This is a genomic window from Mesorhizobium sp. M8A.F.Ca.ET.161.01.1.1 (assembly GCF_004792105.1).
GTDB lineage: Bacteria > Pseudomonadota > Alphaproteobacteria > Rhizobiales > Rhizobiaceae > Mesorhizobium.
In genome coordinates, this window is sequence record NZ_SRTD01000015.1 from 1 (window position 1) to 54294 (window position 54294).

At 64.7% G+C, this 54294-nt stretch carries 60 protein-coding genes and 2 pseudogenes (2 of these 62 cut by a window edge); 29 read left to right on the top strand and 33 right to left on the bottom strand.

The features are described 5' to 3' along the window. The first annotated feature begins 327 nt into the window (after nt 1–327). The 3 genes from EN804_RS27220 (at nt 328) to msrA (ending at nt 2422) form a co-directional block, all read left to right on the top strand. On the top strand, nt 328–1032 hold the full coding sequence (locus EN804_RS27220) for a DUF1223 domain-containing protein (RefSeq protein WP_127276452.1): 705 nt from the start codon (nt 328–330) through the stop codon (nt 1030–1032). A 113-nt stretch (nt 1033–1145) separates the two neighbouring features. Beyond that, complete coding sequence (locus EN804_RS27225) at nt 1146–1463, top strand: hypothetical protein (RefSeq protein WP_135918013.1); 318 nt, start codon at nt 1146–1148, stop codon at nt 1461–1463. Between the two features lie 233 nt (nt 1464–1696). Beyond that, entirely contained in the window at nt 1697–2422 is a 726-nt protein-coding gene (gene msrA, locus EN804_RS27230) for a peptide-methionine (S)-S-oxide reductase MsrA (RefSeq protein ID WP_135918012.1), read from the top strand. A 166-nt stretch (nt 2423–2588) separates the two neighbouring features. Here the strand turns inward: msrA and EN804_RS27235 are convergent, their stop codons facing one another. The 3 genes from EN804_RS27235 to EN804_RS27245 all read right to left on the bottom strand — a co-directional run bounded on the left by EN804_RS27235 (nt 2589) and on the right by EN804_RS27245 (nt 3682). Further along, on the bottom strand, nt 2589–3089 hold the full coding sequence (locus EN804_RS27235; protein ID WP_127871052.1) for a hypothetical protein: 501 nt from the start codon (nt 3087–3089) through the stop codon (nt 2589–2591). Between the two features lie 76 nt (nt 3090–3165). After that, entirely contained in the window at nt 3166–3432 is a 267-nt protein-coding gene (locus tag EN804_RS27240; RefSeq protein WP_135918010.1) for a hypothetical protein, read from the bottom strand. Further along, on the bottom strand, nt 3407–3682 hold the full coding sequence (locus EN804_RS27245; RefSeq protein WP_135918009.1) for a DUF4242 domain-containing protein: 276 nt from the start codon (nt 3680–3682) through the stop codon (nt 3407–3409). Before EN804_RS27245 ends, EN804_RS27240 begins: the two co-directional genes overlap by 26 nt. Before the next feature lie 223 nt (nt 3683–3905). Between EN804_RS27245 and EN804_RS27250 the strand changes: the two genes are divergently transcribed. Further along, nucleotides 3906–6494: an AAA family ATPase gene (locus EN804_RS27250; RefSeq protein ID WP_135921809.1), complete on the top strand. Its 2589-nt coding sequence runs from the start codon at nt 3906–3908 to the stop codon at nt 6492–6494. 45 nt (nt 6495–6539) lie between these two features. On the opposite strand, the gene EN804_RS27255 is transcribed toward EN804_RS27250, so the two are convergent. Continuing rightward, nucleotides 6540–7544, bottom strand: coding sequence for a cytochrome d ubiquinol oxidase subunit II (locus tag EN804_RS27255; protein ID WP_135921764.1), 1005 nt, complete (start codon nt 7542–7544; stop codon nt 6540–6542). Nucleotides 7545–7827: 283 nt separating this feature from the next. Next, a complete protein-coding gene (locus EN804_RS27265) occupies nt 7828–9189 on the bottom strand; it encodes a cytochrome ubiquinol oxidase subunit I (RefSeq protein WP_135921765.1) in 1362 nt (453 codons plus the stop codon). A gap of 295 nt (nt 9190–9484) precedes the next feature. On the opposite strand from EN804_RS27265, the gene EN804_RS27270 reads away from it, so the two are divergent. Beyond that, nucleotides 9485–10411, top strand: coding sequence for an ABC transporter ATP-binding protein (locus tag EN804_RS27270; RefSeq protein WP_135883984.1), 927 nt, complete (start codon nt 9485–9487; stop codon nt 10409–10411). Beyond that, on the top strand, nt 10408–11187 hold the full coding sequence (locus EN804_RS27275) for an ABC transporter permease (protein WP_127276440.1): 780 nt from the start codon (nt 10408–10410) through the stop codon (nt 11185–11187). Before EN804_RS27270 ends, EN804_RS27275 begins: the two co-directional genes overlap by 4 nt. Nucleotides 11188–11267: 80 nt before the next feature. On the opposite strand, the gene EN804_RS27280 is transcribed toward EN804_RS27275, so the two are convergent. Continuing rightward, nucleotides 11268–12305 (bottom strand): phosphatidylglycerol lysyltransferase domain-containing protein, encoded by a 1038-nt coding sequence (locus tag EN804_RS27280; protein WP_127276438.1) that lies wholly within the window; start codon nt 12303–12305, stop codon nt 11268–11270. A 444-nt stretch (nt 12306–12749) separates the two neighbouring features. On the opposite strand from EN804_RS27280, the gene EN804_RS27285 reads away from it, so the two are divergent. Continuing rightward, nucleotides 12750–13934: an NAD(P)/FAD-dependent oxidoreductase gene (locus EN804_RS27285; protein ID WP_135921766.1), complete on the top strand. Its 1185-nt coding sequence runs from the start codon at nt 12750–12752 to the stop codon at nt 13932–13934. Here the strand turns inward: EN804_RS27285 and EN804_RS27290 are convergent. Beyond that, nucleotides 13926–14150 (bottom strand): hypothetical protein, encoded by a 225-nt coding sequence (locus tag EN804_RS27290; RefSeq protein ID WP_127871061.1) that lies wholly within the window; start codon nt 14148–14150, stop codon nt 13926–13928. The two genes, EN804_RS27285 and EN804_RS27290, sit on opposite strands and share 9 nt — an antisense overlap. A gap of 134 nt (nt 14151–14284) precedes the next feature. Further along, nucleotides 14285–16288 (bottom strand): PhoX family phosphatase, encoded by a 2004-nt coding sequence (locus tag EN804_RS27295; protein ID WP_135921767.1) that lies wholly within the window; start codon nt 16286–16288, stop codon nt 14285–14287. A gap of 276 nt (nt 16289–16564) precedes the next feature. Here EN804_RS27295 and EN804_RS37365 point away from each other — a divergent pair, with 276 nt between their 5' ends. After that, nucleotides 16565–17029: a hypothetical protein gene (locus EN804_RS37365; protein ID WP_189524582.1), complete on the top strand. Its 465-nt coding sequence runs from the start codon at nt 16565–16567 to the stop codon at nt 17027–17029. Between the two features lie 227 nt (nt 17030–17256). Here EN804_RS37365 and EN804_RS27305 read toward each other — a convergent pair whose 3' ends face one another. Both EN804_RS27305 and EN804_RS27310 read right to left on the bottom strand, forming a co-directional pair. Then, entirely contained in the window at nt 17257–17919 is a 663-nt protein-coding gene (locus tag EN804_RS27305) for a response regulator transcription factor (RefSeq protein WP_127871064.1), read from the bottom strand. Continuing rightward, entirely contained in the window at nt 17916–19307 is a 1392-nt protein-coding gene (locus EN804_RS27310) for a sensor histidine kinase (protein ID WP_127278299.1), read from the bottom strand. Before EN804_RS27310 ends, EN804_RS27305 begins: the two co-directional genes overlap by 4 nt. Before the next feature lie 167 nt (nt 19308–19474). On the opposite strand from EN804_RS27310, the gene EN804_RS27315 reads away from it, so the two are divergent. Both EN804_RS27315 and EN804_RS27320 read left to right on the top strand, forming a co-directional pair. Beyond that, nucleotides 19475–19816, top strand: coding sequence for a hypothetical protein (locus tag EN804_RS27315; protein WP_056585458.1), 342 nt, complete (start codon nt 19475–19477; stop codon nt 19814–19816). 8 nt (nt 19817–19824) lie between these two features. Continuing rightward, entirely contained in the window at nt 19825–20526 is a 702-nt protein-coding gene (locus EN804_RS27320; RefSeq protein ID WP_127278298.1) for a phosphatase PAP2 family protein, read from the top strand. 296 nt (nt 20527–20822) lie between these two features. Here the strand turns inward: EN804_RS27320 and EN804_RS27325 are convergent, their stop codons facing one another. The 3 genes and pseudogenes from EN804_RS27325 to EN804_RS38145 all read right to left on the bottom strand — a co-directional run. Beyond that, nucleotides 20823–21449, bottom strand: coding sequence for a DNA-3-methyladenine glycosylase (locus EN804_RS27325; RefSeq protein WP_127278297.1), 627 nt, complete (start codon nt 21447–21449; stop codon nt 20823–20825). Further along, nucleotides 21428–21808 (bottom strand): nuclear transport factor 2 family protein, encoded by a 381-nt coding sequence (locus tag EN804_RS27330; protein WP_127278296.1) that lies wholly within the window; start codon nt 21806–21808, stop codon nt 21428–21430. The genes EN804_RS27325 and EN804_RS27330 overlap by 22 nt, the downstream gene beginning before the upstream one ends. A 135-nt stretch (nt 21809–21943) precedes the next feature. Next, a pseudogene (locus EN804_RS38145) lies at nt 21944–22333 on the bottom strand (LysR substrate-binding domain-containing protein); the annotation flags it as partial. Here EN804_RS38145 and EN804_RS38150 point away from each other — a divergent pair. After that, nucleotides 22331–22657, top strand: a pseudogene (locus tag EN804_RS38150) (zinc-binding dehydrogenase); the annotation flags it as partial. The pseudogenes EN804_RS38145 and EN804_RS38150 sit on opposite strands and share 3 nt — an antisense overlap. A 33-nt stretch (nt 22658–22690) precedes the next feature. Here the strand turns inward: EN804_RS38150 and EN804_RS27345 are convergent. Then, complete coding sequence (locus EN804_RS27345) at nt 22691–23551, bottom strand: ATP/GTP-binding protein (protein ID WP_135862927.1); 861 nt, start codon at nt 23549–23551, stop codon at nt 22691–22693. A gap of 113 nt (nt 23552–23664) precedes the next feature. Between EN804_RS27345 and EN804_RS27350 the strand changes: the two genes are divergently transcribed. Together EN804_RS27350 and EN804_RS27355 are read left to right on the top strand one after the other, a co-directional pair. Continuing rightward, the gene (locus EN804_RS27350) at nt 23665–24465 is read left to right on the top strand and encodes a helix-turn-helix transcriptional regulator (protein ID WP_135862925.1); all 801 of its coding nucleotides are present in this window, start codon (nt 23665–23667) and stop codon (nt 24463–24465) included. 110 nt (nt 24466–24575) lie between these two features. Then, nucleotides 24576–25952: an adenylate/guanylate cyclase domain-containing protein gene (locus EN804_RS27355; RefSeq protein WP_127871069.1), complete on the top strand. Its 1377-nt coding sequence runs from the start codon at nt 24576–24578 to the stop codon at nt 25950–25952. Between the two features lie 83 nt (nt 25953–26035). Here the strand turns inward: EN804_RS27355 and EN804_RS27360 are convergent, their stop codons facing one another. The 3 genes from EN804_RS27360 to EN804_RS27370 are packed head-to-tail and all read right to left on the bottom strand — an operon-like array spanning nt 26036 to nt 28334. Further along, on the bottom strand, nt 26036–26863 hold the full coding sequence (locus tag EN804_RS27360; protein WP_135862922.1) for a lipo-like protein: 828 nt from the start codon (nt 26861–26863) through the stop codon (nt 26036–26038). 56 nt (nt 26864–26919) lie between these two features. Continuing rightward, nucleotides 26920–27864, bottom strand: a complete 945-nt coding sequence (locus EN804_RS27365; protein WP_135921768.1) for a CHAD domain-containing protein — start codon at nt 27862–27864, stop codon at nt 26920–26922. Continuing rightward, complete coding sequence (locus tag EN804_RS27370; protein ID WP_127871072.1) at nt 27861–28334, bottom strand: CYTH domain-containing protein; 474 nt, start codon at nt 28332–28334, stop codon at nt 27861–27863. Before EN804_RS27370 ends, EN804_RS27365 begins: the two co-directional genes overlap by 4 nt. 91 nt (nt 28335–28425) lie before the next feature. On the opposite strand from EN804_RS27370, the gene EN804_RS27375 reads away from it, so the two are divergent. From EN804_RS27375 to EN804_RS27390, 4 genes are read left to right on the top strand one after another with little or no spacing between them, the layout of a single operon-like run. Then, on the top strand, nt 28426–29103 hold the full coding sequence (locus EN804_RS27375) for a CerR family C-terminal domain-containing protein (RefSeq protein ID WP_127871073.1): 678 nt from the start codon (nt 28426–28428) through the stop codon (nt 29101–29103). 19 nt (nt 29104–29122) lie between these two features. Beyond that, nucleotides 29123–30076 (top strand): HlyD family efflux transporter periplasmic adaptor subunit, encoded by a 954-nt coding sequence (locus EN804_RS27380; RefSeq protein ID WP_135921769.1) that lies wholly within the window; start codon nt 29123–29125, stop codon nt 30074–30076. Continuing rightward, nucleotides 30073–30993 (top strand): ABC transporter ATP-binding protein, encoded by a 921-nt coding sequence (locus EN804_RS27385; RefSeq protein WP_135921770.1) that lies wholly within the window; start codon nt 30073–30075, stop codon nt 30991–30993. Before EN804_RS27380 ends, EN804_RS27385 begins: the two co-directional genes overlap by 4 nt. Before the next feature lie 8 nt (nt 30994–31001). Then, a complete protein-coding gene (locus EN804_RS27390) occupies nt 31002–32138 on the top strand; it encodes an ABC transporter permease (RefSeq protein ID WP_127871290.1) in 1137 nt (378 codons plus the stop codon). Between the two features lie 30 nt (nt 32139–32168). Here the strand turns inward: EN804_RS27390 and EN804_RS27395 are convergent, their stop codons facing one another. Further along, nucleotides 32169–33146: a threonine/serine dehydratase gene (locus tag EN804_RS27395; protein WP_135921771.1), complete on the bottom strand. Its 978-nt coding sequence runs from the start codon at nt 33144–33146 to the stop codon at nt 32169–32171. A gap of 347 nt (nt 33147–33493) precedes the next feature. After that, nucleotides 33494–33817: a hypothetical protein gene (locus tag EN804_RS27400; protein ID WP_127280438.1), complete on the bottom strand. Its 324-nt coding sequence runs from the start codon at nt 33815–33817 to the stop codon at nt 33494–33496. 174 nt (nt 33818–33991) lie between these two features. Here EN804_RS27400 and mbfA point away from each other — a divergent pair, with 174 nt between their 5' ends. Beyond that, nucleotides 33992–34975 carry an iron exporter MbfA gene (gene mbfA / locus EN804_RS27405; protein ID WP_135921772.1) on the top strand — a complete coding sequence of 328 codons (984 nt, stop codon included), beginning with the start codon at nt 33992–33994 and terminating at the stop codon, nt 34973–34975. 168 nt (nt 34976–35143) lie between these two features. Here mbfA and EN804_RS27410 read toward each other — a convergent pair whose 3' ends face one another. Both EN804_RS27410 and EN804_RS27415 read right to left on the bottom strand, forming a co-directional pair. Beyond that, complete coding sequence (locus tag EN804_RS27410) at nt 35144–35488, bottom strand: antibiotic biosynthesis monooxygenase (RefSeq protein WP_127871078.1); 345 nt, start codon at nt 35486–35488, stop codon at nt 35144–35146. Next, complete coding sequence (locus tag EN804_RS27415; RefSeq protein ID WP_127279421.1) at nt 35485–35817, bottom strand: NIPSNAP family protein; 333 nt, start codon at nt 35815–35817, stop codon at nt 35485–35487. The genes EN804_RS27410 and EN804_RS27415 overlap by 4 nt, the downstream gene beginning before the upstream one ends. Nucleotides 35818–35978: 161 nt before the next feature. Here EN804_RS27415 and EN804_RS27420 point away from each other — a divergent pair, with 161 nt between their 5' ends. Then, nucleotides 35979–36653: a winged helix-turn-helix domain-containing protein gene (locus tag EN804_RS27420; RefSeq protein ID WP_127279422.1), complete on the top strand. Its 675-nt coding sequence runs from the start codon at nt 35979–35981 to the stop codon at nt 36651–36653. Nucleotides 36654–36844: 191 nt separating this feature from the next. On the opposite strand, the gene ligD is transcribed toward EN804_RS27420, so the two are convergent. From ligD to EN804_RS27445, 4 genes are all read right to left on the bottom strand, one after another. Next, nucleotides 36845–39370: a DNA ligase D gene (gene ligD, locus EN804_RS27430; protein ID WP_135921773.1), complete on the bottom strand. Its 2526-nt coding sequence runs from the start codon at nt 39368–39370 to the stop codon at nt 36845–36847. 9 nt (nt 39371–39379) lie between these two features. Beyond that, complete coding sequence (locus EN804_RS27435) at nt 39380–40252, bottom strand: Ku protein (protein ID WP_135862900.1); 873 nt, start codon at nt 40250–40252, stop codon at nt 39380–39382. Nucleotides 40253–40361: 109 nt separating this feature from the next. Then, nucleotides 40362–40868 carry a ferritin-like domain-containing protein gene (locus tag EN804_RS27440; RefSeq protein WP_135862898.1) on the bottom strand — a complete coding sequence of 169 codons (507 nt, stop codon included), beginning with the start codon at nt 40866–40868 and terminating at the stop codon, nt 40362–40364. Nucleotides 40869–40872: 4 nt separating this feature from the next. Then, complete coding sequence (locus EN804_RS27445; RefSeq protein ID WP_135862896.1) at nt 40873–41112, bottom strand: hypothetical protein; 240 nt, start codon at nt 41110–41112, stop codon at nt 40873–40875. A 151-nt stretch (nt 41113–41263) separates the two neighbouring features. On the opposite strand from EN804_RS27445, the gene EN804_RS27450 reads away from it, so the two are divergent. From EN804_RS27450 to EN804_RS27460, 3 genes are all read left to right on the top strand, one after another. Next, nucleotides 41264–41404 (top strand): hypothetical protein, encoded by a 141-nt coding sequence (locus EN804_RS27450; protein WP_013892047.1) that lies wholly within the window; start codon nt 41264–41266, stop codon nt 41402–41404. A gap of 500 nt (nt 41405–41904) precedes the next feature. Beyond that, complete coding sequence (locus EN804_RS27455) at nt 41905–42273, top strand: YciI family protein (RefSeq protein WP_127279426.1); 369 nt, start codon at nt 41905–41907, stop codon at nt 42271–42273. Nucleotides 42274–42280: 7 nt separating this feature from the next. Continuing rightward, a complete protein-coding gene (locus EN804_RS27460; RefSeq protein WP_135863011.1) occupies nt 42281–43525 on the top strand; it encodes an RNA polymerase sigma factor in 1245 nt (414 codons plus the stop codon). Between the two features lie 31 nt (nt 43526–43556). On the opposite strand, the gene EN804_RS27465 is transcribed toward EN804_RS27460, so the two are convergent. The 6 genes from EN804_RS27465 to hrcA all read right to left on the bottom strand — a co-directional run bounded on the left by EN804_RS27465 (nt 43557) and on the right by hrcA (nt 49117). Further along, a complete protein-coding gene (locus EN804_RS27465) occupies nt 43557–44183 on the bottom strand; it encodes a glutathione S-transferase family protein (protein ID WP_135862894.1) in 627 nt (208 codons plus the stop codon). A 289-nt stretch (nt 44184–44472) separates the two neighbouring features. Beyond that, nucleotides 44473–45453 carry a cysteine synthase A gene (gene cysK, locus EN804_RS27470; protein WP_127871084.1) on the bottom strand — a complete coding sequence of 327 codons (981 nt, stop codon included), beginning with the start codon at nt 45451–45453 and terminating at the stop codon, nt 44473–44475. Between the two features lie 176 nt (nt 45454–45629). Further along, nucleotides 45630–46247, bottom strand: coding sequence for a LysE family translocator (locus tag EN804_RS27475; protein WP_127277915.1), 618 nt, complete (start codon nt 46245–46247; stop codon nt 45630–45632). Nucleotides 46248–46362: 115 nt separating this feature from the next. Next, nucleotides 46363–47712 carry a sorbosone dehydrogenase family protein gene (locus EN804_RS27480; RefSeq protein ID WP_135862892.1) on the bottom strand — a complete coding sequence of 450 codons (1350 nt, stop codon included), beginning with the start codon at nt 47710–47712 and terminating at the stop codon, nt 46363–46365. A gap of 86 nt (nt 47713–47798) precedes the next feature. Continuing rightward, on the bottom strand, nt 47799–47996 hold the full coding sequence (locus tag EN804_RS27485; protein WP_127277913.1) for a hypothetical protein: 198 nt from the start codon (nt 47994–47996) through the stop codon (nt 47799–47801). A gap of 38 nt (nt 47997–48034) precedes the next feature. Next, on the bottom strand, nt 48035–49117 hold the full coding sequence (gene hrcA, locus EN804_RS27490; protein WP_127277912.1) for a heat-inducible transcriptional repressor HrcA: 1083 nt from the start codon (nt 49115–49117) through the stop codon (nt 48035–48037). Between the two features lie 173 nt (nt 49118–49290). Between hrcA and rph the strand changes: the two genes are divergently transcribed. The 5 genes from rph to EN804_RS27520 all read left to right on the top strand — a co-directional run bounded on the left by rph (nt 49291) and on the right by EN804_RS27520 (nt 52751). Further along, the gene (gene rph, locus EN804_RS27495; protein ID WP_127277911.1) at nt 49291–50007 is read left to right on the top strand and encodes a ribonuclease PH; all 717 of its coding nucleotides are present in this window, start codon (nt 49291–49293) and stop codon (nt 50005–50007) included. Between the two features lie 183 nt (nt 50008–50190). Next, the gene (locus EN804_RS27505) at nt 50191–50601 is read left to right on the top strand and encodes a VOC family protein (RefSeq protein WP_135921774.1); all 411 of its coding nucleotides are present in this window, start codon (nt 50191–50193) and stop codon (nt 50599–50601) included. Beyond that, nucleotides 50601–51248 carry an RdgB/HAM1 family non-canonical purine NTP pyrophosphatase gene (gene rdgB / locus EN804_RS27510; RefSeq protein WP_135921775.1) on the top strand — a complete coding sequence of 216 codons (648 nt, stop codon included), beginning with the start codon at nt 50601–50603 and terminating at the stop codon, nt 51246–51248. Before EN804_RS27505 ends, rdgB begins: the two co-directional genes overlap by 1 nt. Further along, entirely contained in the window at nt 51245–52423 is a 1179-nt protein-coding gene (gene hemW / locus EN804_RS27515) for a radical SAM family heme chaperone HemW (protein WP_135921776.1), read from the top strand. The genes rdgB and hemW overlap by 4 nt, the downstream gene beginning before the upstream one ends. A 4-nt stretch (nt 52424–52427) precedes the next feature. After that, on the top strand, nt 52428–52751 hold the full coding sequence (locus tag EN804_RS27520) for a low molecular weight protein tyrosine phosphatase family protein (RefSeq protein ID WP_135921777.1): 324 nt from the start codon (nt 52428–52430) through the stop codon (nt 52749–52751). 55 nt (nt 52752–52806) lie between these two features. Here EN804_RS27520 and EN804_RS27525 read toward each other — a convergent pair whose 3' ends face one another. Both EN804_RS27525 and EN804_RS27530 read right to left on the bottom strand, forming a co-directional pair. Continuing rightward, nucleotides 52807–52995: a hypothetical protein gene (locus tag EN804_RS27525; RefSeq protein WP_127871090.1), complete on the bottom strand. Its 189-nt coding sequence runs from the start codon at nt 52993–52995 to the stop codon at nt 52807–52809. Between the two features lie 7 nt (nt 52996–53002). Further along, nucleotides 53003–53188: a hypothetical protein gene (locus EN804_RS27530; protein ID WP_127871091.1), complete on the bottom strand. Its 186-nt coding sequence runs from the start codon at nt 53186–53188 to the stop codon at nt 53003–53005. Nucleotides 53189–53396: 208 nt separating this feature from the next. On the opposite strand from EN804_RS27530, the gene rsmI reads away from it, so the two are divergent. Continuing rightward, nucleotides 53397–54294 carry the 5' portion of a 16S rRNA (cytidine(1402)-2'-O)-methyltransferase gene (rsmI, locus tag EN804_RS27535; protein ID WP_127277904.1) on the top strand. 5 nt of this gene lie beyond the right edge of the window, so only the first 898 of its 903 coding nucleotides appear in the window; the start codon lies at nt 53397–53399; its stop codon lies beyond the right edge, outside the window. Further along, nucleotides 54292–54294, top strand: partial view of a YraN family protein gene (locus EN804_RS27540; RefSeq protein WP_015314716.1) — the beginning only. Its footprint extends 375 nt past the window's final position; the window shows 3 of its 378 coding nt (coding positions 1–3); the start codon lies at nt 54292–54294; its stop codon lies beyond the right edge, outside the window. Before rsmI ends, EN804_RS27540 begins: the two co-directional genes overlap by 8 nt.

Consider the following 54294-nt stretch of genomic DNA (forward strand, 5'->3'; position numbering starts at 1 on the left):
CCAGCTCATCCACGGTTTAAGCCACCTGAGGGGTGACGGGCTCTCGACCGCCGCCACGGATCAGGCAAGCACCTGGTCCGTGGCACCTCAACAATGCACGATTCCAAACACACAAGGGGTGTTCCAGCTTGGCAAGGACAGCACCTCGTGGCGCACCCCTCAACCGTCTCGGCGCTGCGCGCCGATCCACCTTCTCCCACAAGGGGAGAAGGAAGAGGCGCCGGCGCTCTTCAATCACAAACCGGTGAGCGTTGTAACGAAGCGGCAAGTGGCGGCGAAGTGGGGATATGACGGGCGCATCGTGGCGCCCTCCCAGGGAGCAAGCCGATGTCGCCAGTCATCTCAAGCAGGGTCCTCGCACTGTCCGGCCTCGCCGCTCTGGCGCTCGCCGCCTCGCTTGGCGCGGCGGCAGCCCAGCCGCTCAGCGTGGTCGAACTGTTCACCAGCCAGGGCTGCTCGTCCTGTCCGCCGGCCAATGCCAACCTCATCAAGGTCAAGGACCGGCCCGGCGTGCTCGCGCTGTCGTTCAACGTCACCTATTGGGACTATCTCGGCTGGAAGGACACGTTCGGCAAGCAGGAATTCACCCAGCGCCAGGTTTCCTACGAGCCGCCGCTCGGCCATGACGGGCCGTTCACGCCGCAAGTAGTGGTCAACGGCCATGCCGACGTCGTCGGCGCCGCACCCGGTGAGATCGAACATCTGATCACTGCCACGGCCAAGACCGGCGGTCCGTCGCTTTCGCTCGACGGCGGCAAGGTCGCGATCGGCGCCGGCGCGGCACCGGGCGGCAAGGCCGATGTCTGGCTGGTGCGCTACACCAAGGGTGTCGTCGAGGTGCCGGTGGCGCGCGGCGAAAACACCGGCCGCACCTTGCCGCACGCCAATGTCGTGCACGCGCTGACAAAACTCGGCAGCTGGAGCGGCGAGGCCAAGACGCTCGATCTGCCGGCAGCCTCGGGCGGCCTCAGCACCGCCGTGCTGGTGCAGTCGCCCGGCGGCGGGCCGATCCTGGCCGCCGCCGCCAACTAGATCGCGTTCGAGCAGAGATTTGCCGAGCACAGATTTGCGCCACCGCATGGGCGGCGGCGCAAGACCCCGGCCGTCCAAAAGGGCGTGCCACCAACCCCACAAGGAAACCGATCATGACCAATTTCTCCCGCCTGACGCTGCCGGCGCTCGCGCTCGCTCTGTGCTCGACCGCGCTGTTTGCCGGCGGCATCGCGCGCGCCGATGATGCCACCAATGCGATGAAACCCGCCGCCAACGCCATGAAGCCGGCCGCGGACGCCATGAAGCCGGCAACCGATGCGATGAAGCCGGCCGACCCGATGGCCACCAACTCCATGAAGCCCGCCGCCGATGCCATGAAGCCCGCCGCGGACGCGATGAAGCCCGCCGCGGACGCGATGAAACCGGCGACCGATGCCATGAAGCCGGCAACGGATGCCACCGCCAATTGAGCTTGGCGCGTGGCTGTCCCCGGCGGGCTCCCTGTCCAGCCGGGGACAGTCGCTGGAACAATCCCGGCAAAGGCTTGAAGCGGTTTTGCGTCGGGGACTACGTCAAGGCGAAAGTCCCGGCGCACGCGAATGTGAGGCGCCGCCGCAACTCGCGCATCGCGCCACCGTAGCTGATCCAATAGACTGATCCCCCAAATTACTGATCAACGGGGGAAGCCATGAGGAGTGCAACCATGACCAACACCAACAACCGTTCGGCCGGTCTTGTCCGGGGCGCGCTCGCCGCACTCGCCCTTGCCGTCGCGGGCGCCGCCTTCTGGCTGACGCCGGCCATCTCCGCCGAGGACGCGGTGAAAATCCCGCCGCCGGCAATCGACGAAAAGGCGGCCCCCGGCAGCGAAAAGGCAATCTTCGCCGGTGGCTGCTTCTGGGGCGTGCAGGGCGTGTTCCAGCACGTCAAGGGCGTCAGCAAGGCGGTTTCCGGCTATACTGGCGGCGCCAAGGACGACGCCGTCTACGAGACGGTCGGCACCGGCCGCACCGGCCATGCCGAATCCGTCGAGATCACCTATGATCCCTCCGTCGTCACCTACGGCCAGCTGCTGCAGGTCTATTTCTCGGTAGCCCACAACCCGACCCAGCTCAACTACCAGGGACCGGACTCCGGCACCCAGTACCGCTCGACGATCTTCGCCGAGAATGACGCGCAGAAGAAGATCGCGCAGAGCTACATCGTCCAGCTCGACAAGGCCAAGGTGTTTTCCGAGCCTATCGTCACCACGCTGGAAACCGGCAAGACCTTCTACCCGGCCGAAAACTACCACCAGGACTTCCTGACACTGAACCCGACCTACCCCTACATCGTCTACAACGACCTGCCCAAGGTGGCGAATTTGAAGACGCTGTTCCCGGCGCTCTACAGCGAAAAGCCGGTGCTGGTGCTGTCGGCGAGCAACTGAGTGCCTAATCTCCCCCCTTGAGGGGGAGATGGCCGCGAAGCGGCCAGAGGGGGTCGGTCCGACCGGGCTCGACCTGTTGCGACAGAAGAAGGCTAGCGCCTTACGTCCGGCGACCCCCTCTGTCACCTACGGCGACATCTCCCCCTCGAGGGGGGAGATTTTGTGCCTACATGGCCTTCATCGCATCGCACGACACATCGGGGTTCATGTCGGCAAAGGTCCCGGTCGGGTTCTTCTTCCACGCCCAGACATGCAGTTCGTAGAAAGCCCCGAGGCCGTAGCGGTTGGGTGCGCTGTTGAAGTTGAACAGCTGCCCTCCGAGCGATGCCGGACCTTTCGAGGTGATGTATTCGACGGCAACAAGCCTGAGCTTGCCGTCGGACATCGGCTCGTACATCACCGCCTCCGGCTTGGCGACATCGATCGCGTCGTCCTTCAGATAGGCGGCATTGACGTAGTGGATGCCCATCGCGCCGCCGCTGATGCCGCTGGCGCATGCGATCGGCGCGTAGCCTTCGGCGGTCGCCATCGCCACATTCTCGAAGCGGCTATTGGCCGCCCGCACCTTCTCGTCCAGCGCGCCGGTTTCATGGGCATTCGCCGCCGTGGCCGCGATCGACAGGATCGACAGGTTGATGAGATGTCTGGTCCACAGATGGATGTTCATTTTCTCTCCTCGTTGTTGATGCGCGCGGGAGCACCCGCTCCTCGCGGCGAAGCGGTATGGCCGGGCGTATCGGTGGCTATAACCGGGTGAAGTCCCAGTAGTGGGGCAGCTCTTCGCGCTCCGGCAGGCCGATGTCGCGCCTCAGATAGTCGCCTTCCGGTGGCCGGCGCCTGCCCGGCAAGTGCGCGGAAAGCGCCGACACGATCCGCCGCAGGCGGCGGGGCACGCCCCACGCCCGGCGATCATCTCCCAGGGCAGGCATCGCGTCGTTGGCCGGCATGTCGGGCATGCCGCCATTGCGCTGGGCGGCCGGACCTTCATGGGCGATAAAAGTAAGGGTCAAGAACCCGCACCTCCGTGATCTTGTCGACGGGCAGGGAGTTCTTCTGGGCGGTGCTGCGGATCGCCTCCGGCGAAGGCGCGTCATAGATGCAGAAACTCTGCTTCTTGTCGGGCGACACAAAGGACTGCACCCAGGTGACGCCCTTCTCGGCGTTGCGCATGATCACTCCGGCCAGTGCATCGGCGCCGGCATCGTTCATCGGCACGCTGAGGCCGGCAGGAAATGTACGTTCAACCACATAGCGGGGCATATCGAGGTTCCCTTTTCCATTGGACACGCTCGAATTGAGCGCGGCTGGACATGATCACGCCTGTCAACGGCGCGCATCGGAACCTTTCCCTATGTTTGGCGGGACGATTCCCCATGTTAACGGCGTTTAGTCCAGGAGCCACACAGCAGATACCGAGCCCGGATACCCTGGCGGTCGAGTTGGGGCGCGGCGGCCGCAACCAGGATCACGTGAGCCGATGACCATGCTTCTGGAACGGCAGACACAGCTGGCGCAATTGGACGGCTTGCTGGCACAGGCCGGCCGCGGCCGCGGTCACGTGGCGGCGTTGTCGGGCGAAGCGGGCGCCGGCAAGTCGGCGCTTGTCGAGGCCTTCATCGGCGAAGCCGGTGCGCGGGCCCGCATCTTGCGCAGCGCCTGCGAAGACCTGTCGATTCCCGATCCGCTCGGGCCGCTCTACGACCTTGCGCGAGAGGCGCAATGGGCAATGCCGCAAGCCGTCGACGCGCGGCGGGGAGAGCGGCTGCCGCTGTTTTCCGACGCGCTGGACGTCTTCGACGCGACAGCGGGCGCGACCATTCTGGTGATCGAGGATTTGCACTGGGCCGATGACGCGACGCTCGACTTCGTCCGCTTTCTCGGCCGCCGCATCGCCAACACCCACATCCTGCTGCTTTTGACGGCGCGCACGGACCGCAGCGAGGGCCAGATGCGCGTGCGCCGCGCGCTGGGCGAAATCCCGGCCGCAAGCGTCGCACGCATCGACGTGCCGCTTTTGAGCGAGGCGGCGGTGCTGTCGCTCGCCGGCGCCGCCGGCCGTGACGGCGATGCCATCTACCGGGCGACCGCCGGCAACGCCTTTTTCGTCACCGAACTGTTGAGCTGCGAATGCGAAACGGCATTGCCGGCCAGCGTGCGCGACGCGGTGCTGGCGCGCGCCGAACGTCTGTCGGCCGGTGCCCGCTCGATGCTCGACGCCGTCTCGGTATTTCCCAGGCGCGCCGACGCCTGGGCGCTGGCGGGCCTGTGCGGCGTGGCCAGTGCCGGCCAGCTCGCGGAATGCGTCTCCAACGGTTTGCTGGACGATCTGGGCGACGCCTATGCGTTTCGCCACGAGATCGCCCGCCACGCCATCGAGACGATGCTGACGACCAGCCACCGACGGGCGTTCAACCAGCGCGCGCTGTCGGCGCTGCTCGAAAGGGGCGACGTCGCCACCGCGCGGCTGGTCCATCACGCGGTGGAGGCGCACAATCTGGAGACGGTGCGCGAACTGGCGCCGGTCGCGGCGCGCGAGGCCTCCCGCGTTGGCGCCCATCGCGACGCCACCGGCTATTATGAGGTCGCCTTGCGCCAGGCCGACACTTTGCCCGCGCAAGAGCGCGCCGGGCTTTACGAGCAATATGCCTTCGAGTGCCATTTGATCGCGCGCATCGACGACGCCATCGAGGCGCAGGAGAAGGCGCGCGCATTGCAGCAGGCGCTCGGCAACGGTCTGAAAGAAGGCGACAGCCTCAGATGGCTGTCCCGCTTCGCCTATCTCCTGGGCGACCGGCAGGCCGCCGACCGGTTCGGCGCCCAGGCGGTCGCGTTGCTGGAGAGCGTTGGGCCAAGTGCCGAGCTTGCCATGGCCTATTCGAACCTTTCGCAGCTGGCGATGCTGGCCGAGAGACTGCACGAAGCGTTGTCGCTGGGCTCCAGGGCGATGGAGCTCGCCGAACGGTTGAACCGGCCGGATGTCGTCTGCCACGCCCTCAACAATGTCGGCGCCGCCGAGCAGTGGCTGGATCTGGCCAGCAGCCGGCGGCATCTTGCCCGCAGCCTCGAAATCGCGCTGCAGAAGAATTTTCAGGAGCACGCGGCACGCGCCTTCACCAACTGCGCTTGTGGCGGCATGAACCAGCTCGACTATCGCGAGGCCCAATCCTTCCTCGATCGCGGCATCGATTACTGCGTCGAGAACGATCTGGCGACATGGCGCGACTATATGCACGGCGTGCGCGCGCAATTGCGGCTGCGTCAGGGATGCTGGGATGAGGCGGCTTCCGAGGCGCTGGATGTGATTGGCAACGATCAGGCCACGGCCCTGGTGCGCTATCCCGCTTTGGTGGCGCTGGCGAAACTGCGCCTTCGGCGCGGCGACCCATCGGCCGAGCCGCTTTTGGCGGAGATGAAGCGGTTCCTGGAAAAGGGCATCGAGCTGCAGCGGCTGCTGCCCTACGCGGCGGTGGTTGCCGAACAGGCCTGGCTCGGGCAGGCGGACAAGCACGAGGCGCTGCGGCTCATCGGGCTTGCCGAAGGCCTGTCACCGACGCGGGCCGTCTTTGCCGAACTGGCCGTCTGGCGGCGAATGCTGGTACCGGATGTCGATCCCGGAGACACGGCCGGCATGGCCTTGCCCTACAGGATGCTGCTCACCGGGGACTGGCGTGGCGCGGCTGCCGCCTGGGCCGAGCTCGACACGCCTTACGAACGCGCATTGGCGCTTGCCCAGGGCGACGAAGCCGCACAGCGGGTGGCGCTGGAGATATTCGAGGGGCTCGGCGCCCGGCCGGTCGCCCAGCACGTGCGCGACATCATGCGCCGAAGCGGCGTCATTCACATCGCCCGTGGCCCGCGCCGCGCCACGCGCGCCAACCGCGCCGGCCTGACCGAGCGCCAGATGGAAGTGCTGCAGCTGATCGAGCGCGGCTTGTCCAACAAGCGCATCGCCGAGCATCTCGCCATTTCGCCCAAAACGGTCGACCACCATGTCTCGGCGGTGCTGGGCAAGCTGGAAGCCGTGTCGCGCGGCGAGGCCACCGCCACCGCGCGCGACAGCGGGCTGATCTGAGCCGGCACGCTTGATCCGCCGCCCGCCCTGCTAGCAGGCAGAGCCTCAATCGTAAGTCAGATCCGTCGCCTTGCCGCCGAACACGCGGTAGGCGTAGAACGAATAGAAGATGATCACCGGCAGCACCACCACGGTGCCGGCCAGGATGATCGCCAGGCTCTCGGTGGCCGATGCCGCCTGCCAGATGGTCAGGCGATCGGGCACCACGAACGGATAGAACGACCAAGCCAGCCCGGCAAAACCGAGCGCGAAGATGGCGGCGAGCGTCAGGAACGGCGTCAGCGAATGGCGGTCGTCGGGCCTCGGCAGGTGGAAGGTCTGCCGCCACAGCCAGAGGAACAGCAGCGCCGACAGGATCGGCAGCGGCGACAGATAGAGCATCTGCGGCCAGACGAACCATTTGTCGAAGATGCGCGGGCTGGCGAAGGGCGTCGCCAGCGACACCGCGGCCATGCCGAGCGCGGTCAGCACCAGTGCCGTGCGCAGCCAGCGCACCGCCTTCTTCTGCAACTCGCCTTCGGCCTTGTAGATCACCCAGGCAGCGCCCATCGCCGCGTAGGCGGCGGCCAGGCAGAACGCCACCAGCACGCCGAACGCCATGCCGCCCGGCCCGACATCGAGGCCGAGCACGTAGACACCCAGCATGTAGCCCTGCGCCAGCGACGCGGTGATCGAGCCGAGGAAGAAGATGCGGTTCCAGCGGTGCTTGCGGCCGGCCGGCACCTTGGCGCGGAAATCGAAGGCGACGCCGCGCAGGATCAGCCCGACCAAAAGCACGAAGACGGGAATGTAGAGCGCCGTCAGGATGACGCCATGCGCCAGCGGAAAGGCGACCAGAAGCAGGCCGACGGCCAGCACCAGCCAGGTCTCGTTGGCGTCCCAGAACGGGCCGATCGCCGCGATCATCGTGTCCTGCTCGGTGTCCTCGGCGGCGGCGAACAGGATGCCGATGCCGAGGTCGAACCCGTCGAGAATGACATAGATCAGGATGGCGAGGCCCATCAGGCCGGCGAAGATGAGGGGGAGCAGGGTTGGCCAGTCGTAGGTCATCGGGATATCTCCCAGCCGCGATGGGCCGGGTGCACGGCCTTACCGCTTGAAGCGATCGATTCAAATCGATTGTCGGGGTTGGCGCCGCCCCTCATCGCCCTGCCGGGCACTTCTCCCCGTATAGTGACGGGGAGAAGGGGGCTGGCCGCAACGCCGGCACCCCTCCAGCAACGCTGACGAGAAGCGAAACCGGCGACGACAGCGCCCCTCTCCCCGTCACTATACGGGGAGAGGATGCCGGCAGGCGGGTGAGGGGCGGCGCGGACCTGCGATGAAAGCATGCTCACTCCCCCGCCGCCGGTTGCGACATGGCCGTCTTCATCACGCCCGGCAGCGGCGATGAATCGCCATCCTTGGCCGCCTTCAGCGCCAGGTGCAGAAGCACGCCGAGATAGGCGATCAGCAAAAGCAGGTAGAGCAGGAGATAGATGGCGAGCGTCAGCGCGACATGGCTGCCGGCCACCGGACCGACGGCGTCGGCGGTCTTCAGCACGCCGGTCACCAGCCAGGGCTGGCGGCCGATCTCGGTCGTGTACCAGCCGGCCAGTGTCGCCAGCCAGCCCGACAGCGCCATCGGCACCATCAGCAGGGCGAGCGGCCTGGGCAGCGAATGCCGGCGCTTGAGGAAGAAGGCGGCCGACCACGAGACGGCGAGCATCAAAAGCCCGGTGCCGACCATGATGCGGAAGCTCCAGAAGAGCGGAAAGACCGGCGGGTGGTTGCCGGGGTAGTCGTTCAGCCCTGGCACCACGCCGTCGGTGCCGTGCCGCAGGATAAGGCTGGCCCCATCCGGAATCGCGACCTCGAATCTGTTTTCCTTCGCCGCCTCGTCGGGCAGCGCGAACAGCACCAGCGGCACGTTGGGGCCGGTGTTCCAGTTGGCCTCCATGGCCGCGATCTTCTGCGGCTGGTGTTCCAGCGTGTTGAGCCCATGCTGGTCGCCGGCCAGGATCTGGATCGGGATCAGGATGGCGGCGGTGAAGACGCCGGTGCGCAGCGCCTTCCACATCGATTCCGAACGGTCGCCCCTGAGGTGGCGCAGCGCCGACAGGCCAGCGATCAGGAACGAGACCGTAAGCCCCGAGGCGAGCAGCATGTGCACCAGCCGGTAGGGCATGGACGGGTTGAAGACGATGGCCCACCAGTCGACGGCATGTGCCACGCCATCGCGCATCTCGAAGCCGGCCGGGGTCTGCATCCAGGAATTGAGCGCGATGATCCAGAAGGCCGACAGCGTGGTACCGCCGGCGACCAGCACCGTCGCCAGCGTGTGGACGCGGTTGGAAACGCGACGGAAGCCGAACAGCATGATGCCGAGGAAGGCCGCTTCGAGGAAGAAGGCGGTGAGGATCTCGTAGGCGAGCAGCGGTCCGGCGATGTTGCCGACATGCTCCATGTAGCCCGGCCAGTTGGTGCCGAACTGGAAGCTCATGGTGACGCCCGAAACCACGCCCATGGCAAAGGACAACGCGAACACCTTCACCCAGGTGAAATAGGCGCGCATCCAGGCGGAATCATTGGTCGCGTTGTAACGCAGCTTGAAGAACAGCAGCACCCAGCCAAGGGCAATGGTGATCGTCGGAAACAGGATATGAAACGAGATATTCGCGCCGAACTGCATGCGCGAGAGAATAAGCGGGTCCATGGCGGGCTCCGGCTGCTTAGTATTTCGACGCAACTCCGGGCAGAAAACCTCTTTACACTTTTCCTGGAATTGCTCCAATACTGGCGAAGGATAAGCCCGAAGCGGGGGCAGGTCAAAGCGGCGTCCTGCCGCGAGGCTGAACGCCACAGGACAATTTTACCGGATGCAGGCGATCTGTCTTCAGGCTGCCCGCGCCCCGGTGTCGAGAACTGGCAGCAGCGGCATTCACTTGCGGTTGCACCGGGCGACAACAGGCCTATATGAAGTCACCTCTTTCAGGCAGCCGTTTTCAACCATGCCCTCCATTCTGTCCATTTCCGGGGTCTCCAAGACCTACGCCACCGGCTTCACCGCGCTCAAGGAAGTCAATCTCGATATCCAGCGGGGCGAGATTTTCGCCCTGCTCGGCCCCAACGGCGCCGGCAAGACGACGCTGATCTCGATCGTCTGCGGCATCGTCAACCGCTCGTCGGGTACCGTCCGCGTCGACGGCCACGACATCAACAAGGACTATCGCGCCGCGCGCAGCCTGATCGGGTTGGTGCCGCAGGAACTCACCATCGACGCCTTCGAGAGCGTCTGGGCAACGGTCAATTACAGCCGCGGCCTGTTCGGCAAGCCGGCCAATCCGGCCTTTGTCGAGAAGGTGCTGCGCGATCTGTCGCTGTGGGACAAGAAGGACGCCAAGGCGATCACCCTGTCGGGCGGCATGAAGCGGCGGTTGATGATCGCCAAGGCGCTGTCGCACGAGCCGCGCATCCTGTTCCTCGACGAGCCGACCGCCGGCGTCGACGTCGAGCTGCGCCAGGACATGTGGGAGATGGTGCGCCGGTTGCGCGAGGACGGCGTCACCATCATCCTCACCACGCACTATATCGAGGAAGCCGAGGCCATGGCCGACCGCGTCGGCGTCATCAACCGCGGCGAAATCATCCTGGTCGAAGGCAAGGCCGAACTGATGCGCAAGCTCGGCCGCAAGCAGATGACGGCGGAGCTGCGCGCGCCGCTCGCCAGCGTGCCCGACGGGCTCTCGCACTACGCGCTCGAACTGTCGCCGGACGGCACCCAACTCACCTACACCTATGACAACCAGAGCGACCGGCCGGGCGTCGCCTCGCTGATCAGGGATCTCGAGGCGGCCGGCATCCAGTTCCGCGATCTCGACACCAAGAACAGCTCGCTCGAAGAGATCTTCGTCAATCTCCTGAGGCAAGAGCCATGAACCTGCGTGCGGCCCCTAATTTTCGCGCGGTATGGGCGATCTACCGGGTCGAGATGGCGCGTGCGTTCCGCACCGTGCTGCAGAGCATCATCTCGCCGGTCATCTCGACATCGCTCTATTTCGTCGTCTTCGGCTCGGCCATTGGCTCGCGCATCACCGAGATCGACGGCATCAGCTACGGCGCCTTCATCGTGCCGGGACTGATCATGCTGTCACTCTTGACGCAGTCGATCTCTAACGCCTCCTTCGCCATCTATTTCCCGAAATTCGTCGGCTCGATCTACGAACTTTTGTCAGCTCCGGTCTCCTATCTGGAGATCGTCATCGCCTATGTCGGTGGGGCAGCGACCAAGTCGATCATCCTCGGCCTGATCATCCTGGCGACGGCTTCGCTGTTCGTGCCGCTACAGATCGAGCATCCGTTCTGGATGCTCGCCTTCCTGATCCTGACGGCGGTCACCTTCAGCCTGTTCGGCTTCATCATCGGCATCTGGGCGAAAAGCTTCGAGCAGCTGCAGTTGGTGCCACTGCTGATCGTCACCCCGCTGACCTTCCTCGGCGGCAGTTTCTATTCGATCCACATGCTGCCAGGCATCTGGAAGACGATTACGCTGTTCAACCCGGTGGTCTACCTGATCAGCGGCTTTCGCTGGAGTTTCTACGGCAAGGCCGACGTCTCGGTCGGCATCAGCCTCGGCATGACGCTGGTGTTCCTGGCCGCCTGCATCGCGATCGTCGCCTGGATCTTCCGGACCGGCTACCGGCTGCGCAACTGATCGGCTGAAGGCGTCCTGAGCCGCAGCCGAGATTTGTGAGATTCAGCGCAGGCCGGCCCTCACCTGAATATCGGCGGATCTCAGATGGCCTTGACCAGCCGCAGCAGCCCCAGCATCTCGATGTAGGCCCCCTCGCGAAAGGCGATATAGACCGGCTCCTCGGCGCCATGGAAGCGGCGCTTGAATGCCGCCTGTCCCTGCAGGTTGAACCTGCGGCGGTTGATCCAGGGCGAGTCGTAGGCGCGCTGGAAGGTGTTGCGCCAGAACTCGCTTTCGGCAAATCCGCTCGGGCCGACATCGACCAGCGGCGACAGGCCGAGCGTCACCACCGAAACGCCTTCCTCGCGAAAGCGGTCGACGGCGAATTTGGTCAGGCCGATCTCGGCATGCGGCGAGGCATCGATATGCTTGCGCTTGAAGGCGGTGGTGTAGCCGATCACCTTGCCGTCGGCGAACAGCGGATCGAAGTCGAGCAGGGCGACCAGGTCGCCATCGGGACCGTGCAGGACGAAACGGCGCATGTCGGTGCCGAGCTGCTCGTAAAACGGACGGTTGAGAAAACCCATCTCCCAGCGCTTGACGATACGGTCGCCGCGCCAGTTTTGGGAGAGCCGGGAGATCTCGTCGAGATGGATCGTGCGCTTGTCCTCCTCGAACGAAAAGCCTTTCTTCAGCAGCCAGCGCTCGGAATAGCGCACGGTCTCGTTGCGCTTGCCGGAAAAATCATGGTCGGGCAGGACAAGGCGGGTGTCGATGCCCAGCCGGTTGACCTTGTAGCCGAGTCCGGCAAGGACCTGGGCGGTCTGTTCGCCGATCTGCACGAACCATGGGCCGCCGGCACGCTCGACGAAGCGTCTGATATAATCGGGCCGCTGCGCCGGCGCCGCCACCGGATCGCCGAGCGCGAAATGATGCCTCATCTTGGTGCCGAAGGCGATGTAGCCGTCGGCGTCGCCAAAATAGGAAAGCTTGCGCTGCGCGGCGGTGGAATAGGCGAGCGAGAAATCGCCATAGCGGCGCACCAGCGCCAGCCGCTCGACATGCGTCAGCGCCAGTCGCTCGACCTTGGGCGAGGCGCCCTCGAGGATGTTGTCGAAATAGATCCGCAAGGAGGGCATGGTCGAGATTCCGCGTGCCGTCTGCGGCGCCGCATGCCTTGAATGGCACGCAAGACCGCCGTGGCGCCTTGATTTCTAGCGGGAAGCCGAGTCGGTTACGGGTTCGAATTCCTGCATCGTCAGAAGAGGTCCGCCAGCCCCCGGACCTCGAATCAATCACTTTGCCGCGACCTGGTTATCGCCGATGCCGCCGATATGCCATATAGGGCTGGATGTATTCGGACAGAAGCGGGCAACCGTTTCATGTCGTGGTTTTGGCCGCGGTTGCGCGATCCGGTAGTTTTCGCCCGGCGGCGGAATGCTCCGGGGCGAGACCACGGCTCGGCGCAGGCCCATTGAAAATCGGCTTCGATTTGCCGTTCGGGCTCGGCGCGCGATCAAACTGTTACAGCGGCCTGCGAGCCTTTCGGGGTTGCCGCAAGGGCGAATGGGATTCGAGTGTGAATGGCTGACACGACACCCGGGACGATGATGGAGCAGTTGCTGGCTGTCGAGCCGGCGATCGTCATTGGCGCCGGCGCCGCGGGGCTGGCTGTCGCGCGGGCCTTGATGAAGGCCGGCGTGGCGACGGTGGTGCTGGAGAAGGAAAGCCGGCTGGCCGAGCCCTGGCGCCGGCGCCACGAACAGCTGCACCTCAACACCCACCGCGATCTCTCGGCGCTGCCCGGCCTTGCCTATCCCAAGGGTACCCCTGCCTTTCCGCACCGGGATGTCGTCATCCGCCATATGAACGATTTCCATGAGGCGAACCGTTTGCCGGTGGAGTTTGGCGTTTCCGTCGAGGCCATCATGTCCGGGGGCGACCACTGGATCGTGCGCACCAGCGCCGGCTCGCGCCTGGCGCGTCATGTCGTCGTCGCCACCGGCCGCGACAGGGAGCCCTACACGCCGCAATGGAAGGGCATGGAGGCGTTCAGGGGCCGGATCATCCATTCGGCCGATTTTGGCGACGCCCAGGCCTATGCGGGCAAGAAGGTGCTGGTTGTCGGCGCCGGCAATTCGGGCTTCGATGCCCTCAACCATCTGGCGGGCATCGATACCGCCGCCGTCTGGCTGTCGGCCCGCAACGGCCCCGTCCTCTTGCCCAAGCGTATCGGCAAGATCGCCGTGCATCGCCTCTCGCCGCTCATGGCGCGCTTGCCGCTGCGCGTCGCCGACGCGGTCATGGCGGTGACGCAGCGCCTGGTTTTCGGCGATCTCACCAAATTCGGCATGCCGCGGGCACCTGCCGGCGGCGCCAGCCGCCTGACTTCCGACTACACCGCGATTGCCGCCGACGATGGCGCCGTCAATGCCATCAAATCGGGCAGGATCCTGGTGGTGCCGGGGATACGCGAGTTCACCCGCGATGGCGTCATCCTGGCCAATGGCAGCTTGATCGCTCCCGACATCGTCATTGCCGCGACGGGCTACCGCACCGGGCTGGAGCGCATGGTCGGCAATCTCGGCGTGCTCGACGAGAAGGGCGTTCCGCTCTTCAACGGCGGCCAGGCCGATCCGAAACTGCCCGGCCTGTGGTTCACCGGCATGCGGCCGAGCATCCGCGGCTGCTTCGCCAATGCCGGCATATTGGCCAAGGCGATAGCCAGGCGCATCGCCGGTCCCGGCCAGCCGGGCACCTCACGCTGATTTCGGCTCCAGCCGCCGGAAGCCGACAGCCTCGGTCAGCATTTCCTCGTCGACCATGCCGGCATTGTGGAGGGCAAGCAAGGTGAGAGCCAATTCACGCGCCTCCGTGGATTCGGGATGCGCTTGCCGTCGGCGGCAGGCTTCATCGAAGACACGTTGCAACGTGGCCACTTCGTCAGGTTTGAGCAGGCCACGGTCGTAGATCGACTTGGGCATGGCGATGATCTCCTGATCACGATTTAGGGCGCCATGTGTAAATTGCCAATCTTTCCCGAGGCTTGAATGCAATGCCGCGCAAAAAAGAGGGGCCGCGGATCGCCGAAGCCCCTCTTGTTTTGTCTCGCTCGACGTCAGACGCCGATCTTGCCGCCGCCCTGTTTGGTGATCGCCACGACCGCAGGCCGTACCGGCATGTCGGGCTTGAAATCGGGCCAGCGGGTCGACAGGTCCTCATAATAGGAAGGCCGGCCAAACGCGTCCCAGTCCTCACCGCCGTCGCCCGGATGCTGGACGGCGACGAAGGCGGTCTGATCGTCCGGCGTAAACAGCGGGCCGCACATCTCGGCCCCGATCGGCACCCGGAAGAACAGTTTCGAGGTCGCCCGCGCCGATCCTTCCGTGTCCACCGCCCACAGGCCATCGGTGCGGCCGGTGGCCTTCGGGCCCTGGCCGTCGGTGGCGACCCACAGGCGCCCGGCCGAATCGATCGCGCAATTGTCGGGCATGCCGAACCAGCCATTGGCCGTCGTCGCGGTGGAGAAGGTGGCGCCGACATCGGCCACCGACGGGTCGCCGCATTTCAGCAGCACTTCCCACTTGCCCTTTGTGGCGGCGAAATCGCCGCCGTCCTCGACGATCTCGATGATGTGGCCGAAGGCATTCCCGGCGCGCGGGTTGGCGGCGTCGACCTGATCGGCCTTGCGCTTGGAATTGTTGGTCAGCATGACATAGACCTTGCCGTTGCCGGCATTGGGCTGGATGTCTTCGGGCCGATCCATCTTGGTGGCGCCAAGCAGGTCGGCGGCGCGGCGCGTCTCGATCAGCACGTCGGCCTGGCCGGCAAAGCCGTTTTCCGCCGTCAGCGGACCCTGGCCGAACACGATAGGCATCCATTCGACCGAGCCGTCCTCGGCGAATCTGGCGACATGCAGTGTGCCGTCGTCGAGCAGGTCCTTGTTGGCCGCGCGGTCTCCGGCATTGAACATGCCCTTGGTGACGAATTTGTAGACATAGTCGAAGCGCTCGTCGTCGCCGAGATAGAAGACGACGCGGCCGTCCTTGGCGACGATCGATTCGGCGCCCTCATGCTTGAAGCGGCCCATGGCGGTGCGCTTGCGCGGCACCGAATCCGGGTCGTTGACATCGACCTCGACGATCCAGCCGAATCGGTTGGGCTCGTTCGGCTCCTTGGCCAGGTTGAAGCGGTCGTAATGCGCGCCCCATTCATAGGCGCCTTCCGGGATGCCGAGGCGCTTGTAGTTGGCGGCTTCCTTGTGGCCTTCCGGCAGCTCGCCGGAGAAATAGCCATGGATGTTCTCCTCGGCCATCACATAGGTGCCCCAGGGCGTGACGCCGCCGGCGCAGTTGTTGATCGTGCCGAGGACTTTCGTTCCGGACGGATCGGCATTGGTCTTGACGCGGTCATGGCCCGCGACCGGGCCGGACAGCGTCATCTCGGTGCTGGAGGTGATGCGGCGGTTGAGCTTGCCGTCACGCACAACCTGCCATTTGCCGCCGTCCTTGCGGATCTCGACGATGGTGCCGCCATGCGCGGCCATCTCGACATCGACCTGCTCCTTCGAGAGCGGCGCCACCTCGGCCGCCTTCTTGCCGTCCTTCTCGACGATCTTGACGATACCCGGGAACATCAGATGCGGGTTGGTGTATTCGTGGTTGACCACCAGCAGGCCATGTTCCGCCGAGCCATCGATCGCGATGTAGCCGACATAGTCGTTGTTGTAGCCGAACTGCCTGGCCTGGGCTTGTGCCGACTGCTTGGTCGGATCGAATTCCGGCGAATCGGCAAACAGCGGATCGCCCCAGCGAAGCAACACATCGGCGTCGTAGCCCGGCGCGACATGGTGCTTGTCGTCGATGCCGGCCTCCAACTCGTCGAACTTGAAGGCCGAGCTTTCCGCGGCGCGGGCATCGTCGGCGGCGATCATCGCCAGCGGGCTGACGGTGGCGGCGATCGCCGAGACGGCAAGCGAACCCTTGAGGAAGCCCCGGCGCGAAAACCGCGCGGCGATGATCTCGCCCATCGTGCGGTTTTCGCTGGGATTGTTGGCCGGGCCTTCGTTTTCCTCGAGCAGGCTGGTGCGGAATCGGGCGTCGGGGGAGCAATGTTCGGTCATGAGAGCCTCTGGCTGGATTGGCTGGAGCTTGTTTCCTGATCGACCGCCTTACAGTCGGCCGATCACATTTTCGTGACAAGGTATCGGCGCTGCCGCGGCCTCACGACGCCATTTTTCACGCCGGACCTCGGACTTTAGTCCAGTCTTGCGCCTGCAAAGGTCCTGGGAGACAAACGCAACGGTCGGAGGTCGCTTCCGGTCACCACGTGTTTCGGCGATGTTGGTTGCACTGCAACGTTGGGGTGGGTGCACCGGCTCAATCGACGGAGTTCAGGGATGCACGGATCGATAACGGCCCGTTGTTGCCGGCTGGCTTTCGGATCGGCTGCGCTTCTGGCGCTGACCATCGCTCCCTATGGAATTGCCTTTCATGGCTTCGTGCCTGGAATCGAGGCCGCGACCGCGCTCGCCAAGGGTGGCGGCGGTGGTGGTGGCGGTGGCGGCGGCAGCAATGGAAACGGCAACGGCGGCGGCAACAATGGAAACGGCAACGGAAATGGCGCTGACAACGGTGGCGGAAATTCGGGGTCCGGCAAGGGCCAGGCCGGGAAGAGCAGCCATGTCAACGCCACCACTGGCGACGAGGTCGACGTGGACGGCAACAAGATTACGGTTCACCACCCCGACGGCTTAACGGAAAAGATCGAGAACGGCCGTTTCAGGATGAAGGATGCGCTCGACCGCACGATCATCGACCGCCCGGCCACACCGGCCGATGTCAGCCGCCTCAAGGCCCTCTGAACCTTGGCCTTCTGAAATCTCGGCCTTCTGAAATCTAGGCCTTGTGAAGCTGGTCAACAGGCAACGACCGGCTTCACACGTCACCTCCGCCGCCCCCCGGCGGAGGTGACCTCGTTTTCGCGCTGTGTTCCAATGCTGCGATGACTTGGAGAATTCCAGGGAAAGCACGTAGCGCTTTCCCTGGCTGCGTTGCCGTAAGTCGGCGATTCCAACGACGCCGAACCGCTCTATGAGAAGTCCCTCTCGCGGTCGCGAAACTCGCGCATCATGAGGGCAGCCTCGGTGCGGTTCCGCACGCTGAGTTTCGAGAGCACCCCCGTCATGTGGTGCTTGACGGTCTTCTCCTGCAGCTCCAGGCGCAAGGCAACTTCCTTGTTGCTCAGTCCTTCCGCCACCAGCCGCAGGATTTCGGTCTGTCGGCCGGTGAGTTGCCGCAGCCGGTCCGCCACGCCGTTGGTGGGCTGCAGGGACTGCACATCGGAAAGCAGCCGGGCCGACAACATCGGCGAAAGATAGCTTTCGCCGGCCGCCACGTTGCGCAGGATATCGGCAAGCGAGCGCGACCCGACTCCTTTGAGGATATAGCCGTGCACCCCCGCGTTCAGGGCCTTGGTCACGTCGGCATTGGCCTCCGAAACGGTCAGCATGACGATCTTCTGGGCGGGATGGTCGGCAAGGATGCTTGCAACCGCGGCCAAGCCGCCGCCGGGCATGGAAATGTCGAGCAGCAATATGTCGGGCTGCACGGTCGAGGCGATGCGTTCCGCGTCCTGCGCGGTAGCCCCTTCTCCGACCACCTCGAAGCCTCCGATCTCCGAAAGGCTGCGTGTCACACCCTCGCGGAAGAGAGGATGGTCGTCGACAATGGCGATGCGGATGGCGCCCATCATGCTTGCTCCTCGACCGAAAGACGGATCATCAATTTCGTGCCCTTCGGCCCCGTCAGGGTTTCGAACTGTCCGCCAATGCTTTCAACCCGCTCCCTAAGGCCGGCCAGCCCCAACCCTTCGGCCCGGGCCGGATCGAAGCCCGGCCCGCCATCCGACACTTCGACGAAAAGCCGGCCATTTTTCATTCCCGCACGCACCGCCTGATCCTTGCCCCGCCCGTGGCGGTAGGCATTGTTCAGCCCCTCCTGCACGAAGCGATAGATGCTGATCTTTTCAGAAGCGCCGGGCTCGGGCAAATGTTTGGGCAGCGTAAGCGTCACCGACGTGCCCGTCCGGCGCTCATGCTCCTCGACGGCCAGCCGCAACACGTCCGCCGCCGCCGCCGTTTCTATCTGCGGCAGCACCAGGCCGGTGCAGATGCCGCGTATCTCGCGCATCGCGTCCTCCAGCGTCTTGCGAATCATGGCGACCTCGGTCGAGCGGCCTTCGCTGCCATGGCCGTCGCCGGTAAACACCGGGCTGTCCATGCGCAGCGCCGCCAGGGCCACCAGCTGGGCAGGGCCGTCATGCAGGTCGGCGCCGATCCGGCGCAGGTATCGTTCGTTGAGCGCCGTGGCGCGGCGGGATGCCCGCTGCACGCGCTGCCGCAAGGCGCTGTTCTGCGTCACCAGGCCCTGCAGTTCCGACACCTGGCGGCGCAGCGCCCCGCGCTGGTCGTCGATGGTGCGGCTGGCGCGCAGGACGATGCCCGACAGAAGCAGGAATGCCGTCAAGGTGGTGCCAGCCACGATCAGCCAGCTCGACAGCAGGGCGGAAGCCAGGGTGGCCTTGAAATCGCCGGCGAGCTCGTAGAATTCGGTGACGGCGACCACGTCGCCGGACCAGGGTTCGCGCACCGGATTGTAGATTTCGAGCAACGGCACACCCGCGGCCCGCTCCTTGTCTTCGTCCTCGTCGAACGTATCGAACTGGGCCATGACGCTACCCTGGAAGGCGGAACGCAGATTTTTGTTCAGCTCGAAGCGGCGGCCGATCAAATCCGCGTCCTTCGCGTAGAGCACCGTGCCGTCGCGGCGCCAGAGCCTGAACGACGCCAGGCGTTTGCCGAGCGCGCCCTGGCCGAGTGTCTCGTCGAGCGCCTGTTTGACGGATTCGCTGAGCTCCTCGCTCTTGCGCAGGTCGGGCAGCAGCGGCGCAATCACACTGTCGACATAAAGCGCCGTCGTGGCGGCCGAATTGCGAATGACGCCGTCCCGGATCTGCGTCGTCACCCAAGTCCCCACGATCAGCATGACGACCAGCAGCCCAAAGCCGCCGGCAACGACGAATTGCAGGGCAAGGGAAAGCTCGCTCCAGCGCCGCGCCAAGTTCTGAAGAATACGAATCATGGTCCCCTGACCGCCCTTCTATCGATATGCTGGGCGATTCCAGCACATTGAGCTTCAGTCTCGCCGTTGCCAAGACCTTCGTTGCAACGACCTCGCTTGACGTCTCGGCGCGCTTCGGAAACAAGGTCCGCGATATCAGGCGAAAGCCACTTCGAGGGGGACGGACGTTGAGTTTTTCGGGATTGCTGCAGCTGGGTTTTTCAACGGTGATCTTCCTGCTGGCGGCGACCGCCGCCAAGCAATGGGGACTGGCGCCGAGCCTGGGCAAGATCCTGCTGACGCTGGCGCTCTATTCGCTGGGCAATCTGATCATGCTGCGGCTGATCCGCGAGTTCGGCATGTCGGTGTCGTTCAGCCTTTCGGCGGTCATCCAGCTGGTCTCGGTCAATGTCGTGGCGCTGGTGTTCTTCGGCGAGCGCGTCAACGCGCTGCAGGCGACCGGCATCATGCTGGCGATCGCCGCCGTGGCGCTGATCACCCTTGGGCCCTATCTGCAAGGGCGGTTATAACCGTGCCGATGAAAAACGCTGCGAAAACGCTGCTCAACCGGGTCGAATTCCCGGTGCTGCTGGCCGGCCTGGTCATCGCTGGTGGGCTGTGGGCGTTCGAGGAATTGATGGAGGTGGCACGGGCCACCACGCCGCACGCCTTCGATACCGAAATCCTGCTTGCCTTCCGCCAGCCGGGCCAGCCCGGCGTTCCCATCGGTCCATCATGGCTGGAAGGGGCGATGCGCGACGTCACCAGTCTTGGCAGTACCAGCGTGCTGGTGCTGATCACCACGGCGGCGATCATATATCTGCTTTTGATCCGCAGGCGAGGCACCGCGCTTCTCATCTTCGTTGCCGTGGCGGGCGGCCAGCTCCTGTCGAGCCTGCTGAAAGTCGGCGTCGACCGGCCACGCCCGGAACTGGTTTCGCATCTGGTCAACGAGACCTCGCTCTCCTTCCCGAGCGGCCACGCCATGCTGTCGGCGGTGACCTATCTCACGCTCGGTTCGCTGGCGGCACGCTTCCTGCCAGGCCGAACCACCAAGGTCTACGTGTTGTTCCTGGCGGTGCTGACGACGGTGCTGGTCGGCGTCAGCCGCGTCTATCTGGGCGTCCACTGGCCGTCCGATGTGCTGGCGGGCTGGTGTGCCGGCTTCGCCTGGGCGATGCTATGCTGGCTGGTGGCGAGGATTCTGCAACGGCGCCAGGCGGTGAGCGACGATGCCTGACCTCGCCGTCAGATCAACCTGTTGATGAGGTGCCCACCACAGCCCGCCAGGGCCAAAGCCATTGGTAGCAAGCCTGCTGATGTCATCAAGATCTTGAAAACGTTCAACCTCGTTATCCCCTGCCCCGAATGTGCGGCACCTTAGGCTGAAATCCTCGGAAAATATCGAGAAATGGACAATCAGGCGAAGACGCTAACGTGCCGCAAGCGTCAAGCGGCCGCTGGTGACCTATGCCGCGTCGATCGGCGATGCGCGGGCGCAGCTGGCGGGAAAACAAGAGGCGGAGCAACCGTCGCTCAACGGTTGAGCGATGCCGGGCCGCTGACGAAAGGACTTTCCTTCAGGTAAAAGCGAAGCAGGCGGTCCGCGTCCTTCGAAATGCCGATCCTGATGCCCTGTCCGATCGCGCCGGCCTCGAATTCATCGTGTGCAAGCCATAGCGAGCCTTCCCGGCAAAGGTCGAGCCCGTCGAGCGATCGATCGATCCGCAATGCCGCGGCCAGCCTTCCGGGCCCGCGCGCCAGGTCGCGCAGGCGCTCGACGCCACGGTTCAGCCGCATGATCTCGATGCCTTCCAGCGGTTCCAGCGCCCGGATCAGCACGCCGGTTCCCGTGCCTTGCGCCTCGCTCGAAACGTTCAGCATGAACGAGATGCCATAGGCGAGATAGACATAGGCGTGCCCGCGCTCGAGAAACAGCGACCGGTTGCGCTCCGTCATCCCTCGAAAGCCATGCCCGGCGGCATCGCCGGCGACATAGGCTTCCGTCTCGACGATCCGCCCGCTGACCCTGCCGTCGGGCAAGTCGCGCACCACCAGCTTGCCGATGAGATAACGGGCAAGGGCGGCCGTATCGTCCGGCAGTTCTTCCCGCGCGAGCGGTGGATGATTTGTCGAGCGGTTCACGGGATCCGTTCGACCCATTGCGCGCGCGAAGGTCCGGGTTCGAACGGATCGCCGAAATACTGCGTCTCGCGGACCACCTTGCCGTCGAGGAACTCCATGATGCTGACCGTGTAGGACGGCCGCCCGTCATAGGTCAGGACATATTCGGTGACCCAGAGGTCACCGGTGCCTGTGATGCGGCGCACGATGAAGCGCTTGCGGTTCGGCTGCGCGGCGCGGGACGACTGGATGTTGCGCCGCCCGCTTATGCGCTCGCCCGATTGCGGATAGTCGAGCACTGCGTCCTCCCGGTAGATCTCGTGCTCAGCTTCGAAGTCGCTGGTGTCGGAAGCGGCCCAGTGACGATCCAGGGCCGCTCTGATCTCTCGGTCTTCCATCTCGAACTCCTTGGCCGCCGATGCCGGGCCGTCATACCATATATGCCTGCCTAGAGCGGACCTTCGAGATTGCGCGGAACGGCGTTCGCAAAGCCAGCCGAGGCGCCGCCGGCCGCGCCTATCGATCATTTTTCATTAGACATCCGCATGGCGCAGGGCATTGGCGATCACCGCGAAGGCGGGCGAGTTCTGCCGGCGGGTCGGATAGTAGAGGTAATAGCCCGGGAACAGCGGGCACCATTCGTCGAGCATCAGCACCAACCGGCCCGACCGAAGCTCGTCGGTCACCAAATTCTCCGGCACGTAGGCGATCCCAAGTCCGCTCACGGTGGCGTCGATCATGGGGATCGTCGAATTGAAAGTCAGCTGTCCGTCGACGCGCACCCTCAGCTCTCGCCCGTCCCTGGCGAATTCCCAGGCGTAGAGGCCGCCCGAGCGCGACTGCCGGTGGTTGATGCAATCGTACTGGACGAGGTCCTGAGGCGTGCCGGGCGCCGGATGCCGGGCGAGGTAGTCAGGGGAGGCGCCGACTCCGTGCTCGAATGCGTCGGCACGCAGGAATCGATGAAGCAGGCGATCGGGTCGACCCGCAAAGGCGGCTATGTCTCCTATGTCGGCGTTCCCCACCAGGTGCAACTGGATGGGCAGCAGCTGTTCTTCGCCCATGTGCACCTCCATGGCGGCCCGGCGCCGGTGCGCCGTTACCTGCCCGAACTGATCGCTCTCGTCACCGAGGGCAAGATCAATCCCGGCAAGGTCTTCGACCTGGTTCTTCCGCTCGAACAGGTCGCCGAAGGCTACAAGGCCATGGACGAGCGCCGCGCCATCAAGACGCTGCTGCAGGTGTGAGCGCCAACGCTCCTGGAGCGGCCGGTATGGCTCTCAATCGATCTTTAGCGCCGCCACCTCGCCCTCGTTCATCAGCGGCACATAGAGGATCGACTTGCCGTCGGTGCCGATGTCGGCGCTGCCCGGCTTGAAATGCACCACCGCTTCCGGCGCGCTGCCGGTCCTGTATCGGTACAGCGTGCCGGTCATGTAGGCGGTGGCATAGATGGTGTCGCCCAGCGCGATGACGCCGTCGAGGTCGGCGAATTTCTGCGCGCCCGCCAGCGGCGTCACCGTCTTGCTGGCGAGGTCGACCGCCAGCAGCCCGCCCGGCTCGACCGTGCTGAAGTCGGGCTTGATGCCCTTGCCCCAGGAGGCGACGATCAGCCTGTTGCCATCGGCGAAGACGCCGTTGGGTGCAGCGAGCATGGCGTCCCTGACAAACAGCTCCGGTCTGTCGCCGTCGATACGCCAGATCGTGTCGGCCAGCATGTCGGTGACATAGACCTTGCCTGACTGGTCCGACGTCATGTCGTTCAGGAAGACGGCATTCGGGATCACGATGCTGGCGATGAGCTTGCCGCTGGCGAGGTCGACGACGCGGACCTTGGTGATGTCGGCGACATAGAGCTTGCCGCCCGCTATCGCCATGCCCTTGGGCGCGTCCATGCCGTCGGTCCAGTGCTGGGTGACGATCTTGCCCTCCGTGGACAGCACGCTGAGATAACCAATGCCGTCGGCGTCGCCCGGATTGCCTGATATGTTGGAAACGATGATGCGGTTATTGGCGGCGTCGAACAGCGCCGATTCCGGCTGTTCGAGGCCCGTTGCCCGCCAGAGTTCTCCGGCCTGGGCCGGCGGTGCGGCCGCTATGCCGATGGTGGCGATAAAGGCTGAGGTGACGAAGATATTCATGACTGCTCTCCTTTGATGTCGGCGAAGAGCTAGGCTTTTCGATACTTTTCGGGAAGCCAGATTGCCACTAGTATCGAATACCGATACGAAACCGACGGCAAGAGGTGCATCCCATGAACGGTCTGGTCTTCGAGGCGCTTAAGCGGACGCTGAAGGCGAAGGGCGTCACCTATCGCGAGCTTGCCGAACGCATGGGCGTTTCCGAGCCGACGGTGAAGCGCATCTTCCATGAGAAGAACTGCAAGCTCGACCGGCTGGTGGAGATCTGCGCCGCCGCCGGCGTGGAACTGGAAAACGTGCTCGGCTCGATGAGCAGGGGGCCGGGGCCGGTCAACCACGTCGCGCCGGAGATCGAGCGCCGGCTCGCCGGCCGTCCGGCGCTGCTATTCGTCTTCGTCATGCTGTCGGAAAAGTTCACGCCTGAAGGCATCATGCGCTCGCAGGGCCTGAGCGAAGCCTCGATGTTCCTCTATCTGCGCGACCTCGAGCAGCTCGGCCTGATCGCGCTCGGCCGTGGTCTGTCGGCGAAATTGCTGGTCGAGACGCCGATCCAGTGGAATTTCGAGGGGCCGCTCAGGCCGTTGTTCGAGATGACCAACAAGAATTTCATAGGTTGGGCGATCACCCATATCGAGAAGGAGGCGACCTTCGTCAGCTTCTCCAGGCGGATGCGGCCGGAGACGGCGGAAATGGTGCGGCGCGAGGCCGAGGAACTGGCCGACCGCGCGAAACTGCTCGCCCATCACGACCAGCACACCACGCCCGAGGACGGGTTGGTCGGCTACAAATGGACGTTCGCCTTCGGCGCCACGCCGTTCGAGGCGATCATGCCGATCGGCCCGCATCCGCGCGACGCCGGGGCGTTCGATCGGCCCGCCGCTCCTGCAAAGGGACGCCGCCCGTTACCGGCCTGATACAGAAAACGAAATCACATTCATGATAGAGTTCGCGCACTGATTTGTCAGATTGTAGAAGGCGGGTTTGCCGAATGCGTGACACGTCCCCATGAAATCGAAGTGATCCTATGTCGACCGCGCCAACACTTGAACTTCGCCGCTATTCGCGCCTGAAAAATTTGCGGGCGCGCGCAGAACGCCAGGGTGCTGCATTACAGTTCTGGGCGCGTACGGCATCGCTCGCCGTGATCTCCTGCTTCTTTTCATTGACCAGCCGCTGGGATGCTTCGCTGCTCTTCGTGCTGGCGGGCCTCGTGCTGTTCCAGCTTGTCGGCCTGATCCAGTTTCTCTTTGCTCGCCGTCGTACGGCGCGATGGTGGATCGGTTACCTCACCGGTACGCTGGACATCATTCTGTTGACCGTTCTGCTGATAACGCCCAACCCGTTTTCCCTCGAGGTCGCGCCGGCCGCGATGCAACTGCGCGAGGGCAGCTTTAAATACCTGCTGATTTTCGTATGCCTTGGCGCTCTGACCCTTTCGACACGATTGGCACTCTATCTCGGCGCGCTCGCGGCCCTGACATGGGCGATCGGGGTGGGATGGGTGATTTCCCATCCGGGAACCGTAATTCCGGCGACGAACCTCTATTCGCTGCCAATGACAGAGCGACTGAACCTCTATCTCAACCCCAATTTCGTCGATACATTCGCGCAGGCGACCAACGTGTTGGTCGTGCTGATTATCGGCGCGATCATGGCGCTGGTCGTCTTTCGTTCCCGACATCTGTCGGAAGACTATGTCAAGGCAGAGCGCGCCCGCGCCAATCTCGCCCGGCATTTTTCGCCCAATGTCGTCGACCAGCTCGCCGCCGATGACGAGCCCTTCGGCCCGGTTCGCCGGCAGGATATCGCGGTGCTGTTCGCCGACATCGTCGGCTTCACACACTATTCCGAGGATCATCCGGCCGAAGCAGTGTTCGAACTCCTGCGTCAGTTCCACCGTCGCATGGAACAAGTCGTTTTCGACCACCGTGGCACCGTCGATAACTATATCGGCGATTGCATCATGGCGACATTCGGGGTTCCGCAAGCCAGCCATGACGACGCGACTCGGGCCATCCAGTGCGCTGAAGCGATGGTCGCCGCTCTCGAGGACTGGAATGTACAGCGTGTGTCCAGGGGATACCCGCCGCTGGACGTTCGGATCGGTGTACAATATGGCGCAGTGGTCATCGGCGCGGTCGGCAGCGAGCGCAATCTGTCCTTCGCGGTGGTGGGCGACACCGTCAACGTCGCCAGCCGTTTGCAGTCGCTCTGCCGTGAGCTTCAGGCGAATATTTGCTTTGGGTCACGACTGATTGAGGCAGCGAAGGCGGAATCGCCCACGACACCGTTGAATGCGCGCGATCATGGACCGATGAGCATCCGCGGCCGGGACGAACCGGTCCATGTCTGGGTCGAACGCAGAGCCGAAAACCAGGGTGTTGTTGCGGTTCCGGCGTGACATAGGCCGCCATGTGAAACGCTGCACCTCGGCAGGATAGCGGTAGGCCGCGCCAGGCATGTCCTGACCTAGGCGGAAAGCCATCACGTGTCCTTCGCGGTTGCGCCAGCCTTTGCGGCTGCGGCGTCCGTGCTTGCCTTGTCGTCCCAGGTCACGGCCCTGTAGTCGAAGCCGTATTCCAGCGTCGGCTTGACGATGCGGAAAAACGGCGACAGGTCGAAATCGCGCGGCGTGTAGAGCGAGTGATGGCGGATGTGCAAGATTTCCCTGCGCATATAGGTCGACTGCGCCGAGGCGCGGCCGGGCGCGCGGGATATCTCGGGCAGGATCGGATAGCGGATCTGGCCGTAAGCCTCGGCAATCAGCGTCGAGCAGATCGCCCGCGTCGGGTCGCCGGAGCCGAAGGCCAGCATGCGGCGGCGCCAGCGCACCGGCACCGGCGGCGTCGGCATGAAATAGCGCAGCATGTCGAAGATGTTCTTGAGGTCGTATCTCAGGCCGAGCTTGCTGATCATGAAGGCGACGACCTTGTCGCGGTCTTCGGGTGCCAGGCCGCTCGCCCGGCAGATGCGGGTATTGTAGGTCCGGTACCGCGACAAGGGTACGGCGACACAGCCTTCGCCGAGCGTGACCTCGATCAGCCGCCTGCGTTCCGAGCCGTCATCCGGTTCGGCCAAAGCATCGCCGACATAGAAGGCCGCATGCGACCATGTCGACTGGGTCAGATACTTGATCGCCGCCGAGATCTTCTGGTTGCCTTCGATCAGCAGGACGTCGCCCGGCTCCAGCGTGCGGCGCAGTGTTTCGGCGTCGGAAGGCGTGTAGGGCTCGTATCCCGAGGATTCTTCCTGCAGCCGACCGGCAAGCCAGCGGCCCAATCGATCCAGAAGCATGTCGCCAGGCTCGGTCATCGGCTATGGCGATTACCACAGGCCGGTGCCCGACGGCAAAGCATGTTCGGTCCGGATCAGCCGGTGGCCGCAAGTGCGCCGGCGTCTTCGGCCGAGCCGGCAAGATCGTCGCGGGCCTTGCGGGCAAGCTTTTTCGTCGAGCGCTTGGGGCTGTCGCCAAACAGTTCGGCCGCCTCGGCAAGGCACGTCTTCTTCAGGCTCTTTTCCGAACGCTTGAGCAGCTTGCCGAGAAGTTTCGTATCCTCGGGCGGTCCCAGCGGCTCGTCGTCCGCCTCGAGCAACGCACGCATGACGAACACATCATGCAGTTCGCCGAGACGTTCGCCCAGCGCATCGACGGCCTTGCGCCGCGCCTTGATCGGGGTCGGCCACAGCCTGCCGAGCAGCGACAGGTGCATGCCATGCGTCTTGGCCGCCTTGCGCAGGTCGTGGAAATCGCCGGCCTCGCCGTGCGAGCCGGCCTTGTCGAGCGCCTTCCTTGCACGGCGCAAGGTGGCGCGGGCGCCTTCGGCAAGCACGTCGGCGGCCTGCTCCGGCTGGTCGGGCAGGGTAAGGGTTTCGATGCGCTTCATGCCGTCTTCGCAGGCGGCGGCGGCCGCGCCGATCGCGGCCCGCAGCCCGGCGCCTTCGTGCAAATCATGCTGGCGTGCGATCAGCCGGTCGCGCACGGCATCGAGCCCGCCATCGGCGCTTTCCCTGGCAAAGGCCGCCGCCAGCCGATCGATGGTTTCGATCAGAGCTGTCGCTTCACGCGGGCCGGCAAGCAGCGCCGCCACATTGCGATAGCATTGGTTTTCCGTGGCACAGAACGTTTCGTCTCCGGAACGAACGAGGCGCAACAAGGCGCGCGCGCTCTTCAGCCGCTTGCGGCATTTGTGTAGCCCCTGTTCGGGCCGAGTGCGCGCCACGTCCAGATGTTGCAGGGCCTTGCCGATTTCCTCGGCAAGGATGCGTCTGACCTCGCCGGTCAGCGGCAGGCGCGGGTCTATGCGAAAGCTCATGCGGCGATCTCCGGTATCCCCCCGAGGGCGAGCGACGCGTTGTAGAACATCTGTTCACCGGTGACTTCACGGCCGAGCCAGTCCGGCAGCATTTCATCCGGAACGTCTTCCGGAGTCTCGAGTTCGGCCACCACAAGTCCCGCCAGTGCGCCGCCAAAGACATCGACTTCATAGAGATAGCCGCGATGTCTAACATGGTAGCGTGTCTTCTCGATGACACGTCCGATGGCGAAGTCCAGCATCTCCACCGCCTCCGCCAGCGGGATCGGATATTCGAATTCGTCGCGCTCGCGCGCGCTGCTGCCGAATTTGAGCGTCAGCTTGGCCGAGGCGCCATCACTGATGCGGATGCGGACGGTTCGTCCGGGTGCCGTGGCGAGATAGAACTGGAGAATGCGGATATCCGCTTCCACCAGATCCCGCCACGCGGGGCTAGAGACCAGGAACTTACGCTCGACTTCCTTGCCCATGGCCGCGCACTAAAGCGTTTGCCGAAGGCGATGGCAAGACGGCGCCGCACACAAGTTGACTTTAATCAATCGATTGATTAAAGTGCTTACCATGATCAAATTGTCGGACGCCAAGCCGCCCCGCCACGCGACATCCCCGGCTGAGCTAACGCGTGCCGCGCTCGTTCGGGCGGCGCTGAAACTGTTCGGGCGGCAGGGCTTCGACGGCACCTCGACGCGTGAAATCGCCGCCGAGGCGGGGGCCAATATCGGCTCGATCGCCTATCATTTCGGTGGCAAGGAAGGTCTTCGCGCCGCTGCCGCCGACTTCATCGTCGAGACCATTCAGGCCGTCGCCGGTCAGGCGCTCAATGAACAGGCCGCGACGGCTGGCGACCCGGAGGCGGCGCGCGCGCAGCTGTTCGCGGCCCTGGAACGGATGGTCGGCTTTGTCGTGGCCAGCCCGCAGGCCGGGGAGATCGTGCAGTTCGTGCTGCGCGAACTGTCGCATCCGACGGCGGCGCTCGACCGCATCTATGACGGCGTCTTCGAGCCGGCGCATCGCCGCCTGTGCCTGCTCTGGGAGCAAGCCACCGGCGAGCCGGCCGAGAGCGAACGGACCCGGCTCACCGTGTTCACGCTGATCGGCCAGGTCATCTATTTCCGCATCGGCCGCGAGGCGGTGATGCGCCGCATGGGCTGGCAAGACATCGGTGCCGCCGAGGCCGCCAAGGTGGTGGCGGCCACCACGGACAACCTCGGCGCCATGCTGGCCGCCCGAAAAGGGTAGGGATGAAGGGACCAAGACAATGAGCTTCCTGTGTTCGCTGCCGCTCGCCACCCAGCTGTTCGGTGCCTGCGCCCCGGCGGCACCGCTCGCCGTCGGTTATGTCGAGGGCGAATACGTGCTGCTGGCGCCGATCGAGGTGGCACAGGTCGAGACGGTGACGGTGAAGCGCGGCGATCGCGTCACGGCGGGAGCCACCGTGGTGACACTTGAAAATGCCGACGCCAAGATCGCGGTGGCGCAGGCGCAGGCAAGCCTCGCCCAAGCACAGGCGCAGTTGGCCGACCTGCAGGTCGGCAAGCGGCCCGAAGAAATCGCCGCACTCAAGGCTCAAGTCGACATGGCCAAGGCGCAGGCAGACGACGCAAGACGCAAATACGCTCGCGCCGCCGATCTGTTCAAGCGCGGCACCGGCACCCAGGCCGACTATGACACCGCCTCGGCGACGCTGGAAACCGCCAACGCCCAGGTCGGCCAGGCCGAGGCCAATCTCGCCGTCGGCGGCCTGCCGGCGCGCGCCGAGACGATCAAGGCCGCCGACAACCAGGTCAAGCAGGCGCAGGCCGAACTGGAGCAGGCGGTGTGGCGCCTCTCCAAGCGCACGCTCGCGGCCCCTTCGCCCGGCCGCGTCAACGACGTCATCCGCAATCCCGGCGACACGGCGGGCCCGACCGCGCCTGTCATCTCGGTGCTCCCCGACGGCGCGGTGAAGCTCAGCGTCTATATTCCGGAAGCGGCCTTCTCCTCGGTCAAGGTCGGCAGCCTGCTCAGCGTCCATTGCGACGGCTGCGGCCCGGACGTGAGGGCGCGCGTCAGCTATATCTCGCCCGATCCCGAATTCACCCCGCCGGTGATCTACTCCCTGGAAAACCGGCAGAAGCTGGTCTACCTCGTCGAGGCGCGGCCGGAGGGCGATGCGGGGCCGCTGCAGCCCGGCCAGATCGTCGATGTCGATCTCGCGGATATGGGAAAATGAACGCCATCGACGTCCGCGGCCTGGTCAAGCGCTTCGGCGACAAGACCGTCGTCGACCATGTGACCATGTCGGTCGCCGAGGGCGAGATCGTCGGCTTCCTCGGCCCCAACGGCTCGGGCAAGACCACCACCATCCGCATCATGTGCGGCCTGCTGACGCCGGACGAGGGCGAAGGCACGGTGCTGGGTTTCAACATCCGCACGGACTCGCTCAGGATCAAGCGCGAAGTCGGCTACATGACGCAGAAATTCTCGTTCTACGAGGATCTGACGATCGGCGAGAATCTGGAATTCGTGGCGCGGCTTTACCGGCTGAGACCGGTCGAGGAGTATGTCGCCCGGACATTGGAGGAGCTCGGCCTGGCGACGCGCCGCAACCAGCTGGCCGGCACCTTGTCCGGCGGCTGGAAGCAGCGGCTGGCGCTGGCCGCCTGCATCATGCACAAGCCGAAGCTGCTTCTGCTCGACGAGCCGACGGCTGGCGTCGACCCGAAGGCGCGGCGCGAGTTCTGGGACGAGATCCATCGCCTGGCCAGCGGCGGGCTGACCGTGCTGGTCTCCACCCACTATATGGACGAGGCCGAGCGCTGCCACCGCATCAGCTACATCTCCTACGGCAAGATGCTGGCCACCGGCACCGTGGCCGAGGTGGTGAAGAACGCAGGGCTGACCACTTTCGTGGTGCAGGGGCCGCGGCTTGACAGGGTGGCCGAAGCGCTTGAGGGCCGCGCCGGCGTCGATCAGGTGGCGCCGTTCGGCGCCACGCTGCATGTCGTCGGCTCCGACCGCAAGAAGCTTGAAGCAGCGCTTGCCGATGTCGAGAGAGAGCACAAGGGCGTGACCGTGACGCCTGGCGAAACCAGCCTCGAGGACGTCTTCATCCAGTTCATGTCCGGTTCGAAGGACAACATGACATGAAACATGGCATGAACAGCGTCTTTTCCTTTGCCCGGCTCGGCGCGCTGCTGATCAAGGAGTTCATCCAGATGCGGCGCGACCGCATCACCTTCGCCATGATGCTGGGCGTGCCGCTGTTGCAACTGGTGCTGTTTGGCTTCGCCATCAACAACGATCCCAAGAGCCTGCCGACGGCGCTCGTTGCCATCAGCAACGACCAGTATACGCGCGCCATGGCCTCCGCCCTGCAGATGACGGGTTACTACCACTTCGACTTTGTCGCGCAGAGCGCCGCGGAGGCCGAGGAACTGATGGCCAAGGGCGCTGTCTCTTTCGTGGTGACGATCCCCGCCGATTTCGCCCGGCGGGTCGAGCGCGGCGACAACCCGCAGATCCTGATCGAGGCCGACGCAACCGACCCGTCGGCGGCGAGCGGCGCCGTTTCGACATTGAGCAAGGTGGCGAGCCAAGCGCTGCTGCGCGCGCAGGGCATGCAGGCGGCGGCCGCTGAAAGCGCCAGGGGGCAGCTGCAGGTGGTGGTGCACCAGCGCTACAATCCCGAAGGCATCTCGCAATACAACATCGTGCCTGGCCTGCTCGGCGTGATCCTGCAGATGACCATGGTGATGATGACCGCCATGGCGCTGACCCGTGAGACCGAACGCGGCACGATGGAAAACCTTTTGGCGATGCCTTCCAGCCCGGCCGAGATCATGCTCGGCAAGGTGCTGCCCTTCCTCGTCGTCGGCGCCGTGCAGGTGGCGGTGGTGTTGACCGCGGCGAAGCTCCTGTTCAGCATCCCGTTCGTCGGCTCGCTGACGCTGCTTTTGTCTGCGGTGCTTGTCTTTGTGCTGGCGCTGGTGCTGCTCGGCTACACGATCTCGACCATGGCACGCTCACAGATGCAGGCGATGCAGCTCACCTTCTTCTTCTTCCTGCCGTCGCTGCTCCTGTCGGGCTTCATGTTCCCCTATCGCGGCATGCCCGGTTGGGCGCAGGTGCTGGGCGAGATCTTTCCGCTCACGCATTTCCTGCGCGTCACCCGGGCGGTGATGCTCAAGGGTGCCGACTTCCATGCGATAGGAGCCGAGGTCGGCTGGCTGGTGCTGTTCGTGGTGGTGTTTGCAGGCACGGCTCTGCTCCGGTTCCGCCGCACGCTGGATTAGAGGTTAGGGGCCACCGAACGACCGACGCCTCTAAGCTGCCGCCATGATCTCGGCGTAGGTGCCGAAATCGACATTGCCGCCGGAGAGCACCACGGCCACGCATTTGCCCGACAGTTCGATCTCGCCCGATGACAGCGCCGCCAGCCCGACGCAGCCGCCGGGCTCGACCACCAGTTTGAGATGGGCCATGGCGTCGCGCATCGCCTGCGCGGTCGCTCTGTCGGAAACCGCAATGGCGCCGGCGAGGTTGCGGCGGTTGATCTCGAAGGTGATGGCGCCCGGCTCGGAGGTGAGGATGGCGTCGCAGATCGAACTGTAACCCGGCTCGTTCGAAACCCTGGCGCCCGCCGCCAGCGAGCGGCGCGTGTCGTCGAAATGCTCGGGCTCGACCGCCCAGATCGCGGTGCCGGGCGAGGCATCCTTGACCGCAACGGAAATGCCGCTGGTCAGGCCGCCACCGCCGCAGGGAATGACGACCGCGTCGAGCCTGACGCCGAGCGCCCGCGCCTGCTTCACCAGCTCCAGTCCGATCGTGCCCTGGCCGGCAATGATGGCCGGGTCGTCGAAGGGCGGCACCAACGCCATGCCCTTGTCCAGATAGGGACGGACCACCGTCATGCGGTCGTCCTTGAAACGGTCGAAGGGCACCACCTCCGCTCCCATCTTGCGGACATTGGCGATCTTCATGTCCGGCGCATCCGCCGGCATGGCGATGATCGCCTTGACGCCGAACATGGCGGCGGAAGCCGCCACCCCTTGCGCATGGTTGCCCGAGGAAAAGGCGACGACGCCACGGGACCGCTCTTCCTCGCTCAGTGACGACAGCTTGTTGTAGGCGCCGCGGAACTTGAACGACCCGGTGCGCTGCAGCGTCTCCGGCTTGAACAGGATGCGGCCGCCGAAGCGCCGGTTCAGCTCCTGCGATTCGAGCAACGGGGTCTCGACGATCAGGCCATAGAGGCGTGCGGCGGCGGCATGGATGTCGGCGATGCCGGGAGGGGTGGTCATGACGGGTCCTGTGGTGATGCGATCCGGCCATGGTGCACGGAAAGGCTTGCGCGATGCCAACGAAAAAATGTGACAGGGACAAAGTTGGTGAGTCAGAACGGCGGGCGGTGCTGCCCCTCACCTGCCTGCCGGCACTCGTCATTCGAAAAGCCAAGCAGTTGGCTTTTCGTCCGCTACGCGGACCATTCCTCAACTCCCCGTATAGTCACGGGGACAGGGCGCTTGCCGCCGAGGTCAGCTGTTTTCTCCCCGTCACTATACGGGGAGAAATGCCCGGCAGGGCAATGAGGGGTGGCGCTAGCCTTGGCAATTGGCCGCGTCCTGCCCCAAGGGCCCTTAGCCCAATCCTAACCCAGCAACGTCCGCTGCCGTTTGCTCCCGCCCAGCTTGCGCCAGCCGTTGAACCGATGCGTGGCGGCGGCGAACGAGATCTTCATCTGCTGGGCCACCGTATAGCGTGACTTGCCTTCGTCGAACATGCGGTAGCAGCACTCGACGCCTTCCTCGGTCAGCTTGCCGTCCGGCGCCTTGTTGTGTGGATTGGCGGGGTCGAATTTCTCGACCTGCTGCTCGACCAGGCCCTTCAGGCGCTGCAGGTCGGCCTCGATGCTGGCGATGAGATCGAGGACCGGTTTCGGATCATAGGCGTGCGGAGGCGTCTTTGCCGTCATCAGCTTTTTCCTTTTTATGGCTTGGCTCCAGATATAGGCGAACATTCACTGATAATGAAGAGCGATACCCAGACCGGGGCTTCAACTATTCTTGAACCGCCGGCCAAGCGCGCGATTGACCACGGACGCCGTAAACCTTAGTTTAGAACCATTCTAAACTAGGATGATTTTCTCATGCTTTCCCGTGTTTTCGCCTTCGGCCGCCGCCCCTTCGAATCGCTCTCCGAACAGGAGATCCTGGCGCTGGCCATTTCATCGGAGGAAGATGACGGGCGCATTTACCGGGCCTATGCGGACGGGCTGGCCGAGACTTTCCCGCAATCGGCAAAGGTGTTCGAGGAGATGGCCGAGGAAGAGGATGGCCATCGCGACTCGCTGATTGAACTCTTCCGCAAGCGTTTCGGCGAGCGCATTCCGTTGATCCGCCGTGAACATGTGAAGGGCTATTACGAGCGCAAGCCCGACTGGCTGGTGCGGCCGCTCGGCGTCGAGGCCGTGCGCCGCCAGGCCGAGGCGATGGAGCGACAGGCCTACCTGTTCTACGTCGAGGCGGCGAAGCGCACCACCGATGCCTCGACGCGAAAGCTTCTCGACGATCTGGCGCTGGCCGAACAAGGGCACGAAACGCTGGCGCAGCGCCTCGAGCAGACGCACGTACCGGGCGACGTGAAGGACGAAGAAGCCGCCGCCGAACAGCGCCAGTTCATCCTGACCTACGTGCAGCCCGGGCTAGCTGGTCTGATGGATGGATCGGTCTCGACACTCGCGCCGATCTTCGCCGCCGCCTTTGCGACCCATGATACCTGGCAGACCTTTCTGGTCGGGCTGGCCGCCTCGATCGGCGCCGGCATTTCAATGGGCTTCACCGAGGTCGCTTCCGACGACGGCAAATTGTCGGGCAGGGGCTCGCCGGTAAAACGCGGCATCACCACCGGCGTCATGACGTCCGCGGGCGGGCTCGGCCACGCGCTACCCTACCTCATCCCGCATTTCTGGACGGCCACCGCCGTTGCCGCCGTGGTGGTGTTCTTCGAATTGTGGGCCATCGCCTTCGTCCAGAACCGCTACATGCAGACCCCGTTCCTGCGCGCCGCCTTCCAGGTGGTGCTGGGCGGCGCCCTGGTGTTCGCGGCCGGCGTGCTGATCGGGAATGCGTGAGGCGCGCTTCTTCCTTCCCCCCTTGTGGGGGAAGGTGGCCTCGCGAAGCGAGGTCGGATGAGGGGTGTTCCAGGGAACACCAACGTCTCACTCCGCTGGAACACCCCTCATCCGTCTCGGCGCTGACGCGCCGATCCACCTTCTCCCACAAGGGGAGAAGGGAAGGCGCTACCCATTCACCGCCCGGCTGTCCGCCGGCGCCTCGTCCCTCTCGGCCAGCCCGTAGTCCCGCACCACATGGGCGATCCGCAATCTATAGCCGGCAAAGATACCGCCGCGCCCGGCCTGCTGCGCCTGCCGGTGTTCTTCCGTATTGCGCCAGGCCTTGACCGCCTCCTCGTCGCGCCAGAATGACAGCGACAGCACCCGGTTCTGGTCGGCCAGGCTCTGGAAGCGCTCGACGGAAATGAATCCATCGATGCCGTCGAGCAGCGGACGCAACTCGGCGGCGATGCCGAGATAAGCCTCGCGCCGGCCTTCCGCGGGCTGCACCTCGAAGATGACGGCGATCATACCTTCACCAGCGGCGCGTGCGGGCCGGACGCCAGTTTCAGGAACATGCGGTCCTCCTTGAGGATGAATCGTTCGCGGCGGGCGAACTCGTAGTTTGCCTTGCCGGCGGGGTCGGCGGCAAGCCGGGCGCGATAGGCTTCGTAGGCCGCCAGGTTTTCGATGTTGTAGGCGGCATAGGCCGTCGTGGCCGAGCCCTCGTGCGGCGCGAAATAGCCGATCAGATCGGCGCCGCAGCGCGGAATGGCCTGGCCCCAATTGCGGGCATATTCCTCGAAGGCGGCCTTGCCGAACGGGTCGATCTCATAGCGGATGAAGCAGGTGATGGTCATCTCGGTCTCCTCGGGGTTTGCAACGACGGTTCGAGGGCGGTCGAAACGTCACGCGCATCTCTGTGCTAGTCAGTCTGGTGTCAGGAGCCATCATGCCAGCTCCTTGAACTGGGCCGAGAATACTGGTTATCTGACAAGAATGTTTCGATGAGGATCAAACCATGCGCGAAGGACCCGATATTGCCCGCATCGCCAGCCTGGTCGGCGATCCGGCCCGCGCCAACATGCTGAACGCCCTGATGGGCGGCACGGCATTGACCGCGAGCGAACTGGCGCTGGAGGCCGGCGTGTCGTTGCCGACCGCGTCCTCGCATCTGTCGAAACTGATGGAGGGCGGACTGCTGACCGTGGCCAGCCAGGGCCGGCATCGCTATTACGGTCTGGCCGGCCCGCAAGTGGCCGGCATGATCGAAGCCATCACCGGCGTGGCCGAAGCCGTCGGCCCAAAGCGCGTGCGGCCGGGCCCCCGCGACGGCGCGATGCGCATCGCGCGCGTCTGCTACGATCATCTTGCCGGCGAACAGGCCGTTGCGATGCTGGATCGTCTTGTCGACAAGAACATACTGGTCCGCGACGACAAGGAGATCAGGCTCGGCCCGTCCGCGGCCTCGCACTTCGCGGCGATCGGCATCGATGTCTACACCAAGCCTAGGCGGCCCGTGTGCCGCGCCTGCCTCGACTGGAGCGTGCGGCGCTCGCACCTCGCTGGAACGCTGGGCGCCGCGATCCTCGACAAGATCCTTGCCGAGAAATGGGCGCGCCGCGAGAAGGACAGCCGCGCCGTGGTTTTTTCACCGCCGGGCAAGCAGGCGTTCGAAAGGGTGTTTTTGGGGTGAACCTGCTTCGTCATCCACGGGCGAAGCAAGGAGCGCAGCGACGCAGCGCAGACCCGAGGATCCATGCCGGGAACTTCCCAACGATAATACGGTCCAGAACTCCGCTCTGCCCCGATCTGCGGCCGAAGTCACGGCATGGATCCTAGGGTTCTGCGCGACGCTTTGCGTCGCTCCGCCCTAGGATGACGAAATCATGGGGTCCGCTTCAAAGCCTTCCCCTGCCTGAAAAAGTCCTTCCATGGGTCGGCTTCCGCCAGCTTCGCCAACGTCGTCTTGTCGCCGATCGGGAAGGCATTCGGCGCCAGGCCGGCCTCGATCTCGGGCCAGGTCACCGGCATCGACACCGTCGCGCCCTTCTTGGCCCGTGAGGAGTAAGGTGCCACGGTGGTCGCGCCGCTGCCATTGCGCAGATAGTCGACGAAGATTTTTCCCGTACGCGCCTTCTTCGACAGCGTCGCCGTGTAGCGGTCGGGGGCACCCTGCTCCAGCGCCCTGGCGAAATCATGGGCGAAGTCTTTGACTTCGGCCCAATCCGCCGACGGTTTCAGCGGCACGACGACATGAAAGCCCTTGCCGCCCGATGTCTTGACGAAATTGGGCAGCGACAGCTCGTCGAGCTTGCCCCTGATGTCGAGCGCCGCCTCGCGCACCGCCTTCACATCGACGCCCTCATCGGGGTCGAGGTCGAAGACGATCTGGTCCGGCTGTTCGAGCTTGTCGATCGTGCAGCCCCAGATGTGGATCTCGACCACACCATACTGGACGAGAGCCGCGACCCCGTCGAAATCCCGGATGAACAGGATTTCCTCGCCATCCCCGGGGTCCCTCATCCGGGCGATCTTGTCGCTCATTCCGGGGGAGGCGTGTTTCTGGAAGAAGCGCTGCCCGCCAACGCCGTCCGGTGCGCGCACCAGGCTTAGCGGCCGGTTGACGACGAACTGTTCCATGCGCGGCCAGACCAGCGCGTAATGGTCGAGCAGGTCCTGCTTCGATATCTTCTCGTCGGGCCACAAAAGCTTGTCGGGATGGGAGAGCTTTACGGAGGTCGTCATCCCGCCGGCAGGCCTACCGGCGCTGCTTGCCGCCGGCTTGGCCTTTGCCGGGCCCTTGCCTGTCGCTGGCTTGCCTGTCGCCGCCTTTGGCTTTTCCTGCACGACTTCCTCCGCCGGCTTGTCCTCGCGCAGCCCCTGGAACGAAGCATGGCGTATTATACGGTCCGAGGTCCAGCTGCGAAACTCCACTTCGCCGACCAGTTCCGGCCTGACCCAGACAAGGCCCTTGCCCTTCGGCACCGCCGCATCGAAGGGCGAGGCGTCCGCCGTCAGCGCATCGAGCCTCTTCTTCAGGTCGTTGGCGCCCTTGGTGGAGAAGCCGGTGCCGACCCGGCCGGCATAGTGCAGGCGGCCGTCTTCGTAATAGCCGACCAGCAGCGAACGCAGGCCGCGTCCGGTCTTGTCAGACGGCAGATAGCCGCCGATGACGAATTCCTGCCGCGCCGTGCACTTCGATTTGACCCATGCCGGACCGCGCCCGCCGCGGTAGGGCGCATCGGAGCGTTTTGAGACGACGCCTTCCAGCCCCATGCGGCAGGCATGTTCCAGCATGATCTTGCCGGGTTCGGCAAAATGGTCGGAGAAACGCACCGCCGCATTGTCGGCCTGCTCGCCGAGCAGGTCCTGCAAGGCCTGCTTGCGCTCGACCAGCGGTTCCCGCCGCAAATCCTTGCCGTCGAGCCGCATCAGGTCGAACACATAGTAGATGAACCGGTTCGTCCGCTTCGCCGACAGATCCTGCTGCAGCAGCGCGAAGGACGACACGCCGCTGTCGGCCAGCACGACGATCTCCCCGTCGATGATGGCATCGCTGCATTTCAGCCCGGCGAGTTCGGCCGCGATCTCGCCGCCGAATTTTTCCGTCCAGTCGAGGCCGGTTCGGGTCAAGAGCCGCACGTCGGTGCCGGCGATCTGCGCCTGCATGCGATAGCCGTCGAACTTCACCTCATGCAGCCAGTCCTGGCCCGACGGTGCGTCCCGCTCCAGCGTGGCGAGCTGCGGTTCGATGAAGTCGAGTTTCCTGGCCCCGGCCTTGGCCTTGCCGGTGGCCGGCTTGTTCGAGTGCCAGACTTTGGGTTTCTCGCCCTTGGCCGCCTTGCCTTCGCCGACCTCCTCGATCGTCAGGCCTGATTTCACCGACTTCGGCTCGTCGTTGAGAATATCCTCGCCGGGGCGCGCGGCGGCATCGTCGGACTTGATCAGCAGCCAGTTGTCTCGTTTTTCGCCCGGGCGCGGCCGCAGCCGCACCAGATGCCATTTGCCACGCAGCTTGTGGCCCTCGAGTTCGAAGTTGATGTGCCCCTTCTTCATCATCTTCGCGGGATCGTCCTCGGGCGTCCAGGTTCCTTCGTCCCAGACGAGCACCGAGCCGCCGCCATATTCGCCCTTGGGGATGGTGCCTTCAAAGCCGGCATAGTCGATGGGATGATCCTCGACATGCACGGCCAGCCGCTTTTCGTGCGGGTCGAGGCTAGGACCGCGCGTCACCGCCCAGCTCCACAGCACGCCGTCATGCTCGAGGCGAAAATCGTAATGCAGCCTTGTCGCGGCATGCTTCTGGATCACGAAGATGCCGCCGCCCTTCTGCCCGCGCGTAACCTTGCCGGCCGGCTCCGCGGTCTTCTTGAAGTCGCGCTTCGAATGATACTGTTCGAGGCTTGCCATCTCGTATCCTCAGGCCGATTTGCGCTTCGGCGCAACGCTTTTCGCCTTGGCGCTTTTGGTCGCCGGCTTGGCTTTCGCCTGGGATGATGGTTTCGACGGGCCGGAGTCCGACGAGAGGCTCTTCTTCAGCGCGTCGAACAGATTGACGACGTTGGAGGGCTTGGGAGCGGCCTTGGCCTTCGGCGCCTTGTGCCCCGCCTTCTTGGCGCGGATCAGTTCGAGCAGGGCGTCCTCATATTTGTCCTCGAATTTCGACGGATCGAACTTCGCCTTCTTCTTGTCGATGATGAGTTCGGCGAGATCGGTCATCTCCTGGTCGGTCTTCACCGCCTTGATGTCGCCGAAGACGCTTTCCGGCTGGCGCACCGTGTTGTCGTAGCGCAGCGTCGTCAGCACCATGCCCTTGCCGAGCGGCTCGATGACCACGGGCCGTTCGCGGCTGTACAGAACGATGCGGGCAAGCCCCGCCATCTTCTTGCCCGCCATGGCGTCGCGGATGACGGCGAAGGCCTCTTCCGAAACCGTGTCGGCCGGCGCGACATAGTAAGGCGTGTCGAGATAGATCTGCTCGATCGAGGCCTTGTCGACGAAGCCGTCGAGGCTCATCGTGTGCGAGGATTCGATCTGCACCGCCTCGATCTCGTCCTCCTCTATACGGACGAAATCGCCCTTGTCGATCTCGTAGCCCTTGATCTCGTCGCCGTCCTCGATCGGCTTGCCGGTCTCGGCATCGACGTAGATCCGCTTCACCGTATTGCCGGTCTTGCGGTTGAGGATGCGGAACGAGACCTTCTCGGCATGGGTGACGACATTGGTCAGTTCGATGGCACACGTGACCAGCGAGAGCTTCAGATAGCCTTTCCAGGCCGGGCGCGGCGCCATGATGATTTCCCCTTGAGAAAGATCAGCTGGAACGGACGACCACCCCGCTCGGTTCCAACGCGATCCGGCCGGGGCCGGCGCGATTGCCGCCGGCCCCGGCTGTCTGCCCCTATTCGGCGGCTTGCAGGTTGATCTTGCTTTCCGCCATTTCGGTCAGCTTGCGATCCGTCGCCTGCTCTTCCTTGAGGTTCTTGGCCAGCACGTTGGCGCAGTCGCTGCGGCCGAGCTGTTTGGCCCAGGCGATCAAGGTGCCGTAGCGGGTCATCTCATAGTGCTCGACGGCCTGGGCGGAAGCGATCAGCGCGGCGTCGAGAACATCCTTGTCATCGACATCGCTGCTGACGTCGTCGGCCTCCTCGAGAATGCCGTCAATGGCCGGGCAATTCACCGGCTTGGCCTTCACGCCGTGCAGCTCGAACACCTCCTCGACGCGTTCGATATGGCCCTTGGTCTGTTCGAGATGTTTTTCGAAGCCGGCCTTCAATTGCGGATCGGTTGCCTTGCCGATCATCTTCGGCAACGCCTTCTCGATCTGCTTCTCGGCATAATAGATATCGCGCAGCGTGTGCACGAAGAGATCGTCCAGTGTTTTGATGTCCTTCGAAAAGAAGCCCATGATTTCAGCCTTTCCATTGCTCTTGCTTGTGGCGGGAGTCCGGCCTGCCGGCAGGCAGCACCTGTGAGCCGGCAATGCCGTGATCCCAACGTCCGTTGCCCGGGCCGGTTCCGGTCCCACCGGCCATCGGCAAGGAAATTCCAAGGACGGTTCGAAAGTTGAAACAAAAGCGCGCCAAGGCGACATTCAAACGAAACATATGTGATGCAAAAGTCACACCAGCAGAAATGACGACAAGGAGCACCGAAACACCCCGAATCAGCCGCATTCCGGCCACGAAGCGACGGGTTTTCGACCAAAAATTAACATCGCGTTCACTGAGTATTCACGCCTTGATGCTATCGTTCTCGCAATTCGGAAGGGACATCCGAAAATCGGGACAGGGACCGGGTAAAATGAACTTCCTCACGCACCTCATCGGCTATGCCGCCGCCATCCGCGAATTCGTCGCGCCGACCTATCGGCCCGAGCGCTACTACATGCGCGGCCCCGGTCCGGCCTGCGCCCGTCGCGGCACCTCGCTGGGCGCGCACTGACCATGACTTTCGAGAGCCGCCACAACAGCCGCATCTGCAGGCCGGGTGCCTCGTCCCGCGCCACGACCTATCGCGCCGAACGTCCGGCCTTCGCCGGCAGACAGCGTGCGACATCGCCGCGTCTTTGAGACCGCCATCGGCTGGCTTAGTGTCACAGGACATAAGCAGCCGAGGCCAGCGTGACCGACCGTCCCAAGCCGCCTTCCCCATCCTTTGATGCAAGCCATCCGTGTACAGCTTCCAGCCATTGCCGGTGGCGCCGGAGGGCGAGCATGACGCGACGCCGCGCGCCCATTCTGGGCGCATAAATCCACCAGCCATCTCACCGCACCTTCCGGCGGCTCCATGCCGGCCCCCGAGCCCTTGAATCGCATGCCCGCTTGCACAAGGCGCGGCCGGAGACGAAAGTTTTTTCCGCAACCTGTCGAAATCGGCCACCGCCGCGCGACATACGTCTGGCCCCGCAAGGACGCGGCCCTCGAAACCACGGGAGAAGACCCATGCGATACATGCTTTTGATCAACAACGACGAAGCCGCGCTGGCGAACACGCCGATCGAGAAAGCCCAGCAGATGAGCGCGGCCTATGCCGCCTATACCGAGGCGTTGAAGAAGTCCGGGGCGTGGCTGGCCGGCGAAAGGCTGCGTCCGACCCAGGCGACCACCTCGGTGCGGATCGCCGACGGCAAGACCAACGTGATCGACGGCCCCTATGCCGACACCAAGGAGCAGCTTGCCGGTTTCTACATGATCGAGGCGGCCGACATCGATACCGCCATCGACTGGGCGGCACGCTGTCCGGCGGCCAGCACCGGCACGGTCGAGCTGCGGCCGATCTGGGAAATGGCCGACTATATGCCCAAGAAGTGACGGCGTGATGGACAGTCGCCCGGAGATCGCCCGGGCGGTCGCCGAGGCCGCCGCCCGGCAGAGCTATGGCAAGCTGGTCGCCTGGCTCGCCGCGCGCACGCGCGACGTGGCCGCCGCCGAGGATGCGCTGGCCGACGCCTTTGCCGCGGCGCTCGAACGCTGGCCGCGCTCCGGCGTGCCTGAAAAGCCGGAAGCCTGGTTGCTCGCCGTGGCCAGGCGGCGGCGTGTCGATGCGGTGCGGCGGCGGCTGACCAGCGAAGCCGGCCGTGACCATCTCAAGCTGATTGCCGAGGAGACGGAGGCGCGCATGACCGACGAGGACCTGCCCGACGAACGATTGCGGCTGATGTTCGCCTGCGCCCATCCGGCGATCGAACCCGGCGTGCGGGCGCCGCTGATCCTGCAGACCATCCTCGGCTTCGATGCCGCCACGATCGCTTCCGCCTTCCTGCTCTCGCCGGCCACGATGGGCCAGCGCCTGGTGCGCGCCAAGAGCCGCATCCGCGAGACCGGCATTCCGTTCCGCGTGCCGGAGCGGGCCGAACTCGGTGAAAGGCTGGATGCGGTGCTGGAGGCGATCTACGCCGCTTTCGCCGAGGGCTGGTCAGATCCGACCGGTACCGAGACGCGGCACCGCAACCTCGCCACCGAAGGCATCTGGCTCGGCCGGCTGGTGGCCTCGCTGCTGCCGGACGAGCCGGAGGCGCTGGGCCTGCTGTCGCTGATGCTGTTCGCCGAGGCGCGCCGCGCGGCGCGTCGCGACACGGCCGGAGACTATGTGCCGCTCGCCGAACAGGACCATGCATTGTGGGATCATGCCCTGGTCGACGAGGCCGAAGCATGTCTTCGCGGCGCCGCCACCAAGGGCGTCATCGGCCGCTACCAGCTGGAGGCGGCCGTGCAGTCCGTCCATGCGGCGCGGCGGCTCACCGGTCGCACCGACTGGATCGCGATTCGCGAACTCTACGACGCGCTGTTTTCGATCGCGGGATCGCCGGTGGTGGCGATCAACCGCGCGGTGGCGATCGCCGAGACCGAGGGCGCGGTGGCGGGGTTGGCCGCCCTTTACGTGCTGGGTGACGACAAGCGGCTCAACGGCTATCAGCCCTACTGGGCCGCGCGTGCCGGTCTCCTGGCCAGGCTCGGCCAGGGACCGCAGGCGGTCGAGGCCTATGATCGCGCGATCGGCCTCGAGCGCGATCCGGCGGTGCGCCGCTTCCTGCAGGCAAAACGCACCGCGCTCATACAGTGAGGTCGTGCGCGCGGGCGGCTTTTTCGGCCGATCAGACCGGCCACATCTCGTGCGAGGTGTTGAGCGTCTTCATAAGCGGGTGCTGGCGCAACCGCGCCCACAGGCGTTCGATATCAGGCCAGGCCGCCCGCGCCCTGTCGATGTCGGGATGCCAGGCCACCAGCATGACGAGATAGATGTCGGCCAGCGACATCTTATCGCCGACGAGCCAGTCGCGGCCGCGCAAGGCGGCATCGACGACTGCAAAACCACGGTCCATCTCGGCGACCGCCGCCTGTTTCACCGCCTTCGTACCCTCGGCATCCGCCGTGTAGCGATGGGCATAGTAGAGCCGCAGCACCGCCGGGTAGAGCACCGAGGACATGAACGCCATCCAGCGCAGGAACTCCGCGCGCGCCGGTTCCTCGGCCGCCGGCGCCAGGCCGGCCTGTGGGTGGCGTTCGGCGAGCAGGATGCAGATCGCCGCCGATTCGGTGACCGAGCGCCCGTCCGGCAAGGTCAGCACCGGCACCTGGTTCAACGGGCTGATGGCGAGAAAGGCCGGATCGGGCGCCTCGTTCTTCGGCACGTCGATCTGTTCGAAAGGCGCATCGATCAGCGCCAGTGCAGCCTCGACGACGAAACCGCCGCTGCCGGGGCGCGTGTAGAGCTTGTACATGAAATCCTCCCCCGGCCCGAACCAGGGCCGCTGGAGGTTTGCACCGGAGCAGCGGTCTGCTCAAGTCGGGTACGGCGCGCCACGGCAGGTTTTTCTGCGGGCCAGGCTCACGGGGCCTTTCCTTCTCCCCTTGTGGGAGAAGGTGGCCTCGCGAAGCGAGGTCGGATGAGGGGTGCTCCAGGGACCACCAACGTCTCACTCCGCTGGAACACCCCTAATCCGTCTCGGCGCTAACGCGCCGATCCACCTTCTCCCACAAGGGAAGAAGGAAAGACGGGAGTTCGAAACCCTAAGCCCCAAGCCCCTCGAACAGGATCGTCGACAAATAGCGCTCGGCGAAATCGGGGATGACCACGACCAGGGTCTTGCCCTTGTTCTCCGGCCGCGAACCGACGACGATCGCTGCCTGCAGCGCCGCGCCCGACGAGATGCCGACCGGCACGCCCTCGAGGCGGGCGATGAGGCGCGCATTGGCGACGGAATCCTCGTTCGAGACCTTGACGATCTCGTCATAGACCGTGGTGTCGAGGATCTTGGGCGCGAAGCCGGCGCCGATGCCCTGGATCTTGTGCGGGCCGGGCTGGCCGCCCGACAGCACCGGCGAGGCATCCGGTTCGACGGCGACTACATGCAGCGCGGGCTTGCGCTTCTTCAACACCTGGCCGACGCCGGTGATGGTGCCGCCTGTGCCGATGCCGGCGACGAAGATGTCGATCTCGCCCTGCGTGTCGTTCCAGATTTCCTCCGCTGTCGTCTTGCGATGGATTTCCGGATTGGCCGGGTTTTCGAACTGCTGCGGAATGATGGCGTTGGGGATCGTCGCGGCCAGTTCGTCGGCCTTGGCGATGGCGCCCTTCATGCCTTTCGGGCCTTCGGTCAGCACCAGTTCGGCGCCGAGCAGCGCCAGCATCTTGCGGCGCTCGACCGACATCGTCTCCGGCATGGTCAGGATCAGCTTGTAGCCCTTGGCGGCGGCGGCGAAGGCCAGCGCGATGCCGGTGTTGCCCGATGTCGGTTCGATCAGCGTGGTCTTGCCGGGCGTGATCTTGCCGGCTGCCTCCAGCGCCTCGATCATCGCCACGCCGATACGGTCCTTGACCGAGGCGATCGGATTGAAGAATTCGAGCTTGGCGACCAGATTGGCGACGATGCCCTTCTCCTTGGCGAACTTGTCGAGCCGTACCAGGGGCGTGTCGCCGATCGTGTCGGTGATGGAGTTGTAGATGCGGCCGCGGCCGGGCACGCGGGCGGAGGTAACGGGCTTGTTCATTGGTTTCGCTCCCTGGATTTCAGCAATTGGCAGTAGCCGACAGAATAGGGCTTTCAACCGCGCAAGATAGGCTGCGGCTCGAAAATATCCGAGGGGGGCGTGTGCTGAAAACGCCTGGCCCTCGGAAAAGCATTTCTCGAAACAGCCGGGCCACGGAATGGTTTGGCCGAAACGACCTACTGACGAGCAGCGATCGCCGCCGCCGCGCCAACCATGAAGGCGCCGGCGGTGCGGTTCAGCACCTTGAGCGCGCGCGGCGACTTCAGGAACCAGCGTGCCTTGGCCGCCAGCGCCAGGTAGGGCACCAGCACGACGAACAGGACGACGACCGTCAGCGCGACGAGAATGCCGTAATCGGCAAGCGTGATCGTCTTCAGGTCGACGATGGTCGGCGTGATGGCGAGGTAGAAGATCATGGTCTTTGGATTGCCGAGCGTCACGGTGAGGCCGGCGGCGAAGCTCGACGGCAATCCGCCCTTGCCCTTCCTGGCTTCGATGGTTTCGGGTGTGATACCGGCGGTCCAGAAGCGCCAGCCGAGGAAAGCGAGATAGGCGACGCCGGCCCATTTGATCGCCAGGAAAACCATGCCGAACTCCTGCGCCACGAAGGCGAGGCCGAGCACCACGGCGGTCAGATAGATGAGGTCGCCGAGCATCAGGCCGAAGGACATGGCGAGCGAAGAGCGAAAGCCCGAGCCGAGCGCACGCGCGACCAGGGCGGTGATGCCGGGGCCGGGAATGGCGGCGGCGATGCCGAGAGCGGCGCTGTAGGCAAGGAACCCGGTGAGGGTCATGGTGTCGGCGTCCAAGGGCGAGTATGCCCTTGTCGCACGAGGCGGGCTCCGGGAGAACGCCCTGCGCGCGGGATTCGCTTACACCAGACGGCAATGGTCCGGCCGCAAGGACGGGTCAGGATCGGCCGCCGCTATAAGTCACGCGCCAGATCGTGCCGTTGCCGTCTTCGCTCACGATCAACGATCCGTCGCCGGCCACCGCCACGCCCACGGGCCGGCCCCAGACCTCGCCATTGGAGGCGACGAAGCCGGTCATGAAATCCTCATATTCCCCGGTCGGCTTGCCGTCCTTGAACAGGAGGCGGACGATCTTGTAGCCGGTCCTGTTGCCGCGGTTCCAGGAGCCGTGCAGGGTCACGAAGGCATCGCCTCGATACTCCGGCGGAAAGCTTTTGCCATCATAGAACGCGATGTTGAGCGGCGCCGAATGCGCCTGCATCAGCACGTCGGGAATATCAGCCTTGCCGGCGAGGTCGGGGCGCTCGCCCTTGTGGCGCGGGTCCTCATTGTTGCCGATGTAATACCAGGGCCAGCCATAGAAGGCGCCTTCCCTGACCGATGTCGCGTATTCGGCCGGCACATTGTCGCCGAGTGCGTCGCGTTCGTTGACGACGCACCACGGCGCGCCGGTTGCCGGCTGCACGGTCATGCCCGAACAGTTACGCAGCCCGGTGGCGACGACGCGGCCGTTCTTGCCGTCGGGGTCGAAGGCTCGCACCTCGGCCCGGCCCGCTTCGGAACCCCAACTGGCGCCGAGCGGCTTCGACTTGACCCAGGCATCGAGCCCGCCTCTGGGTCTTTTGCCCATATCCTCGGCGACATTCGAGCCGGAGCCGACGGAGAGGTAAAGTGTCTTGCCGTCGGGCGAGAAGGCGATGTCGCGCGTCCAGTGGTGATTCGCCGGAATGTTGTCGACGATGGTTTGCGGGTCACCCGAGGCCTTCAGGTCGCCATTGCGATAGGCAAAGCGCACGATGCTGTCGCTGTTGGCGACATAGACCCATTGCGGGTCGTTGCCCAAGGGATAGAAGGCAATGCCATAGGGCTGGTTGAGGCCGCCGGCGAAGATGCCGTTTTCGGCGGGTTTCGCGCTGTCCTTCGTCAGGCGATAGACGCGGATCTGGTTGGCTTCGCTGTCGGCGACGAACAGGTCGCCGTTCGGCGCGACGCGCACGACGCGCGGATTGTCGATCCCCGAGGCGATCAGCTCGGCCGAAAACCCGGACGGCAGGCGTGGCTTCGCATTCGCCGGCATGTCGACAATGCCTGCGCCGTTCGAGGCGGATTTGGTGGCATAGGGTTTAGGCAGGTCTTCCGGCTTGATCAGCCGGCGTACACCGGGCCTGTCCGCCCGCCAGTCGCCGAAAGCCGCCGCGCCTTTGAGCGCAGGCTGATCGGCCTGCTGGGCGAGAGCCGCGGTCGTGAGAAACAGTGCGGACATCGCCAGTCCGGCCAATCGCATCATTTCCTCCACTCGATCGTGAAGGAAATTAACGATCGGTCTGTCCCTGGGTTCCGTCACGCACGATGGTTCGAAGCAAACGTCAGGAATCAGGTCCCGGCAGCGTAAAAATCGTCATCCAGGCGTTTTTCCAGGGCAACGAGATCGGCGGGCAACGGCAGGCCCATGGCGCGCATTTCGCGCAGTTTTTCGCGCAGCTGTTCCTGAATTTCGTGCTGGTCCTCCGGCTGGTTGACCATCTCTTCGAGCAGCAGACTGATCTGGGCCTTGAATGATTCCAGCGCCATTCTTTTTCTCCTTTGCGGCCTGTCTCGATTTTAGGACCTTAGCGCAGCATGCGGGAAATCAGCTGCGCCGTGTAATCCACCATCGGCACGATGCGGGCATAGTTGAGCCGGGTCGGGCCGATGACGCCGAGGGCGCCGACGACGCGCGCGTCCTTGTCGCGATAGGGCGCCACCACCAGCGATGAGCCCGACAGCGAGAACAGCTTGTTTTCCGAACCGATAAAGATGCGCACGCCCGACCCCTCCTCGGCGAGGTCGAGCAGCTGGATCAGCCCGTCCTGCGTCTCCATGTCCTCGAACAGGTGGCGCAGCAATTCGATGTCGGCCTGGGCGGTGACGTTTTCGAGCAGATTGGCGCGGCCGCGCACGATGAGCCGCGCCGGCAGGCCGCTTTCGGCGCCCGCCCACACCGCCAGTCCCTTCTCGACGAGGTCCTGCGACAGCGTGTCGAGCGCCGCCCTCGTCTCTTCCTTGATGCGGGCGATCTCGGTGCGCGCCTCGGCCAAAGTGCGACCGCGAATATGCGCGTTGAGGAAATTCGAGGCCTCGTGCAGTTGCGAGACCGTGATGCCGGCCGGCAGGTCGACGACGCGGTTTTCGACATCGCCGTTCTGCGACACCAGCACGGCCAGCGCCTTGGTCGGCTCCAGCTGGATGAATTCGATATGCTTCAGCGCCACCTCGTTCTTGGCGGCCAGCACCAGGCCGGCGCCGCGCGACATGCCCGACAGCATCTGACTGGCCTCGGTCAGCATGTGCTCCAGCGTCGCGCCCGAGCCGGAGGCCCGCACCTGCGCCTCGATGGTGCGGCGCTCCTCGTCGGAGAGGTCGCCGAGCTCCATGAACGCGTCGACGAAGAAGCGCAGGCCGGCCTGCGTCGGCAGACGCCCGGCCGAAATGTGCGGCGCGTAGATCAGCCCGAGATGCTCGAGGTCGCTCATCACGTTGCGGATGGTGGCCGGCGACAGCGAGGACGGCAGGATGCGCGACAGGCTGCGCGAGCCCACGGGTTCGCCATCCCTGAGGTAGGAATCGACGATGCGCCGGAAGATGTCGCGCGAGCGCATGTCGAGCGATTGAAGCGCGGGCGACCGCGACGCGGGATCGACTGCCTTGGTCATTGCGGCCAAAAAACCTCCGGCTCAAGGATATAGACTTCCGTTACCCGCGCGCAACCCGGTGTCTGTGCCAGATCACCCGGTGCCGGATCGCTCGGCCATTTTCCTTTGCGCCATGGGCTTGGTGGGGCTACAAGCCGGCCACGATTCCGAAAAATGACTGGAAAGAAGCCTGAATGCGCCCCTCCAAACGCCAATTCGACGAAATGCGCGCCATCTCCTTCGAGCGCGGCGTCTCCAAGCATGCCGAAGGCTCGTGCCTGGTGAAATTCGGCGACACGCATGTCCTGTGCACCGCGAGCCTCGAGGAAAAGGTACCGGGCTGGATGCGCAATTCCGGCAAGGGCTGGGTCACGGCTGAATACGGCATGCTGCCGCGCTCGACCGGAGAGCGCATGCGCCGCGAGGCTTCCGCCGGCAAGCAGGGCGGCCGCACGCTGGAAATCCAGCGCCTGATCGGCCGTTCACTGCGCGCCGTGGTCGACCTGCAGGCGCTGGGTGAACAGCAGATCACCGTCGACTGCGACGTCATCCAGGCCGATGGCGGCACCCGCACCGCTTCGATCACCGGCGGCTGGGTGGCGCTCCATGACTGCCTGCGCTGGATGGAAGCGCGGCAGATGGCCAGCGTTTCGAAGGTGCTGAAGGATCATGTCGCCGCGATTTCCTGCGGCATCCATGACGGCCAGCCGGTCATCGATCTCGACTATATCGAGGATTCCTCGGCCGGCACCGACGCCAATTTCGTCATGACCGGCAAGGGCGGCATCGTCGAGATCCAGGGCACCGCCGAGGGCGAGCCCTTTTCCGAGGCGCAGTTCGCGGACTTGATGGGATTGGCCAAGAAGGGCATTTCCCGGTTGGTCAGCCTGCAGCAGATGGCGGTGGCGTAGGATTTTGATGCCGAGTCCAGGCGCCCCACTCTGTCCTGCCGGCCATCTCCCCCACGAGGGGGGAGATTGGCAGTTTGGCTGGCCGTGCCTGCCCTTCAACGTTGAAAAGTGGCGAAAGCGACTGATACAGCCAATCTCCCCCCTCGTGGGGGAGATGCCCGGCAGGGCAGAGGGGGGCGCCTCGTGACACCTTCCGCAATCCTGGAATCGGCCCTCTACGTCACCGACCTGCCTGCCGCCGAGCGCTTCTACACCGACATCCTCGGCCTCATCCTCCTCGGCAAGGTCGAAGGCCGCCATCTCTTCTTCCGCTGCGGCCAGGGCGTCCTGCTCATCTTCAACGCCGAGGCGACCAAAATTCCGCCCGCACCGGACGCGAAGCTGAAAGTACCGCCGCACGGCGCGGTTGGCGAAGGCCATCTGTGCTTTGCCGCAACCGCCGCTGAAATCGACGGCTGGAAAGCCCAACTTCAAGCGAAGAAAATCGCCATCGAAAGCGAATTCGAATGGCCGCAAGGTGGCCGTTCGATCTATATACGCGACCCCTCGGGCAATTCGATCGAATTCGCCGAGCCGAGAATCTGGGGCCTTTGATGCATTCACTCCATGGCAAGAAGATCGTCGTCGCCAGCCACAATGATGGCAAGCTGCGCGAATTCGCCGACCTGATGGGTCCGTTCGGCTTCGAGGCAAAATCGGCCAAGGAGTATGGCCTGCCCGAACCGGACGAAACCGGCACCACCTTCGAGGAAAACGCCTACATCAAGGCCTTCGCGGCCGCGAAGGCGACCGGCCTGCCGGCGCTGTCGGACGATTCCGGCCTCTGCGTCGACGCGCTCGATGGCGCGCCAGGCGTCTACACCGCCAACTGGGCCGAGACGCCGGAAGGATCGCGCGATTTCGCCATGGCCATGCAGCGCACCGAAGTGGCGCTGCAGGAGGTCGGCGCGGCCACGCCCGAACGGCGCACGGGCCGCTTCGTCGCCGTCATCTGCCTCGCTTTTCCCGACGGCGAGGCCGAATATTATCGCGGCGAGGCCGAGGGCGCTCTGGTCTGGCCGCCGCGCGGCGAACTCGGCTTCGGCTACGATCCGGTATTCCTGCCCAATGGCTTCGACAAAACCTTCGGCGAGATGAATGCGGAGGAAAAGCACGGCTGGAAGCCAGGCCAGGCGACGGCGCTGTCGCATCGCGCCCGCGCCTTCCAGAAATTCGCGCGCGCTCGGCTTGGTTCGGAATGATCGGGTCCAGCACCACCATGGCGCTCGACCGCAGTCCCGGCTTCGGCGTCTACGTGCATTGGCCGTTCTGCGCGGCCAAGTGCCCCTATTGCGACTTCAACAGCCATGTCCGCCACCAGCCGGTCGACCAGGAGCGCTTTGCCGCCGCCTTCGAGGCTGAGCTTGCGACGATGCGCCAGCGCACCGGGCCGCGCGAAGTGACCAGCATCTTCCTCGGCGGTGGCACGCCGTCGCTGATGAAGCCAGAAACCGTGGCCAGGGTTCTGGACGCGGTGGCCAAGAACTGGGCGGTGCCTGACGGCATCGAGGTGACGCTTGAGGCCAACCCGTCCTCGGTCGAGGCGGAGCGGTTTCGTGGTTACCGGATCGCGGGGGTCAACCGCGTCTCGCTCGGCGTGCAGGCCCTGAACGACAAGGATCTGCGCTTCCTCGGCCGGCTGCACAATGTCGAGGAAGCCCTGCACGCCATCGCGCTCGCGCGCGAAATCTTTCCGCGCCTGTCCTTCGACCTGATCTATGCGCGCCCGGGACAGACGCCCGAGGATTGGCAGGCGGAACTCGAACAGGCGATCGGCCATGCCGCCGACCATCTGTCGCTCTACCAGCTGACCATCGAGGAAGGCACGCCTTTCCATGCGCTGCACGCGGCGAAGAAATTCACCATTCCCGACAACGACCACGCCGCCGACCTCTATGCGCTGACGCAGGAGATCACGTCGGCGCATGGTTTGCCGGCTTATGAGATTTCCAATCACGCGCGGCCAGGCGCCGAGAGCCGGCACAATCTGACTTACTGGCGCTACGGCGAATATGTCGGCGTCGGCCCCGGCGCGCATGGCCGCTTCGTCGAGAACGGCCATCGGGTGGTGACGATTGCTGAGAGAATGCCGGAAACCTGGGCCAATCTGGTCGAGGCCAAGGGCCATGGCATAACCGGCGGCGAGCTCTTGACGCGTTCCGAAGAGGCCGATGAATTCCTGCTGATGGGGCTCAGGCTCGCCGAAGGCATCGACCTCACCCGCTACGAAGCGTTTTCCGGGCGCGGCCTGTCGAGCGCGCGGCTGTCGGTGCTGCAAGGCGAGGGGCTGGTGGCGCCGATCGGCAACACGCGGCTGCGCGCCACGCCCGCCGGCATGATCGTGCTCGACGCCGTGGTGGCGGACCTGGCGCGCTAATCCTTTGAAAAAACTCCTCTTCGTCTGCAGCCAGAACCGGCTGCGCAGCCCGACCGCCGAGCAGGTGTTTTCCACCCGCCGCGACATCGAGGTCGAATCGGCCGGCACCAATCACGATGCCGACAATCCGCTGACGCACGAACTGGTCGCCTGGGCTGACATCATTTTTGTCATGGAGAAAACCCACCGCACCAAACTACAGAAGAAATTCAAGGCCAGCCTGAAGGCGGCCAAGGTGATCTGCCTCGACATTCCGGATGACTACGAATTCATGGACCCGGAGCTGATCGAGCTTCTGAAAGCGCGCGTTTCACGATATCTGGACTGAGCGCCTGGCCCAGCGTTCGCCACCTTGGGCGGCGGCCTCGCCGATCTGAATCAGATCAGGCGTCGTGTTTGTGGCGGTGCTTTCCGCGCTCTTTCTCGGCGTGCGCCTCGCCGTTCCGGACTGGCTTTGCGTTGTCCTTGTCGCGGCGGCCACGGTGCTGGTCGCCCAAAGAGGGCAGGGGTGCGCCGTTGCGGGCGTTTTTCGTTTCAAGACGGGTGATGAAGATATCGAAGCGATTGGGCATCGTCCGGTCAGTGCTCCGTCGTGCTGTCGGGTTTGTTGTCGGAAAGTCTGACATTGGTCGGCAAGGCACTCGCGGCCTGCTTGGTCAGGCTGGTGTCGTTCCGGGCTGGCAGCCGCTTGTCCTGGCGTGCGGCAATCCGGCTGCGACCGGCATAGTAGGGCGCGAAAGCGTCCTGAATCGTCAGGCTGTCCATTCCTGTCCTCCCCAAGGGAATCAGGGGCTAAATCTGCCAAAACCGGTTTCGTTCCCTACTGTGGCGAAGGAATGGCGGCCACCTTACATCGGCGTGAGTTTTGCAAGCCGGCGCCAGCCATGCCAAACAAGTTTTGGCAGGCCAAACAAGTTTTGGCAGGCCAAACAGGATTTGGCAGGCCAAACAGGCTTGAACGGAGACGGCATCGGTGACTGGCGAGACGGGCAAGCGCAGCTATGTGGTCGGGCAGACCGAAATCGCGGCCCGCCCGCTCGATCCGGCGCTTTATCTGGTGGCGACGCCGATCGGCAATCTGGCCGACATCACGCTGCGCGCGCTGGAGACGCTCGCCGCCGCGGACATCGTCGCCTGCGAGGACACGCGCGTGTCGCGGGTGCTGCTCGACCGCTACGGCATTCGCCGACGCACCACGGCCTATCACGAGCATAATGCCGGCGAGGCGGGGCCGAAGTTGATCGCGGCACTTGCGGCAGGCCAGAGCGTGGCGCTGATTTCCGATGCCGGCACGCCGCTGGTTTCCGATCCCGGCTACCGGCTGGTCGGCGAGGCGCTCGACCAGGGCATTCGCGTCGTGCCGATTCCCGGCCCGTCGGCGCCGCTTGCCGCGCTGACGGCGTCGGGCCTGCCGTCCGACGCCTTCCTGTTCGCCGGCTTTTTGCCGGTCAAGGTTGGTCAGAGGCTGTCGCGGCTGGAGGCGCTGAGGGCGGTCCCGGCGACGCTGATATTCTTCGAATCGCCGCGCCGGCTGGCTGAATCGCTCGGCGCCATGGTCCAGGCGCTGGGCGGCGAGCGCAAAGCCGCCATCGGCCGGGAACTGACCAAGACTTTCGAGGAAATCCGCACCGGCACGCTGCGGGCGCTTGCCGATCATTACGCGGCGGCGGACACGCCGAAGGGCGAGATCGTCGTCTGCATCGGTCCCGCCGAGGCGAAGGCCGACGAACCGGAAGACATCGACCGCCTGCTTTTGTCGCTGGCGGCGGAGATGCCGGCCTCCAAGGCGGCGGCGGAAGCCGCGAAAATGACCGGCGGCCAGAAGCAGGCGCTCTACCGGCGGCTTCTCGAACTTAGAGAAAGCGGCGATG

Coding starts and splice junctions, on each gene's coding strand:
- EN804_RS27415 (WP_127279421.1), bottom strand. CDS start 35,817: ATGACCATCACCTGCTTCATCCGCTATGAGATCGACCCGTTCGGCAAG.
- EN804_RS27250 (WP_135921809.1), top strand. CDS start 3,906: ATGCTTCTGGAACGGCAGACACAGCTGGCGCAATTGGACGGCTTGCTG.
- EN804_RS27485 (WP_127277913.1), bottom strand. CDS start 47,996: ATGGCGCTGGAATCATTCAAGGCCCAGATCAGTCTGCTGCTCGAAGAG.
- EN804_RS27475 (WP_127277915.1), bottom strand. CDS start 46,247: ATGACCCTCACCGGGTTCCTTGCCTACAGCGCCGCTCTCGGCATCGCC.
- EN804_RS27525 (WP_127871090.1), bottom strand. CDS start 52,995: ATGCCCAATCGCTTCGATATCTTCATCACCCGTCTTGAAACGAAAAAC.
- EN804_RS27355 (WP_127871069.1), top strand. CDS start 24,576: ATGTCGACCGCGCCAACACTTGAACTTCGCCGCTATTCGCGCCTGAAA.
- EN804_RS27225 (WP_135918013.1), top strand. CDS start 1,146: ATGACCAATTTCTCCCGCCTGACGCTGCCGGCGCTCGCGCTCGCTCTG.
- rdgB (WP_135921775.1), top strand. CDS start 50,601: ATGCATTCACTCCATGGCAAGAAGATCGTCGTCGCCAGCCACAATGAT.
- EN804_RS27460 (WP_135863011.1), top strand. CDS start 42,281: ATGGACAGTCGCCCGGAGATCGCCCGGGCGGTCGCCGAGGCCGCCGCC.
- EN804_RS27395 (WP_135921771.1), bottom strand. CDS start 33,146: ATGACCACCCCTCCCGGCATCGCCGACATCCATGCCGCCGCCGCACGC.
- EN804_RS27275 (WP_127276440.1), top strand. CDS start 10,408: ATGAACCTGCGTGCGGCCCCTAATTTTCGCGCGGTATGGGCGATCTAC.
- EN804_RS27390 (WP_127871290.1), top strand. CDS start 31,002: ATGAACAGCGTCTTTTCCTTTGCCCGGCTCGGCGCGCTGCTGATCAAG.
- EN804_RS27450 (WP_013892047.1), top strand. CDS start 41,264: ATGAACTTCCTCACGCACCTCATCGGCTATGCCGCCGCCATCCGCGAA.
- EN804_RS27235 (WP_127871052.1), bottom strand. CDS start 3,089: ATGAACATCCATCTGTGGACCAGACATCTCATCAACCTGTCGATCCTG.
- EN804_RS27360 (WP_135862922.1), bottom strand. CDS start 26,863: ATGACCGAGCCTGGCGACATGCTTCTGGATCGATTGGGCCGCTGGCTT.
- EN804_RS27370 (WP_127871072.1), bottom strand. CDS start 28,334: ATGGGCAAGGAAGTCGAGCGTAAGTTCCTGGTCTCTAGCCCCGCGTGG.
- EN804_RS37365 (WP_189524582.1), top strand. CDS start 16,565: ATGCACGGATCGATAACGGCCCGTTGTTGCCGGCTGGCTTTCGGATCG.
- EN804_RS27245 (WP_135918009.1), bottom strand. CDS start 3,682: ATGCCCCGCTATGTGGTTGAACGTACATTTCCTGCCGGCCTCAGCGTG.
- EN804_RS27320 (WP_127278298.1), top strand. CDS start 19,825: ATGAAAAACGCTGCGAAAACGCTGCTCAACCGGGTCGAATTCCCGGTG.
- EN804_RS27420 (WP_127279422.1), top strand. CDS start 35,979: ATGCGCGAAGGACCCGATATTGCCCGCATCGCCAGCCTGGTCGGCGAT.
- msrA (WP_135918012.1), top strand. CDS start 1,697: ATGACCAACACCAACAACCGTTCGGCCGGTCTTGTCCGGGGCGCGCTC.
- hemW (WP_135921776.1), top strand. CDS start 51,245: ATGATCGGGTCCAGCACCACCATGGCGCTCGACCGCAGTCCCGGCTTC.
- rph (WP_127277911.1), top strand. CDS start 49,291: ATGCGCCCCTCCAAACGCCAATTCGACGAAATGCGCGCCATCTCCTTC.
- EN804_RS27220 (WP_127276452.1), top strand. CDS start 328: ATGTCGCCAGTCATCTCAAGCAGGGTCCTCGCACTGTCCGGCCTCGCC.
- ligD (WP_135921773.1), bottom strand. CDS start 39,370: ATGGCAAGCCTCGAACAGTATCATTCGAAGCGCGACTTCAAGAAGACC.
- EN804_RS27295 (WP_135921767.1), bottom strand. CDS start 16,288: ATGACCGAACATTGCTCCCCCGACGCCCGATTCCGCACCAGCCTGCTC.
- EN804_RS27310 (WP_127278299.1), bottom strand. CDS start 19,307: ATGATTCGTATTCTTCAGAACTTGGCGCGGCGCTGGAGCGAGCTTTCC.
- EN804_RS27345 (WP_135862927.1), bottom strand. CDS start 23,551: ATGAATATCTTCGTCACCTCAGCCTTTATCGCCACCATCGGCATAGCG.
- EN804_RS27380 (WP_135921769.1), top strand. CDS start 29,123: ATGAGCTTCCTGTGTTCGCTGCCGCTCGCCACCCAGCTGTTCGGTGCC.
- EN804_RS27375 (WP_127871073.1), top strand. CDS start 28,426: ATGATCAAATTGTCGGACGCCAAGCCGCCCCGCCACGCGACATCCCCG.
- EN804_RS27385 (WP_135921770.1), top strand. CDS start 30,073: ATGAACGCCATCGACGTCCGCGGCCTGGTCAAGCGCTTCGGCGACAAG.
- EN804_RS27465 (WP_135862894.1), bottom strand. CDS start 44,183: ATGTACAAGCTCTACACGCGCCCCGGCAGCGGCGGTTTCGTCGTCGAG.
- EN804_RS27290 (WP_127871061.1), bottom strand. CDS start 14,150: ATGCCCAAGTCGATCTACGACCGTGGCCTGCTCAAACCTGACGAAGTG.
- EN804_RS27530 (WP_127871091.1), bottom strand. CDS start 53,188: ATGGACAGCCTGACGATTCAGGACGCTTTCGCGCCCTACTATGCCGGT.
- mbfA (WP_135921772.1), top strand. CDS start 33,992: ATGCTTTCCCGTGTTTTCGCCTTCGGCCGCCGCCCCTTCGAATCGCTC.
- EN804_RS27400 (WP_127280438.1), bottom strand. CDS start 33,817: ATGACGGCAAAGACGCCTCCGCACGCCTATGATCCGAAACCGGTCCTC.
- EN804_RS27435 (WP_135862900.1), bottom strand. CDS start 40,252: ATGGCGCCGCGCCCGGCCTGGAAAGGCTATCTGAAGCTCTCGCTGGTC.
- EN804_RS27440 (WP_135862898.1), bottom strand. CDS start 40,868: ATGGGCTTCTTTTCGAAGGACATCAAAACACTGGACGATCTCTTCGTG.
- EN804_RS27365 (WP_135921768.1), bottom strand. CDS start 27,864: ATGAGCTTTCGCATAGACCCGCGCCTGCCGCTGACCGGCGAGGTCAGA.
- EN804_RS27280 (WP_127276438.1), bottom strand. CDS start 12,305: ATGCCCTCCTTGCGGATCTATTTCGACAACATCCTCGAGGGCGCCTCG.
- EN804_RS27480 (WP_135862892.1), bottom strand. CDS start 47,712: ATGATGCGATTGGCCGGACTGGCGATGTCCGCACTGTTTCTCACGACC.
- EN804_RS27455 (WP_127279426.1), top strand. CDS start 41,905: ATGCGATACATGCTTTTGATCAACAACGACGAAGCCGCGCTGGCGAAC.
- EN804_RS27330 (WP_127278296.1), bottom strand. CDS start 21,808: ATGGAAGACCGAGAGATCAGAGCGGCCCTGGATCGTCACTGGGCCGCT.
- EN804_RS27255 (WP_135921764.1), bottom strand. CDS start 7,544: ATGACCTACGACTGGCCAACCCTGCTCCCCCTCATCTTCGCCGGCCTG.
- EN804_RS27410 (WP_127871078.1), bottom strand. CDS start 35,488: ATGATCGCCGTCATCTTCGAGGTGCAGCCCGCGGAAGGCCGGCGCGAG.
- EN804_RS27325 (WP_127278297.1), bottom strand. CDS start 21,449: ATGGGTCGAACGGATCCCGTGAACCGCTCGACAAATCATCCACCGCTC.
- cysK (WP_127871084.1), bottom strand. CDS start 45,453: ATGAACAAGCCCGTTACCTCCGCCCGCGTGCCCGGCCGCGGCCGCATC.
- EN804_RS27305 (WP_127871064.1), bottom strand. CDS start 17,919: ATGATGGGCGCCATCCGCATCGCCATTGTCGACGACCATCCTCTCTTC.
- EN804_RS27270 (WP_135883984.1), top strand. CDS start 9,485: ATGCCCTCCATTCTGTCCATTTCCGGGGTCTCCAAGACCTACGCCACC.
- EN804_RS27350 (WP_135862925.1), top strand. CDS start 23,665: ATGAACGGTCTGGTCTTCGAGGCGCTTAAGCGGACGCTGAAGGCGAAG.
- EN804_RS27265 (WP_135921765.1), bottom strand. CDS start 9,189: ATGGACCCGCTTATTCTCTCGCGCATGCAGTTCGGCGCGAATATCTCG.
- hrcA (WP_127277912.1), bottom strand. CDS start 49,117: ATGACCAAGGCAGTCGATCCCGCGTCGCGGTCGCCCGCGCTTCAATCG.
- EN804_RS27285 (WP_135921766.1), top strand. CDS start 12,750: ATGGCTGACACGACACCCGGGACGATGATGGAGCAGTTGCTGGCTGTC.